The sequence below is a fragment of the Paraburkholderia tagetis genome (genome assembly GCF_022213065.1).
In the GTDB taxonomy this organism is placed as follows: Bacteria; Pseudomonadota; Gammaproteobacteria; order Burkholderiales; family Burkholderiaceae; genus Paraburkholderia; species Paraburkholderia tagetis.
Genome location: NZ_JAKLJA010000016.1, coordinates 1 through 57,383 on the forward strand (window position 1 = coordinate 1; position 57,383 = coordinate 57,383).

Annotated in this window: 49 protein-coding genes and 2 pseudogenes (1 of these 51 running past the window's edge); 26 read left to right on the forward strand and 25 right to left on the reverse strand. The window is 65.1% G+C overall.

Annotated elements, in window-relative coordinates; all coding sequences use genetic code 11:
• Window positions 1–272: 272 nt before the first annotated feature.
• From L5014_RS19265 to L5014_RS19295, 7 genes are all read right to left on the reverse strand, one after another.
• Window positions 273–692 (reverse strand): DUF3830 family protein, encoded by a 420-nt coding sequence (locus tag L5014_RS19265; RefSeq protein WP_238465341.1) that lies wholly within the window; start codon window positions 690–692, stop codon window positions 273–275.
• 46 nt (window positions 693–738) lie between these two features.
• Complete coding sequence (locus L5014_RS19270; RefSeq protein WP_238465342.1) at window positions 739–2,073, reverse strand: ABC transporter ATP-binding protein; 1,335 nt, start codon at window positions 2,071–2,073, stop codon at window positions 739–741.
• A gap of 13 nt (window positions 2,074–2,086) precedes the next feature.
• Window positions 2,087–3,838 (reverse strand): ABC transporter permease, encoded by a 1,752-nt coding sequence (locus L5014_RS19275; RefSeq protein WP_238465343.1) that lies wholly within the window; start codon window positions 3,836–3,838, stop codon window positions 2,087–2,089.
• A gap of 240 nt (window positions 3,839–4,078) precedes the next feature.
• The gene (locus L5014_RS19280; RefSeq protein WP_238465344.1) at window positions 4,079–4,258 is read right to left on the reverse strand and encodes a hypothetical protein; all 180 of its coding nucleotides are present in this window, start codon (window positions 4,256–4,258) and stop codon (window positions 4,079–4,081) included.
• An 807-nt stretch (window positions 4,259–5,065) separates the two neighbouring features.
• Window positions 5,066–5,521 (reverse strand): hypothetical protein, encoded by a 456-nt coding sequence (locus tag L5014_RS19285; protein WP_238465345.1) that lies wholly within the window; start codon window positions 5,519–5,521, stop codon window positions 5,066–5,068.
• Window positions 5,522–5,674: 153 nt separating this feature from the next.
• On the reverse strand, window positions 5,675–6,127 hold the full coding sequence (locus L5014_RS19290) for a zinc-finger-containing protein (RefSeq protein WP_238465346.1): 453 nt from the start codon (window positions 6,125–6,127) through the stop codon (window positions 5,675–5,677).
• Window positions 6,128–6,330: 203 nt separating this feature from the next.
• Entirely contained in the window at window positions 6,331–6,759 is a 429-nt protein-coding gene (locus L5014_RS19295) for a TOBE domain-containing protein (protein ID WP_238465347.1), read from the reverse strand.
• A 209-nt stretch (window positions 6,760–6,968) separates the two neighbouring features.
• On the opposite strand from L5014_RS19295, the gene L5014_RS19300 reads away from it, so the two are divergent.
• A complete protein-coding gene (locus L5014_RS19300; RefSeq protein WP_238465348.1) occupies window positions 6,969–7,853 on the forward strand; it encodes an extracellular solute-binding protein in 885 nt (294 codons plus the stop codon).
• Window positions 7,854–7,863: 10 nt separating this feature from the next.
• Window positions 7,864–9,849, forward strand: coding sequence for an ABC transporter ATP-binding protein/permease (locus L5014_RS19305; RefSeq protein ID WP_238465349.1), 1,986 nt, complete (start codon window positions 7,864–7,866; stop codon window positions 9,847–9,849).
• Between the two features lie 415 nt (window positions 9,850–10,264).
• Here L5014_RS19305 and L5014_RS19310 read toward each other — a convergent pair whose 3' ends face one another.
• Window positions 10,265–11,299 carry a hypothetical protein gene (locus L5014_RS19310; RefSeq protein WP_238465350.1) on the reverse strand — a complete coding sequence of 345 codons (1,035 nt, stop codon included), beginning with the start codon at window positions 11,297–11,299 and terminating at the stop codon, window positions 10,265–10,267.
• 561 nt (window positions 11,300–11,860) lie between these two features.
• On the opposite strand from L5014_RS19310, the gene L5014_RS19315 reads away from it, so the two are divergent.
• From L5014_RS19315 to L5014_RS19330, 4 genes are all read left to right on the forward strand, one after another.
• Window positions 11,861–12,844 (forward strand): DUF1571 domain-containing protein, encoded by a 984-nt coding sequence (locus tag L5014_RS19315; protein WP_238465351.1) that lies wholly within the window; start codon window positions 11,861–11,863, stop codon window positions 12,842–12,844.
• Window positions 12,845–13,654: 810 nt separating this feature from the next.
• Window positions 13,655–14,707, forward strand: coding sequence for a glycosyltransferase family 2 protein (locus L5014_RS19320; RefSeq protein ID WP_238465352.1), 1,053 nt, complete (start codon window positions 13,655–13,657; stop codon window positions 14,705–14,707).
• 130 nt (window positions 14,708–14,837) lie between these two features.
• Window positions 14,838–15,998: a DegT/DnrJ/EryC1/StrS family aminotransferase gene (locus L5014_RS19325; protein ID WP_274389430.1), complete on the forward strand. Its 1,161-nt coding sequence runs from the start codon at window positions 14,838–14,840 to the stop codon at window positions 15,996–15,998.
• Window positions 15,995–17,164, forward strand: coding sequence for a glycosyltransferase family protein (locus L5014_RS19330; protein WP_238465353.1), 1,170 nt, complete (start codon window positions 15,995–15,997; stop codon window positions 17,162–17,164). The genes L5014_RS19325 and L5014_RS19330 overlap by 4 nt, the downstream gene beginning before the upstream one ends.
• Here the strand turns inward: L5014_RS19330 and L5014_RS19335 are convergent.
• From L5014_RS19335 to L5014_RS19355, 5 genes are all read right to left on the reverse strand, one after another.
• A complete protein-coding gene (locus tag L5014_RS19335; protein WP_420800099.1) occupies window positions 17,130–17,612 on the reverse strand; it encodes a hypothetical protein in 483 nt (160 codons plus the stop codon). The genes L5014_RS19330 and L5014_RS19335 overlap by 35 nt on opposite strands.
• Window positions 17,613–17,818: 206 nt before the next feature.
• A complete protein-coding gene (locus tag L5014_RS19340; protein WP_238465355.1) occupies window positions 17,819–18,313 on the reverse strand; it encodes a nuclear transport factor 2 family protein in 495 nt (164 codons plus the stop codon).
• A gap of 250 nt (window positions 18,314–18,563) precedes the next feature.
• Complete coding sequence (locus tag L5014_RS19345) at window positions 18,564–19,229, reverse strand: TetR/AcrR family transcriptional regulator (protein WP_238465356.1); 666 nt, start codon at window positions 19,227–19,229, stop codon at window positions 18,564–18,566.
• An 88-nt stretch (window positions 19,230–19,317) separates the two neighbouring features.
• Window positions 19,318–20,265: a DMT family transporter gene (locus L5014_RS19350; RefSeq protein WP_238465357.1), complete on the reverse strand. Its 948-nt coding sequence runs from the start codon at window positions 20,263–20,265 to the stop codon at window positions 19,318–19,320.
• Between the two features lie 194 nt (window positions 20,266–20,459).
• Complete coding sequence (locus L5014_RS19355) at window positions 20,460–21,293, reverse strand: helix-turn-helix transcriptional regulator (RefSeq protein ID WP_238465358.1); 834 nt, start codon at window positions 21,291–21,293, stop codon at window positions 20,460–20,462.
• A 201-nt stretch (window positions 21,294–21,494) separates the two neighbouring features.
• Between L5014_RS19355 and L5014_RS19360 the strand changes: the two genes are divergently transcribed.
• Window positions 21,495–22,199: a YceI family protein gene (locus tag L5014_RS19360; protein ID WP_238465359.1), complete on the forward strand. Its 705-nt coding sequence runs from the start codon at window positions 21,495–21,497 to the stop codon at window positions 22,197–22,199.
• 36 nt (window positions 22,200–22,235) lie between these two features.
• On the opposite strand, the gene tdh is transcribed toward L5014_RS19360, so the two are convergent.
• Both tdh and L5014_RS19370 read right to left on the reverse strand, forming a co-directional pair.
• Window positions 22,236–23,267, reverse strand: a complete 1,032-nt coding sequence (gene tdh / locus L5014_RS19365; RefSeq protein WP_238465360.1) for an L-threonine 3-dehydrogenase — start codon at window positions 23,265–23,267, stop codon at window positions 22,236–22,238.
• A gap of 18 nt (window positions 23,268–23,285) precedes the next feature.
• Entirely contained in the window at window positions 23,286–24,485 is a 1,200-nt protein-coding gene (locus L5014_RS19370) for a glycine C-acetyltransferase (protein WP_238465361.1), read from the reverse strand.
• A 123-nt stretch (window positions 24,486–24,608) separates the two neighbouring features.
• Between L5014_RS19370 and L5014_RS19375 the strand changes: the two genes are divergently transcribed.
• From L5014_RS19375 to L5014_RS19385, 3 genes are all read left to right on the forward strand, one after another.
• Complete coding sequence (locus L5014_RS19375) at window positions 24,609–25,343, forward strand: helix-turn-helix domain-containing protein (RefSeq protein WP_238465362.1); 735 nt, start codon at window positions 24,609–24,611, stop codon at window positions 25,341–25,343.
• 136 nt (window positions 25,344–25,479) lie between these two features.
• Window positions 25,480–25,884: a DUF2471 family protein gene (locus L5014_RS19380; RefSeq protein WP_238465363.1), complete on the forward strand. Its 405-nt coding sequence runs from the start codon at window positions 25,480–25,482 to the stop codon at window positions 25,882–25,884.
• A 168-nt stretch (window positions 25,885–26,052) separates the two neighbouring features.
• Window positions 26,053–27,048 (forward strand): tyrosine-type recombinase/integrase, encoded by a 996-nt coding sequence (locus L5014_RS19385; protein WP_238465364.1) that lies wholly within the window; start codon window positions 26,053–26,055, stop codon window positions 27,046–27,048.
• Between the two features lie 122 nt (window positions 27,049–27,170).
• On the opposite strand, the gene L5014_RS19390 is transcribed toward L5014_RS19385, so the two are convergent.
• Window positions 27,171–28,382: a DNA-binding protein gene (locus L5014_RS19390; RefSeq protein ID WP_238465365.1), complete on the reverse strand. Its 1,212-nt coding sequence runs from the start codon at window positions 28,380–28,382 to the stop codon at window positions 27,171–27,173.
• A gap of 1,868 nt (window positions 28,383–30,250) precedes the next feature.
• Here L5014_RS19390 and L5014_RS19395 point away from each other — a divergent pair.
• Window positions 30,251–31,609 carry a replication initiation protein gene (locus L5014_RS19395; RefSeq protein ID WP_238465366.1) on the forward strand — a complete coding sequence of 453 codons (1,359 nt, stop codon included), beginning with the start codon at window positions 30,251–30,253 and terminating at the stop codon, window positions 31,607–31,609.
• 180 nt (window positions 31,610–31,789) lie between these two features.
• On the opposite strand, the pseudogene L5014_RS19400 reads toward L5014_RS19395, so the two are convergent.
• From L5014_RS19400 to parA, 3 genes and pseudogenes are all read right to left on the reverse strand, one after another.
• Window positions 31,790–32,659, reverse strand: a pseudogene (locus tag L5014_RS19400) (ParB/RepB/Spo0J family partition protein); the annotation flags it as partial.
• Window positions 32,660–32,739: 80 nt separating this feature from the next.
• Window positions 32,740–32,851: pseudogene (locus L5014_RS39020) on the reverse strand (ParB/RepB/Spo0J family partition protein); the annotation flags it as partial.
• A gap of 24 nt (window positions 32,852–32,875) precedes the next feature.
• Window positions 32,876–33,538, reverse strand: coding sequence for a ParA family partition ATPase (gene parA, locus L5014_RS19405; protein ID WP_238465368.1), 663 nt, complete (start codon window positions 33,536–33,538; stop codon window positions 32,876–32,878).
• Between the two features lie 838 nt (window positions 33,539–34,376).
• On the opposite strand from parA, the gene arsC reads away from it, so the two are divergent.
• Together arsC and L5014_RS19415 are read left to right on the forward strand one after the other, a co-directional pair.
• The gene (gene arsC / locus L5014_RS19410) at window positions 34,377–34,736 is read left to right on the forward strand and encodes an arsenate reductase (glutaredoxin) (protein WP_238465369.1); all 360 of its coding nucleotides are present in this window, start codon (window positions 34,377–34,379) and stop codon (window positions 34,734–34,736) included.
• Between the two features lie 286 nt (window positions 34,737–35,022).
• Entirely contained in the window at window positions 35,023–35,577 is a 555-nt protein-coding gene (locus tag L5014_RS19415) for an NADPH-dependent FMN reductase (RefSeq protein ID WP_238465370.1), read from the forward strand.
• Window positions 35,578–35,771: 194 nt separating this feature from the next.
• On the opposite strand, the gene L5014_RS19420 is transcribed toward L5014_RS19415, so the two are convergent.
• Both L5014_RS19420 and L5014_RS19425 read right to left on the reverse strand, forming a co-directional pair.
• A complete protein-coding gene (locus tag L5014_RS19420) occupies window positions 35,772–36,545 on the reverse strand; it encodes a hypothetical protein (protein ID WP_238465371.1) in 774 nt (257 codons plus the stop codon).
• A 157-nt stretch (window positions 36,546–36,702) separates the two neighbouring features.
• The gene (locus L5014_RS19425) at window positions 36,703–39,045 is read right to left on the reverse strand and encodes a hybrid sensor histidine kinase/response regulator (RefSeq protein ID WP_238465372.1); all 2,343 of its coding nucleotides are present in this window, start codon (window positions 39,043–39,045) and stop codon (window positions 36,703–36,705) included.
• A gap of 550 nt (window positions 39,046–39,595) precedes the next feature.
• On the opposite strand from L5014_RS19425, the gene L5014_RS19430 reads away from it, so the two are divergent.
• The 10 genes from L5014_RS19430 (at window position 39,596) to L5014_RS19475 (ending at window position 48,144) form a co-directional block, all read left to right on the forward strand.
• Window positions 39,596–39,964 carry a response regulator gene (locus L5014_RS19430; protein WP_238465373.1) on the forward strand — a complete coding sequence of 123 codons (369 nt, stop codon included), beginning with the start codon at window positions 39,596–39,598 and terminating at the stop codon, window positions 39,962–39,964.
• Window positions 39,957–40,580 (forward strand): chemotaxis protein CheC, encoded by a 624-nt coding sequence (locus tag L5014_RS19435; protein WP_238465374.1) that lies wholly within the window; start codon window positions 39,957–39,959, stop codon window positions 40,578–40,580. The genes L5014_RS19430 and L5014_RS19435 overlap by 8 nt, the downstream gene beginning before the upstream one ends.
• Window positions 40,577–41,563 (forward strand): GGDEF domain-containing protein, encoded by a 987-nt coding sequence (locus L5014_RS19440; RefSeq protein WP_238465375.1) that lies wholly within the window; start codon window positions 40,577–40,579, stop codon window positions 41,561–41,563. The genes L5014_RS19435 and L5014_RS19440 overlap by 4 nt, the downstream gene beginning before the upstream one ends.
• 233 nt (window positions 41,564–41,796) lie before the next feature.
• Complete coding sequence (gene hpnD, locus L5014_RS19445; RefSeq protein WP_238465376.1) at window positions 41,797–42,648, forward strand: presqualene diphosphate synthase HpnD; 852 nt, start codon at window positions 41,797–41,799, stop codon at window positions 42,646–42,648.
• A gap of 11 nt (window positions 42,649–42,659) precedes the next feature.
• Complete coding sequence (gene hpnE / locus L5014_RS19450) at window positions 42,660–43,919, forward strand: hydroxysqualene dehydroxylase HpnE (RefSeq protein WP_238465377.1); 1,260 nt, start codon at window positions 42,660–42,662, stop codon at window positions 43,917–43,919.
• Window positions 43,920–43,930: 11 nt separating this feature from the next.
• Window positions 43,931–45,982, forward strand: a complete 2,052-nt coding sequence (gene shc / locus L5014_RS19455; protein ID WP_420800100.1) for a squalene--hopene cyclase — start codon at window positions 43,931–43,933, stop codon at window positions 45,980–45,982.
• A gap of 2 nt (window positions 45,983–45,984) precedes the next feature.
• Window positions 45,985–46,740: a phosphorylase gene (locus L5014_RS19460; RefSeq protein ID WP_238465378.1), complete on the forward strand. Its 756-nt coding sequence runs from the start codon at window positions 45,985–45,987 to the stop codon at window positions 46,738–46,740.
• Window positions 46,741–46,869: 129 nt separating this feature from the next.
• Window positions 46,870–47,355, forward strand: coding sequence for an acyl-CoA thioesterase (locus tag L5014_RS19465; protein ID WP_238465379.1), 486 nt, complete (start codon window positions 46,870–46,872; stop codon window positions 47,353–47,355).
• Window positions 47,356–47,512: 157 nt separating this feature from the next.
• Window positions 47,513–47,761: a type II toxin-antitoxin system Phd/YefM family antitoxin gene (locus L5014_RS19470; RefSeq protein ID WP_238465380.1), complete on the forward strand. Its 249-nt coding sequence runs from the start codon at window positions 47,513–47,515 to the stop codon at window positions 47,759–47,761.
• The gene (locus tag L5014_RS19475; protein ID WP_238465381.1) at window positions 47,758–48,144 is read left to right on the forward strand and encodes a type II toxin-antitoxin system VapC family toxin; all 387 of its coding nucleotides are present in this window, start codon (window positions 47,758–47,760) and stop codon (window positions 48,142–48,144) included. Before L5014_RS19470 ends, L5014_RS19475 begins: the two co-directional genes overlap by 4 nt.
• 100 nt (window positions 48,145–48,244) lie before the next feature.
• Here the strand turns inward: L5014_RS19475 and L5014_RS19480 are convergent, their stop codons facing one another.
• On the reverse strand, window positions 48,245–49,294 hold the full coding sequence (locus tag L5014_RS19480; RefSeq protein WP_238465382.1) for an MlaA family lipoprotein: 1,050 nt from the start codon (window positions 49,292–49,294) through the stop codon (window positions 48,245–48,247).
• Window positions 49,291–51,921 (reverse strand): hopanoid transporter HpnN, encoded by a 2,631-nt coding sequence (gene hpnN / locus L5014_RS19485; RefSeq protein ID WP_238465383.1) that lies wholly within the window; start codon window positions 51,919–51,921, stop codon window positions 49,291–49,293. The genes L5014_RS19480 and hpnN overlap by 4 nt, the downstream gene beginning before the upstream one ends.
• Window positions 51,922–52,149: 228 nt before the next feature.
• Here hpnN and L5014_RS19490 point away from each other — a divergent pair, with 228 nt between their 5' ends.
• Window positions 52,150–52,758 carry an MlaC/ttg2D family ABC transporter substrate-binding protein gene (locus L5014_RS19490; RefSeq protein WP_238465384.1) on the forward strand — a complete coding sequence of 203 codons (609 nt, stop codon included), beginning with the start codon at window positions 52,150–52,152 and terminating at the stop codon, window positions 52,756–52,758.
• 93 nt (window positions 52,759–52,851) lie between these two features.
• On the opposite strand, the gene L5014_RS19495 is transcribed toward L5014_RS19490, so the two are convergent.
• Complete coding sequence (locus tag L5014_RS19495; protein WP_238465385.1) at window positions 52,852–53,502, reverse strand: response regulator; 651 nt, start codon at window positions 53,500–53,502, stop codon at window positions 52,852–52,854.
• A gap of 24 nt (window positions 53,503–53,526) precedes the next feature.
• Entirely contained in the window at window positions 53,527–55,155 is a 1,629-nt protein-coding gene (locus L5014_RS19500) for a cache domain-containing protein (protein WP_238465386.1), read from the reverse strand.
• Window positions 55,156–55,369: 214 nt separating this feature from the next.
• On the opposite strand from L5014_RS19500, the gene L5014_RS19505 reads away from it, so the two are divergent.
• Window positions 55,370–56,353, forward strand: coding sequence for a glycerophosphodiester phosphodiesterase family protein (locus tag L5014_RS19505; RefSeq protein ID WP_238465387.1), 984 nt, complete (start codon window positions 55,370–55,372; stop codon window positions 56,351–56,353).
• Window positions 56,354–56,613: 260 nt separating this feature from the next.
• Window positions 56,614–57,383 carry the start of a carbon starvation CstA family protein gene (locus tag L5014_RS19510; RefSeq protein ID WP_238465388.1) on the forward strand. 1,318 nt of this gene lie beyond the right edge of the window, so 770 of the gene's 2,088 nt are visible here — the first part of the coding sequence; it begins with the start codon at window positions 56,614–56,616; its stop codon lies beyond the right edge, outside the window.

Sequence of the window (57,383 nt, forward strand, 5' to 3'; positions counted from 1 at the left end):
TCCTGTCTGAGGCTCATGGTGTCTTTTACGTTCCAGGGCATGATTGGATCCGGGCGTTGGACTGCCCGAAAGTGTCAACCATGTCCTCGTACACCTGTCAGCTATGTCTCCAGTCTGTACACGGCTGCAAAGAAAAGTAGGTGCCGCCCCGCACGGGGGCAACGCTAATAGACCGACACGAAAGCAAGGAAACGCGCCACGCAAGGAAACGCGACAATCAAGCAGGAAACCCAGCCCCCAACAAACGCCTTCGAGCCCCCCGCAGCCTCCACCTACTCACCCGCCAAAGAAAACTCAATATCCTGCGCACCTTCCCACAGCACGAGTTTCCCAAACGCCTCGAGATGCTCATGCCCTTCAACCATCGTAAAGAAGTGGTTGCCAGCAAGCTGCCCCATTTTGCTAGCAAAGCTCGAGCTCCCATAAACAAACAGGAATTCGGTTTCGCTGAATCCACCGGGATACAGAAGAATATCCCCGCGTGACGCGTGGCTGGTGTGATTTTCAAACGTGAGGCCGGTATCGAAGTCGCCCAACGGGATCCATACGGCTTCGCCGCTCCAGCGCGAATGAATCACTTTGTTCTTGAACGGCAGCAATTCGAGGAAACGCTGGCAGGTGTGCGGCGCCTTTTCTTCTTCCAGCCGGCCGACGAAGCGGAATGGGCCGGCGTTCACGTTGATCTTTTTCATGTCGTCCTTGACGCTCGAGTGTGTTTTGGAAGGCCGCTGCTCACCATCAGGCCTCGACGTCTTCGAGACTGAAAATCTCCGACTGGTCGTTGTACGAAAAGATCTCGCCATAACGGCCCCAGTCGATCACGGTATCGAGCGTTTCTTCCGCGGCTACGTCGGAGAGAAAGTCCTCAAGCTCCTGCTCGAAGCGCACGCGCGGCGCGCGATGGCCCGGGCGCTCGTTGAGCACCTTCTTGATACGCGCCGCGAGCGGCACGTTGCGCAGCAGGTGGTCCGCGAACATCAGCTTGCGCGCCTGCGTGCCCATCTCCGCGAACACGCGCGCGGGCGGCGTGAGCAGCAGGTCGCCGTCGCGCACATCGGCGAAACCAAGTTGCTGGAGCACTTCGGCGATCGGGAACAGGTCGTCCACTTCCAGATGCAGCGAGCGCGCGATCTCGGGCATGTCGGCGCGGCCGTGATAGGGCGCGGCCGCCAGCGTCTCGATCAACCCCGCCATCAGGTTCGTGGAAACGTCGGGCAAACGGCTGCCCACTTCGAGACGCCGTTGCGAGGCTTCGGCCGCTTCGCGCGCGGTCATTTTCGCGTAGATCTCGTCGACGAGCTTGCGGAACGCCGGGTCCAGGCGGTTGCGCGGATGCTTGAACGGCACCTTGATCTCCGCCACCACGCGCCCCGGATTCGACGACAAAACGAGAATACGGTCGCACATGAACACCGCTTCTTCGATATTGTGCGTGACGATCAGCATCGACTTGATCGGCATGCGGCCTTGCGTCCACAGGTCGAGCAAATCGGTACGCAGCGTTTCGGCGGTCAGCACGTCGAGCGCCGAAAACGGCTCGTCCATGAGCAGCAACGCCGGGTCCACCACCAGTGCGCGCGCGAAGCCCACGCGCTGGCGCATGCCGCCCGAGAGTTCGCGCGGGTAGGCGTTTTCGAAGCCGTCCAGGCCGATCAGGTCGATGGCCGCCAGCGCCCGCTCGCGGCGCTCGCGTGCGCCCACGCCCTGCGCTTCGAGGCCCGCTTCCACGTTCTGCAGCACCGTGAGCCACGGGAACAGCGCGAAGGTCTGGAACACCATCGAGACGCCTTCGGCGGGTCCTTCGAGCGGCTTGCCGAGCCAGTTCACTTCGCCCGAGGTGGCTTCGATCAGGCCGGAGATGATGCGCAGCAAGGTGGACTTGCCCGAGCCCGAACGGCCAAGCAGCCCGACAATCTCGCCTTCGCGCAGCGAGAGGTTGACGTCGTCGAGCACGAGGCGCTCGTCGTCCTTCTTCGCGAAGCCGCGCGAAACATGCTTCACGGCGAGCACTTCGTTGCCCGGCACGGGACGCACCGGCAGCAGGTCGGATGAGACGATCTTGGGATTCAGCATGGTTTACTCCATCTCAATCGAGACGCAGCCGGGACTCGGCGAACGTGTATAGCGGTCGCCAGAGCACGCGGTTGAACAGCGTGACGAACAGGGACATCATCGCGATGCCCAGAATGATTTTCGGGAAATCGCCGGCGGCGGTCGTCTGCGCGATATAGGCCCCCAGGCCGTGCGCCTCGAGCTTCGTGTCGCCCCACTGCACGAACTCGGACACGATGCTCGCGTTCCATGCGCCGCCCGAAGCGGTAATTGCGCCCGTGATGTAGTACGGGAAGATGCCCGGCAGCATCGCCTGACGCCACCACTGCCAGCCGCGGATGCGGAAGTTCTTCGCCGCTTCCTTGTAATCGTTCGGGTAGGCCGTGGCGCCCGCGATCACATTGAAGAGGATGTACCACTGCGTGCCCAGCACGATCAGCGGCGAGAGCCAGATATCCGGGTTCAGGTGGAAACGCACGATCACGATCACGAACACAGGGAACAGCAGGTTCGCCGGGAACGCCGCAAGGAACTGCGCGAGCGGCTGGATCTTCTCGGCGAGCGCGGGACGCAGGCCAATCAGCACGCCGAGCGGCACCCAGATCACCGAAGCGATCGCAATCAGCAGCATCACGCGCAACAGCGTGATGAGGCCAAGCACGAACACATGGCCGACTTCGTCGAGCGTCACGCCCGTGCGCACGAAGGCGAACACGCGCCAGACCACGTAGGCCGTGAGCGCGATCACGAAGATGGCCCAAAGGATGTCGCCCACGCGTGAGCGCCTGGTGAGCGCGGCAGTCGCGACGGGCATGGCCTTCGGCAGTTGTACGCGAATCGGGATGCGCGCGAGCGTGGCGAGCAGGAAGCCCATCGGCACGAGCAGACGGTGAATCAGATGCGTGCGGCGAATCAGGTCGAGCAGCCACGAACCAGGCGCGTCGCCCGAACTCGTGGTCTCCATGCGGAACTTGTCGGCCCAGGCCACCAGCGGGCGGAACAGGAACTGGTCGTAGGCCAGGATCACCACCGTCATCGTGAGAATGACCCAGCCCACCGCGTGCAGGTTTTTCTCGGTGATCGCCTGCGCCAGATACGCGCCGATGCCCGGCAGCGTGATCGTGTTGTTGCCCACCGTGATCGCTTCAGACGCCACCACGAAGAACCAGCCGCCCGACATCGACATCATCATGTTCCAGATGAGGCCCGGCATCGAGAACGGCACTTCGAGCTTCCAGAAGCGCTGCCACGCGGTGAGGTGAAAACCGCGCGAGACTTCATCCAGATCGCGCGGCACCGTGCGCAACGACTGGTAGAAGCTGAAGGTCATGTTCCAGGCCTGGCTCGTGAAGATCGCGAAGATCGCGGCAAGCTCCGCGCCCAGCACGCGCGAAGGCACCAGCGCGAGAAAGAACGTGACGGTAAACGAAATGTAGCCGAGCACCGGCACCGATTGCAGGATGTCGAGGATCGGCACCAGCACCTGACCCGCGCGCCGGCTCTTGGCCGCGAGCGTGCCGTAGACCAGCGTGAACACGAGCGAGGCGACCATCGCCGCGAGCATGCGCAGCGTGGTGCGCATGGCGTACTCGGGCAGCATCGACGGGTCGAGCGAGATCGCCTGGGTCTTGAGCGTGGCGATGGGCGCCAAGGTCTGATGGAAACCCACCACGGCCATGGCGATCAGGCAAATGATGAGCGGGAACGCCACGAAATCCCAGCGATTGGGCAGCACGCGCCACGCCGAAGCGTTGGCCGTACGGTTCAGGTTGAATCTGAACTCCATCAGCGGCCTCCTTGGGCAGATGCATGCGCGGCGCCGCGTGCGCGCGGTGCGCGGCGTGTCGTTCGCATCGAGCGATTGAACAGGTTGAACTGATTCATATTTGAAGCACCAGCGTTTCTGGATGTTGCTGTTTATTGCTGGCGGCCCTTGCGCCTCGCTTGCATCGCCAAACCGCTGGCGACGCAGGCGCGCGGGGCCGCGCTTTCTTGTCGATCTCGTGTCTTGCTCTCGCAAGCTACGTCATCGCGGTGCGCCCCGGAACATCCATGCGCGCAAGTCCCGCCAGCGCGCGGCGAGGCTCGAATAGCGGCACGACGGAGCGGCCGGCGCGCGCTGGCGGGCGCCGATCACATCGGGATGGAGGTCTCGCCGCGTTTGCGGCAGTTGCGGCAGTTGCGGCAGAAGAAGGCCGAAGTTCATGCTGAATCTCCTCGCGTCTCACATTCGCGTGGACGCAATGGGGAGGAAAGCCAGCAGACCCGGCTGCGCGATGCCAAATTTGGCGCGCTACAGCGGCTTTACGTCTGCGCGCTTTCCTCAGGGAACGAAAAAAGGAAGCGGCATAACGGATAACTGTCACTGTCGGACATCGGAACTCCTCATCGTCACGGCGACGCGCGCGGCAGGCCGGATCGGCCTGGGCCATGCGCAACGCAAGTGGCGGCCCATGCGATACGCCACATCGACTGCCGATGCGCGCAACGAACGGACCGTGCTGCGAGCGAGATTCGCTCACGGCGCGATATCGGCCAGACGCTGCGCGCGAAACAAACACGCGGCGGCGCCGGGTCGACGCTAATTAGAGTGCACGAGGATTACTGCTGGACGCGCACCATCTGCCTGGCTGGCAAGACGGCGGCTGAAAGAAAAGGAGCGCGGACGTCGTGCCGGTCAGGCAGCGAAACTATTCGAAGATCGACAACTGCTACTGTCCAAGGCGTCAGCCCCTTTTGTTAAGACGGGCGAATTTTAGTCACGCCCACTGCCGGAAGTCAACACGATTCGCGCCCCGCGTCAAATGTCGTGCCAATGCCGCCACACGGCCACTGCGCGGCCATTGCACGGCCACTGAGCAGGCATCGTCGTGACGCGGGACGGTGCATTCGATACCCTTGCCTTTTCCGGCCCCGTTTTATCCAGCCTTGAGACGGTACGCGAGCGATTGTGGGCTTGCCGCTGCGATGTGCATTGGGGGCGAGCCCGTCGGTCCGAGTCTGCCCGCCCGCTTCAGGCGCGCTTGCGCATCGGCTGCCGTGCGTCGCCGGCGCGCATGCGCTCCAGCCGCTCGCTGGCTTCGGCCAACACCCAGAACGGCGCGCTCTGCAACTGCTGGTCGTAGACACCGACGATCGCCTTGACCGCCTCGAACTGCGTGTCGTCGAGCCGCCATGCGTTTTCGGCGCCGCCCTGCGCGAAGCACGCGAGGATCGCTTCGTCGGCGCAGCGGACCTGCTCGGGCGTCAAGGTGCCGTAGCCCGCGCCGGCAATCGACTGCGCGAGCACGTGCGCATGCAGGAGCGCCTGCGCGTCGTGCTGGGCGCCGCCCGCGTGCAACGACGCGAGCGCGAGATGCACTTGCAGCGCGAGTTCGTCCGCGCTCGCGCGCGGCATCGGCAGCAACTCGGCCTTACTGCGCCGGGCGCGGGTCGTCTTGTGCTGCGGAAAGAGGATTGTCTTGGCCATATCGCACATTGGTATCGATTCAGGTGCATTAGCGTGCATTAATGTGCATTAACGGCACGCAGCGCCCAAGGTTGAGCGCCGCAGCACGAGATCGATGTAACTCCATGTGACGGGCCCGCGCCGGTGCGCGCCGACAGCCTGCTTGCGGCCGCGCTAGCGCGCGTCGTCCGGTGCGCGGCGGGCGGCCATGAAGGCCTCCACGTGGCGGATGGCCGCCTCGCACTGTTCGAGTGTCAGATGGTGGATCGACGGATTCGGCAGATCGAAGCCGAGTTCCTCGGCAAGCCAGCGCAGCGCGCGGCCACGCGCCTCGAAGACATTCACCTTGTCGCGCCGCACCTTGGCGGCGACGAGCGGCTCGAGCGCATCGTGCAAACGGCTCTTGGCGTCGCGCAGCGCGGCGTTGGCAAGCCGCCCGAGCGGTACGTTGCGGGTGCTGCGCGCGGGCACGCCAATCCAGGCCTCACAGGCCGCGCAGACCCAGAGCGGGCCGTGATCGTCGCGGTATGGATAGGCTTCATCGCCGTAACGGGCGAGCAGCGCTTTCGCGCCGCAGTAGTCGCACAGCGGCTGCGGCAGCGCCTTGACCGGGCGGCCTACGCGCATGCGCGGCTCCCTCGGGAAAAAGTCGACGGTTGCATAAACTTGCTTGCTTCGTGATTGCGATTGCGATTGTGCTGTTGTCGCATCGCGGCTGGTACGCGGTTGGATTGCATTTGAGTTGCGGTTGGGCCGAGCGCGATGGTGCCGTCCTGAATGACGCGCATGCGAAAACGCACTTCAGGCTCGCTGCGCTGAGCCGGCGCCAATCAGGCGTCCACGCCCACGATCACGCTCGACGCCTTGAAGAGCGCCGATGCCGCCTTGCCCGCTGCCAGGCCGAGACGGTCCACGCTGTCGTTCGTGACGATGGCCGCGATCTGCGCGCCGCCCGGCGCCGCGATCACGACCTCGGCGTTCACCGCGCCCGTCGTGACCGAAGCGATGGTGCCCGCGACGACGTTGCGCGTGGAGACCTTGCTGGCGTCGCCGTCGACCATCACGATCACCGAAGAAGCCTTCACGAGTGCAAATGCGCTCTTGCCCGCCGCGAGGCCCAGCGACGCGGCGCTGCCGTGCGTGATGATGGCGACGATCTCGAGGCCGCCGTCGACGCGCAGCGTGACTTCGTCGTTGACCGCGCCGGGCTTGACCGCGGCGATCTGGCCGGCGAAATGATTGCGTGCGCTGGTACGCATGAGCGTCTCTCCTGGGAATTCACGAAATGACGAAAGAACCGGCGCACCAGGTCGCGCGCCGGCGAGATGTCCGGATGCCGGCGCCCAGTGTAGCGGCGCAGCCCACTCACGCACAGGTGTTATCGGAAACATTGCCCGTCTGGCCAGGTGCATGAACCCGACAGTCCGTCGTAATATATGCTCCTTTATAACGCTACGGGGTAGAACCGATGATCCGCAAGCTGATCGCGTCTGTCGTGGTGATGTCCGGCGTGCTCGCCGCGAGCACGGGCGCATTCGCGGCAGACGGCAGCGATGTCAACGTGCTTTATGCAGGCTCGCTCGTGAATCTGATGGAAAAGAGCGTGGGGCCGGCATTCGAGAAGGAAACCGGCCTGCATTTCAAGGGCTACGCGGCCGGCTCGAACAAGATCGCCAACGAAGTGAAGGGCAAGCTGCGCCGTGGCGACGTGTTCATCAGCGCGAGCCCGAAGGTCAACGCGAATCTCATGGGCGACGCGAACGGCAATCATGTTGCGTGGTACGTCAACTTCGCCGAGTCGCCGCTCCTGATCGGCTACAACCCGAAAAGCCGCTTCGCCGCCGATTTCAAGACGAAGAAATGGGACGCCGTGCTGCGTGAGCCGGGCATCCGCATTGGCCGCACCGATCCCAAGCTCGACCCGAAGGGCGCCTTCACGGTCGAGCTCATGACGAAGGCGGCTCAGGCGTACAACCAGCCGGACCTCGTCGAAAAGACGCTCGGCGCGCCGGAGAATCCCGCCCAGGTGCTGCCGGAAGAAACGCTCGTGGGCCGTTTGCAGTCGGGCCAGCTCGACGCAGGCTTCTTCTACTCGACCGAAACGTCCGACCTGAAGATTCCGTCGATCCACCCCGCGCCCGAACTGGAGATCAAGGCCAATTACACGCTCACGATCCTGAATGACGCGCCCAACAGCGCGGGCGCCGCGCGCTTCGTCAACTTCCTGCTGAGCGCCGAAGGCCGCAAGCTGCTCGCCGAGCATGGCGTGGACATCAAGAAGCCCACGGTAAACGGCAACGGCGGGGGCATTCCGTCGTCGGTGCAGGCCGTGATCGACGCCGCACAGCAATGACCCCGCAATCATGACCCAACCCGCGAAGCGCGCCGCAAGGCCGCTCTGGTGGCTCGGCGCCCTGCTCGCGGTCTATCTGTGCGCGCCGTTTTTCGCCAGCATTCCGCAGATTGGCCAGGCGGACTGGGCCGGCGTCGACTGGCACACCATGGGCTCGGCGGTGGGCGTCTCGGTGGCGAGCGCCAGCGTCGCCGCGCTCGTCATCCTCGTGGGCGGCGTGCCGCTCGGTTACTGGCTCGCGCGTTCGCGCGCGCGCGGCGTCGCCGTGCTCGGCTTCGTCGTGCAATTGCCGCTCGCGCTGCCGCCACTCACGAGCGGCATCCTGCTGCTGTTTCTGATCGGCCCGTATAGCGCCCTCGGCCAGTTCTTCGACGGCGCGCTCACCGATTCCTTCACGGGCATCGTGCTCGCCGAGACCTTCGTGGCCGCGCCATTCCTGATCGTGGCGGCACGCTCGGCGTTCGCCGCCGTCGATCCGGTCTACGACGACGTCGCCGCCACGCTCGGCCATCGCGCCGCCAGCCGCTTCTTCCGCGTCACGTTGCCGATCGCGTGGCCCGCCATCCGCGCGGGGCTCGCGCTCGCGTGGCTGCGCGCGTTCGGCGAATTCGGCGCCACGGTGATGGTCGCCTATCACCCGTACTCACTGCCGGTCTACACCTACGTGGTATTCGGCGGCCAGGGGCTGCCGGCGATGATGCCGCTCTTGCTGCCGACGCTCGGCATCGCGATCGTGTGCGCGGTGCTCTCGGTGTATAGCCGAGGCGCGCGCGTCACGCTCGCGGTGAGCACCGACAACAGCGACGAGCTCACCGCACTCACGCCGGTCGCGGCGGCCAATACCGGGACCAATAATGCGACCAATGACGGGGCCAGCGGCTGGGCCAGCGGCGGCGCCAACAACCGCGCCAACCAGAGCACACACAGCGGCACACACAGCAGCACGAGCATCGGCGCGGAAGCGGGCGATGCACGGCTCGCGTTCGCGGCGCAACGGCGCCTTGGCACCTTCACGCTCGACGTCGCCTGGCAGCCGCGCACGCGGCGGCTCGCGATCATCGGGCCCTCGGGCTCGGGCAAGTCGCTCGCGCTGCGCATCGTCGCGGGTCTCGAGCGCAACGACGCGGGCTTCGTCTCGCTCGGCGCGGCCGACATCGGCGCGCTGCCGCCCGAGCGCCGCCAGATCGGCTATATGCCGCAGGACTACGGCCTCTTTCCGCACATGACGGTGGCGCAGCAACTGGCGTTTCCCGTCGATGCCGACGCCGCCAGCGCACGCTACTGGCTCGCGCATCTGGGCCTCGACACGCTCACGCAGCGCCTGCCGCGCCAGCTCTCGTTCGGCCAGCGCCAGCGCGTGGCGCTCGCGCGCGCGCTCACGCGGCACAGCCAGATGCTGCTGTTCGACGAGCCGTTCGCCGCGCTCGACACGCCGCGCCGGCGCCGGTTGCAGCAAACGCTGCGCGCGCTACAGCGCGAAATCAGCGCGGTGACCGTGATCGTCACGCACGATCCCGACGAAGCCGCCCTGCTCGCCGACGAAGTGCTCGTGATCGAACATGGCCGCACCTTGCAGGCCGGTCCCGTCGACGAGGTATTCGCGCGGCCCGCGTCTCTGCGCGTGGCGCAATTGCTCGGACTGCACAACATTGGCGTGGGCGTCGTGCTCGACTCGGGCGAGATCGAAACGGCTGGCGGACTGCGTTTGCCATGCAGGCGCGATTGCGCAGACGCGCCGCTCGCCACGGGCATGCACGTGATGTGGCGCGTGTCGCCCCGCGCGCTGCGCGCGACATCGGGCGGCCCGCTCGAAGGCCGCCTCGCCGGCGTCTCGCTGCGCCACGGCGACCGCTACGTCACGGTCGAGCTGGCCGGCGAAACCTTCGACATCCCCGCAGATGACGCGGCGTTCCCACACGCCGGCACGCACGCGAGCGCCCTGTGCTTCGAGATCGACCCTGCGGGCGTTTCCGCGTGGCCCGCCGCGCACTCCTGAAAAGCCTCACCTTTTGGTGCCGTCACGCTCTCGAAGGCGTCATGCCGAGCGTTGCGGCGCCATGCAAAAAGCCTTGTTTTCCAGTGTTTTCAAGGCTTTCTGCGTGAACGGTTAGTGTCTCGAAGCAACCGCACGCACCGCTCCTGAATATCCTCACCTTTGGCATGCAGGCGCGGCTTCGCCCATCGAGTCGAAAAAGATTCGTATCGCTTAACCTGGGACTACCAGGAAATTTTTTGCCGCAATCCGGCGAAGAATCGGACGAATTCTCGTGCAAACGACACGTTTGGGGTGAGTGGCCAGGCGGCATTGCGCTTCACCTCGGCTCACACGAGGCCGCGCACGCATGGCTGCGCACCGCTCCTGAAAACGCTCACCTTTCGCACGACGACGCTTTATTGCGAACGCCTTCGGCTCAAATCACGAAGCGGCTATCCTCGTCCAATACCTTTGGCAGCGGCATGAGATCCGCGCGCGCGAAGCGGATCAGCGAGAACGCGCGTATGCCCTGCGGGCTGGCCGGAAGGTGCGCGAGCGGGAACACGATCTCCGCACCGTTGCCCGGCGCGCCTTGCTCGATCACGACGTTCATCGGGCTCAGCCGCACATGCTTCATCACGACATTCGCGTGCTGCGCGGGATGCGCGAGGACGTCGCAAATCACGTCCATTTCGTGCTCGAGTGCGTCCGACTTCAGCCCGAGTGCTGCGAGCGCCTGCTCGTTCGCCTCGATCTGGGCCTCGATTTGCGCCTCGATTTGCGCAAGCTCCGCGGCATTCGCGACCGCGCGCTCGCCCACCATCTTCTGCGTGCCCGCGCCCTGGCGCGTGAGCAACTGGCGGCGCGTGCGCAACAGCGCACGCTCCTGTTCCAGCGCGTCGCGGCGCGACTCGTCGGCGCCGATCTGCGCGAGGCCTTCGAGCGCAATCTGCTCCACCACGCGCTGCACGATCTGCTCGCGCAGGTCCGCTTCGGACTCGCCGCACACGCGCACCAGGTGATCGTCGAAGCTCAGCGTGGTCTGGGCGACGTCGGCGTGCACCTGGTCGCCATACTGCTCGACGCCGAAGCTGCGGCGCTCCATCATCGCCATGCCCAGCACGGCCCAGGTTTCGCGCGCGAGCGGATGGCTCTCGAACCACGCATGGAGTTCGGGCGAGCGGCTCAGCATGTGCGCGACCTCGTCGGGCGCGGCGAAGAATGCGTGGATATAGGGATCGGCGAGCCAGTTCGCGGCACTCGCCTCGCGCGCGGGCGGCAACCGGTCGACGATTTCGCGCACGTATGCGACCGACTGCGCGAGCGCGGGAGACAGCCGCTCGCGATAGTCATGCGCGAGTTTCAGCGAGGGGCTGAGCACGATCAGCCGGTCGACGAGCGCGCGTGTCTGCGCCGTCTCCTGAACCGGCATCGCGCGTTTGCGCGGCCACAGTCGGTCGAAAAAGCCCATGATGCCACTCCGTAGCGCGGCGCCAGCGGCATTCGGGGGGCGGGCCGGCCAGCGCGTATCGCGAGTCACTATATCGTGACTCGCTTGCACGCCGATGACAGGTTACGGCACCGCGCCACTCCCGAAAACACTCACCCTTGCCAATCCAGTCAAGACGCTTTTATAGAAAAAATCCGCGAAGCAACTTACCAATATGAAGGCAAAAAACGCTTTTTCAGCACCGCTCAGTGAATATCCGCTCCCGCAGACACTCACCTTTGCCATTCGCAAACGGCGTTGACTGTTTGCCATACTCACCATTGAGCCCGATTCATTCGGAATCGCCCCCCGAATTCCCTCACCTTTAAGTCACGCGTTTGAGTTCGTTACGCGGTTCTCTAACGGCACCGCGATATCTCATCTATTTAGTTCGGATATCGAATCGATCGCTATCAGCCGGCTCTACGAGGAAATTGAGAAGCCGCGCGCGGCGTAGCCGTTACCATCGCGCTTTTTCGCTACGCCAGTTGCCGTTCTGTTTAACGTTTCGTTCGAGAAAATCGCGACACAGGGAGCCAAACCATGAATAACGATCCATTGCATTCGATGCCGCACGGCGCTTGGCCTGCGCGCGCGCGGCGCCTCGCGGCACCGCTCGCCTGCGCGGCGCTCGCGTTCGCTTGCGCAACGGCCTTCGCGCAAAGTGACGCCTCGGCCGATGCCAGCGTGCAATCGGGTGCTCAGCAAAACGCCACGCCAGCGGCCTCGGCCACGGCGAGCCCCTCGGGCAACGCCGCCGAAGTCGGCAAGCTCTCCATCGAGCAGCAGGTGCGCTGGCTTCAGCGCGCGCAAAAGAGCGGCGCGCTCGTGAAGATGAGCGACGCGCAACTCACGGCGCTCTTCCAGGCGTTCGATCCGCTTGTCGTGCCCGCGCTCATCCAGCTCGGCCCGTCGGGATATCCGTCGTACGAATTCGTGCTCTCGCGCTGGGAGCGACTGAACGGCAAGTGGCCCGGCAAGCCCGCGCACATGCTCGTGAAGCTCGAGCGCGATCCTCTGCGCATCTACGCGAAGTGGCTGCCCGACGGCGAGCATGCGGGCGAAGAGGTGATCTACGACGCCTCGAAGCGCACCGATCAGATGTACGGGCATCTGGGCGGCGTGCTCGGTGTCATGCCGATGTGGACGGCACTCGACGGCTCGCTCGCGCGCTCGCAGTCGAACCACAAGATCACGGATCTCGGCACGGAGTTCATCGTGAGCCAGTTCATGACGGACGCGAAAAAATACGCCGAAGTGGGCGCGCCGTACAAGCCGCAAGTGGAAGTGAAGACGCTCGGCGGTGTGCGCGTGGTGGCGCTCACTTATGTCTCGCCAGCCGGCAAGCCGCAGTTCTATGCGAAGAAGCAGACGCTCGGGCTCGACCTGCGCCGTCCATATTTCCGCACCGTCGAGGCTTACGACAACGATGGCCAGATCCTCGAAAAAATCGTGATCGAAAGCATCACGCCGAAGACCTTCGAAGCCGAGGCCTTCGATCCGAAGAATCCCGATTACAAGTTCTGATACGCGCTTGCGCCACGCCGTATCGCAACGCATCGCCACTCAGGACAAAGGTGAGGGTTTTCGGGGGCGCCGACTCCTGGAATTCCTCACCATTGCGTAATGGCCGGTGAGGTCGCCGCGCGTTGCTCGGCTCACCATGAGCAGGACTCTCCTGGAACGGCTCACCTCAAGTTCATTTCGAACTCAACTCAGCGCCCCAACGCAATGCGCACCGGGCGACAAAAAATACGCTTAGAACAATTAAAGACATAAAGCGTCGGCTTGATGCTCGCACCATTGGCGCCTTCAACTATCGCGCTCGCGCTTTGCAATGGCGCGACGGCCTTGCAGGCAGCCGAGCAGGTTCGTCGGCGTTCAGGCGAGCACAAAGGTGAGTGTTTGCGGGAGCGTGCTGCGCACGGCGCTCGATACGCTCACCTCATCTCCTGGAATTCCTCACCTTTACCGGCGGCGATGAAAATGCGGTGCCCGAACTGTTCTTTCGTGCGCCTGTGCCGTTGTGTTGAACACCGCACACAAGGGCGGTGATAGCGGTGGCATTCGCTGGCGACCGTGAGCTATAAGATTACCAATTACTTTCATTTTGCTATCAACGGCGGAGGGAAAGTAAGTCATTGGTTGCCAACCACAAGCAGCATGACAGGCGGTAATCAGACGAACGGATTCGGCCGGGCAGGCGCAAGCGGCAACGCGGCGCAGTATCGCGGAGCAGTTACGCGAGATCGCCCCAGCCGGAACGTGTCAGACAAGCGCTCAAAGCAGCGCGCATAGCGTTGCATGAGCACGCGCTCCTGACTACGGGGTAACGCGGTGAAGGACATCACAATCGTCATATGCAGCTACAACTACGAGCGCTTTCTGCGCGAAGCGATCGACTCGGCGCTCGCCCAGCAACCGCAACGAACCCAGGTCGTCGTGATCGACGATGGCTCGACCGACGGTTCGCGCGCCATCCTCGCGAGCTACGGTTCGCGCGTCATACCGGTTTTGAAGGCCAATGGCGGCCAGGCGAGTTCGTATAACCTCGGCCTGGAAATGGCCGATACCGAGTACATCCTGTATCTCGACTCCGACGATGTCCTTTACGAAGGCGCGGTTGCGCGCGTGCTCGACATGTTCGAGCGCGGCGGCTATGCGAAAGTGCAATTCACGCTGGACGTGATCGACGGAGAAAGCCGCTCCACCGGCGTCTGCGTGCCGCATTCGCAACCGCCCGCCGAATGCGCGGGACTGCTGCGCAACGGCTGGCTCTATCCGTCGCCGCCGGCTTCGGGCAACGCGTATCGCGTCAGCGCGCTCAAACGCATCTTGCCGTTGCCGAAGACGACTCGCCGTGGCATTGCCGCCGACTTCTTCGCCATTTACGGCGTCGCCCTGGTGGGGCAGGTGGGGGTCATCGAGACACCGCTTGGCGGCTATCGCGTGCATCGGATGCCCAACGACGGCACGGCGCAAAGCGCGGCGGCCGCAACGCCGCGCGCGGGGCTCTCGATTGCGAACAGTCAGGACGTTGCCGAAGTCGTGCGCGCCTTTCCGCAGCGCTGGGACGCGCTGCGCGAACTCGTGAGCGAGCGCCTCGGCGAGCAGTTGCCCGAGCAGGCCATGGACTTCTCGTATGAAAAAGCGCATCTGTGCATGCGGGTGTACGACGCACCGTTGTGGCGCCGCTGGCATTGGATCGTGTTCGACTCGCGGCGCTACTTCCGCTCGATTCTCTCGAATCCGTTCTGGACGACGCGCAAGAAGTTCGCAGCGGTCGCGTTGACGCTGCTGTGCCTGCTGCCGCTGCGCAGCGTCAGCGATCATGCGATTCGCTATCTCGCCAACCCGCTCGCGCGGGGCACCCAGGCTCATCGCTCCTGAACTTGTGGGGTTTTACCGATCGACGCCGTTCACGCGATTCTTCAATTCGGCATCCTGATTGATTCGTGGATTGCAGCAAACGCCGGCCCATCTGGAAACGATCGACAGACACGCTTACGGGACAAACATCATGATGAACGACACGCAAGCCGCAGTAGTGCCGGTCACGCAACCCTTTTTGCCGCCCCTCGCGGAATTCGTGCCTTATCTCGAGCAGATCTGGTCGAATCGCTGGGTGACGAACGACGGTCCGCTGCACCGTCAACTGGAGCAGGCGCTTTGCGAGCACCTCGGCGTCGAGCATATCAGCCTGTTTTCGAACGGCACGCTCGCGCTGATCACGGCCTTGCAGGCGTTGGAGATCACGGGCGAAGTCATCACCACGCCGTTCTCCTTCGTCGCGACAACGCATGCGATTCACTGGAACGGCATCAAGCCGGTTTTCGCCGATATCGACCCCGTGAGCATGAATCTCGATCCAGCGCGTATCGAAGCGGCGATTACGCCCGCGACGCACGCCATCATGCCCGTGCATGTCTACGGCAATCCGTGCGAGGTCGAAGAGATCGAGCGCATCGCGAATCGTCATGGCCTGAAGGTGATCTACGATGCCGCGCACGCGTTCGGCGTGCGGCGCAACGGGCGCCCGGTTCTGAGCTTCGGCGACATGTCCGTACTGAGCTTTCATGGCACCAAGATCTTTCATACCTTCGAAGGCGGCGCGATCGTCTGCCGCGACGCGCAAATGAAGCGGCGCATCGACCGCCTCAAGAACTTCGGCATTCAGGACGAAGTGACCGTGGTGGGGCATGGCATCAACGGCAAGATGAACGAGGTTCAGGCGGCGTTCGGTCTCGTGCAGTTACAGCACGTGAACTGGACTCACGCGGCGCGCGCGCGCATCGACGCGCATTATCGCGAGCGTCTCGGTCACGTGAAAGGGCTGCGTCTGCATCAAATCGGCGCAGACAGTACGCCTAACCATGCGTATTTTCCGGTGCTCGTAACGCCAGATTTTCCGCTCAGCCGCGATGCGCTCTATGCTGAACTGCGTGCGCGCCAGATCGCGGTGCGGCGCTACTTCTATCCGCTGATCAGCGAATTTCCCGCCTATAGCAGCGTGGCTTCGGCGGCGCCCGGGAATCTGCCGGTGGCACAGAAGATTGCAGAGCAGGTGTTGTGTCTGCCCGTCTTCCCGATGCTCGAGCGCGAAGTGCAGGATCGCATCATCGACATCGTGCTGGCCGCCGCCTCGGCCACCTCGGCCACCACAGCCGCCGCGGTGCAATGAGCGCACCAACTCGCGAGGCGCGCCAGGCGCATGAAGCGCATCAAGCGCATGAAGTGCACAAGCGGGCGCCGCGCGTACTGCTCTCGCCGTTCACCAATACGACGAACCCCTACATCGATTTGCAGAAGCAACTGCTGCGCGACATCGGCTATGAAGTTCGGCCGCTATCGTTGCGGTACCTGCTTCGCGGCGGATTCGTCGACCTCTTCAGGCGCTCGACGGTGCTGATGCTGCACTGGCTCGAACTGCGTGCTTTCGTCGACACGGGGCGAGGGGTCGTGCCGCGGCTGCGCGGCGTGCCGGTGGTGCTGCTCTATTGCGCGTTGATGGCGCTCGGCCGCGCGCGGGTCGTGTGCTTCGTGCACGACCACGCGGTCCACAATGCGCGCGGCGCCGTGCGCGTGCTTTCGGTCGCCTTGATGTCGCTCGTGCGCTGGCTCGCCGATGTGCGCATCGTGCACGATCCCCACTACGCCGGGCATTTTCGCGCGCGGTATCTGCCGCATCCGCTCTATTGGGACGTGCCGGGACGCGCGGCGCAGACCACACAGACCATGCATGCCGCGCGCGATGGCATGCGCAAACCGTCGTTTGCGATTCTCGGCACCGTCGAACCCTACAAGGGTATTGCGCAAGTGCTCGCCGCCTGGCCGGCCGGCCACACACTGCTGATTGCCGGGCGCGCTCAGGCGGCTTATGTCGATGCGCTGCACGCGATCCTGCACGAGCGGGACCTCTCGGCGTGCGTCACGCTCGACGCGCGCTTTTTGAGCGACGCCGAATTCGACGAGCGCATCAGCGCCGCCGACGTTCTGATCCTGCCGCACGTGGCCGATTCAATGCTGGTGAGCGGCGCGTTCTTCGAGGCGATCGGCCGTGTGCCGGTGGTGATCGGCCGGGCCATTCCGTTCATGCAATGGGTCGCGGAGCAGTTCGACAATGTGCTGCTCTTCGAGCACGAAGAAAACCTGCCGGAGGTGGTGCGCTTCGTCACAGAAAACTGGCCGCGCTTCTCGGCGGCGCAGACGGTGGCCGCGCGACGGCAGCATGCCATCGACATGTTCGGATGGGAGACTTGCCGGCAGCAGTATCGCGAATGCTTCGATGCCTGCGAGCAACACTCACGGACGCTCAGAACTTCACCCGCAGTTGAAACCCGATCGTAAACGGCAGGTCGTCAGAAGGAATCGGCGGAATCACGATGAAGTTCACGCCCACGCGCTTGTACGCAACCATCACGATGGGCGCGGCCACCGGCCCGATCGTGTGATTGTGGCCGAGCCCCCAGTTGCCATAGTTGTAGCCGGAGATGATGCCGCCCATTGCCGCCAGACGCACGTAGCCCCAATGCAGGAACTCCGGTGCCCAGAGCGCGCCGCCGTACCATGAGGGCCGCCTGAGCGAATTACGAAAGCCGCCCGCCGTGAGCCCCCATGTGTCGCTGGGCCAGCATTCGATGCCCAGGCCCGGGTTGAACTGCTCGAAATCCTTGTCGGGATGGATGTGATACGAGCCCACCATCGCATCCACCCACAGGCCGGCGCCGCACCAGTTGGCCGCGCGGGCGCTCGTTGCGGCGACAAGCGCGAACGCCGTGAGCGCTGTGATCGCCACGGCTCTGGCGATCTTTCTTTGCGGGCTTTTTTGTCCGCGCACTTGCCAACACCGCATGGGCTCTCCGTCCTCTCGCTCGCCGAATTGCTTCGGTTCGTCTGCTGTTGGGGTCTGCTGCTGAATTTGCTTATATCATTCGGCGCGCCCATCTTGCCAGCCCGGTAAGTCGCCGCGATGAACCCTTCGAGCAGCGTGCCAGGGCCTGTTCAGAGCCCCAGATCGCTCAGGCCCGGATGATCGTCGGGGCGGCGGCCGAGCGGCCAATGGTACAGCCGGTCCGCCTCGCGAATCGGCACGTCGTTGATGGACGCATGGCGGCGCGCCATCAGCCCGTTCTCGTCGAACTCCCAGTTCTCGTTGCCATACGAGCGGAACCAGCTGCCCGAATCGTCGTGCCACTCGTAGGCGAAGCGCACCGCGATGCGATTGTCGGTGAACGCCCACAGTTCCTTGATGAGCCGGTAATCGAGTTCGCGCGCCCACTTGCGCGTGAGAAACGCGACGATGGCCTCGCGGCCCGTCACGAACTCGGCGCGATTGCGCCAGACGCTTTGCGGCGTGTAGGCGAGCGCAACGCGCTGCGGATCGCGCGTGTTCCAGCCGTCCTCGGCGCCGCGCACTTTCTGGGTCGCGGTCTCGCGGGTGAAGGGCGGCAGCGGCGGACGAACTTCGGCGGTAGACGTCGTGTTGGTGGCGCTCATGTCTGGACTCCTTGGCGAGGGTGGCGCGCCGCAACGGCGCGCTCAAACGGAAATGAAGAGAAACGGCAACGAACCGCGACAAGCCGCGATAAATCGTGAAATGCGGCGGGAAACAGCGGAAAAGCGGTAGAAGCCGCCGCCAACATAAAGCGAGCGGCAGCGAAGGAAACGCGAAGCCTGCGCAGCCAGCGGCGTATTCGCGCGGCTAGCTGCGTATTCGCACGACCTGACGCACGACCTGACGCACGACTTAGCGCACGACCTTGCGCGCGTCCTGCTCGGCCCCGGCGTCGCGTGTTCGAGGCGATCGAGCCGGCCGGGGCGCAAACGCATCGAGCAACTGCCGGCCGGCGGCACGCGCATCGAGTGCCGCGTCGGCGTCGCCGCTCACGAGCGCCACGCCAATCGCGCCGTCGATCAGAATCAACCACTGGCGCGCAAGCCGCGCCGCCACGCGCCGGTCCGCGCCAACCGTTTGGGCCCACGCCTCGCATTGCTCGCCGATGAACGCGAGCAGCCGCGCCTTGTGCAGGCGGGCGACCTCGCGCACCGGATCGTCGGGTGAGGCGGTCTCGCCCGCGGCGTTCAGGAACGCGCAGCCGTGAAAGCCTTCCGAGGCAAACCACTCGCGCAACACATCGAACATGCCGATCAGGCGCGTGCGCGGCGTGCGTCCGCGTTTCTCCGTGCCTTCGGTGAACCAGCGCATCCAGCGCTCGTCGCGGCGCGTGAGTGCGGCGGCCACCAGCGCGTCCTTAGACTCGAACCAGGTGTAGAAACTCTTGCGCGCGGCGCCCGCCGCGCGGACGATCGCGTCGACCCCGGTGGCATGAATGCCGCCCGCATAGACGAGCGCCTCGGCGGCATCGAGCAGACGCTCGCGTGCATCGGACGAGGTGGAACGATCGTTCTCCATATCGCGCAATGTAGAACGATCATTCTCCCAAGTCAAGACGCGATCTGGACTCGAGCCCGCCCGGGCGTTCCGGCGGTTGGTGGTGGGTTCATGCATCAGGGCCGCCCGCACGCCGCCGCATGGCCGGTCCGGCAATCACAAAAACGGCCGCGACAACGAGCGCGAGCCCGGCAAGGCGGGCGGGCGTGAGCGGCTCGCCCAGCACGAGCGCCGCGAGCACGACGCCCGAGACGGGCGCGACGGCCGTGAAGATGGCCGCCTCGGCGCCCGTCACGCGCGCCGCGCCCGTGTACCAGAGCCAAAAGCCGCCCACGGTCGGCACCAGCGCGTAGTAAGCCACGGCGAGCAAGGCATGCGGCGGGAGCGCATGCAATGTGGCCGGCCAGTCGGGCAGCGCCGCGATGGCGGACACGACAAAACCGATGCCGGTCATCGCGGTCGATTGCGCGAGCGGCGGCCAGGGCGTCGCGAGACGCTTGTTCAGCAGCACGAAAAGACTCTCGCAGACCACCGCGCCGATCAGCAGCGCGTCGCCCGTCAGCGAGCCGTTGCCTTCGTGCTGCGCGGCGGGCGCGAGCGTGACCAGCGCCACGCCAAGGCTCGCCACGATCACCGCGGCCAGCGTGCTTGCGCCCAGGCGCTCGCGCAGCACCACGGCGGCGGTGAGCGCACACACGGCGGGCAAGGTGCCGAGGATGATCCCCGCGTCGGCGGCCGAGGTCCGCTGCGTCCCGGCGATCAGCAAAACGGTGTAGCCGACACTGCCGATCGCCGCCTGCGCGATCAGCAGGCCCGCGTCGCGCAGGCTGGGGCGGGGAAACGTTGTGCCCGTCACGCGCATGAGCACGAGAAACACGGGCAATGCGAACGCGAAACGCAAGGCGGTCGCGGGCATGGGATCGAGCTCCGCGCCGATGATCTTGCTGGCGATCACCGTGCTGCCCACGGTGATCATGGCGAGGGTCAACTGCAGATGCGCAACGGACCGCGACGACGACGCGCGCGGCGATTTCACGGGTGACAGCGAAGAGGACATGGGGCGCTCCAGGGAATGAAGCACCGGTATAAAACGTGGCGGCCGCGCCGTCTTGGATCGGTGTGCGGCAAGTTGCAGCTGTCGGCGATCATCGGCAGTTACGGGCAACCACCGGCAACCACCGCCCACTTTCCGCAACCACCGGCTATCGGCGGCAGCCCTCGGCGGCCGGCCGCTGCAACCGCCGGCAACCGTCAGGCCGGGCCGGCGCCATGCGCGAGCCGGTAACGGCCCGGCGATACGCCAAACTGGCGGGCGAACGCGCGGTTCAGATGGCTCTGGTCGCAGAAGCCGGCCGCGAGCGCCGCCTGGGCGGGCGCCTGGCCGGCCTTGAGCAGACGCCGCGCGAGTCCGATGCGGCAATGGAGGAGGTACTGGTGAGGCGGCACGCCGAACGCCTGCACGAAGCCGCGATGGAGCTGGAAGCGGCTGAGCCCCGCGGCGCTGGCGAGATCGGCGAGCGAGAAGGCCTGGCCCGGGTCGGCGTCGATCATCTCGCGCACGCGCGCCACGGCCAGCGGCGAGCAGGGCGCAAGCGGCCGGCGGTGGCCGAGGCCGCGCACGAGCCGCGTCATGGCGTCGAGCGCCGCGCCGTCGAATGCCATGGCCGCGAGGTCGTCGCCTGCTCCCGTGGCGCAGGCAAACGCGGCGTCGAACAACGCGCGCAGGAGCGGGTCGGCGATCACGGGCGCGAAGAGCGCGAAACCCGCGTCGTCGCCCTGGGTGATGTCGGCCTGCAACGCGTCGATCCAGCGCGGCTCGAAGTAGAGCATGCGCCAGCTTCGCGCGCCCGCGCCGAGCGGGCGGCCGTCGTGCACTTCGCCGGGATTGACGAGAATGAGGTTGCCGGGCACTGCCTCGACCACGCCCGCATCGGAGAGCGACACGTGGCCGCCCGCGTCGATCACGCCGATGCCGTACTGGTCGTGCGCATGGCGCGCGAAGCTGCGCGCCGTGGCCGCCGTCATGGCGTCGACCTCGTGCAGATGCGTGCTGTGAAAGCAGACCGAATCGTTCGCGGTGGGCATGCGGCGGCTTCCTTCGGGTGGGCGGGTTGCCCCGGATTCACGCGTTCCAGTTCCAGTAACCGGCTCCGATCCGCGTATCAAACCTGAAAACGGGCCGCGTGGCAATCGAGACCGTCGATGGAACAAAAAGGTGCCGCCTTTCGTAACTACAGTAACGGCTCTAACTACAATCCCACGCCAGGCACCCGAAACGGAGACACCATGCACCGCCCCCCAGCCGCAGCCGCCCCAGTCACCCTTCAAGCACGCCGCCGCACATGGTGCGCCGCGCTGGCCCTGGCCTGCCTGCTGCCCGGCTGCATGCCGCTGCGCGTGCTCACGCACAGCGTGAGTCCCACCGAGACGTCCGTGCCGGCGGGGCACTACACGCTCGACGCGCATCACTGGAGCATCGTGTTCGACGCCGACCATCTGCATTACACGCGCTTCGTGATGCGCTTCGACCGTGCGAGCGCACAGCTCGACTGGCCCGCGCACGCGCTGGAGGACGCCAGGGTGGAGGCCACGATCGACGCCGCGAGTCTCGACACCAATGTGCCGCTACTCGACCGCATGGTGAAGGGTTCGGAGATGCTCGATGTCGAGCGCTATGCGCAGATCCGCTTCGCGAGCACGCGTTTCGAGCGCACCGCCGACGTAGGCGGCAAGCCCGCAGGCAAGCTCACTGGCGACCTCACGATTCATGGTGTGACGCAGCCGGTCACGCTTGACGTAGTGTTCAACGGCTATGCGCCGGACCCGCTCACGAAGCAGCCGACGCTCGGCTTCGCCGCCACCGGGCGCTTCAGCCGCGCGAAATTCGGGCTGACGACGTGGTACCCGGCCGTCGGCGACGAGATCGACGTGCGCATTCAGGCCGAGTTCGAACAGGCGCCGCCGGGTGCTCCCGCAGCGGCGACGCAATGAAAGATGCAACAAGAAGCGCAATGAAAGGGCGACACCTCAGGCGCCGGTCCAGTCGAGAATCACCTTGCCGCTCTCGCCCGAGAGCATCGCGGCGAAGCCTTTCTCATAGTCGTCCACGCTGAAGCGGTGCGTGATGATGGGCGAAAGATCGAGTCCGCTTTGCAGCATCGCGACCATTTTGTACCAGGTCTCGAACATCTCGCGGCCATAAATGCCCTTGATTTCGAGGCCCTTGAAGATGACCTGATTCCAGTCGATGGCGGTCTGCGCGGGCGGAATACCAAGCAGCGCGACCTTGCCGCCATGGTTCATCGACTCGAGCAGCGCCGTGAACGCGCTCGGCACACCCGACATTTCGAGGCCCACATCGAAGCCCTCGGTCATGTGCAGTTCGCTCATCACGTCGCGCAGCGATTCGCGCGAGACATTCACCGCGCGCGTCGCGCCCATCTTGCGCGCGAGTTCGAGCCGGTAATCGTTCACATCGGTGATCACCACGTTGCGCGCGCCCACGTGTTTTGCGATCGCCACGGCCATGATGCCGATGGGCCCCGCGCCGGTGATGAGCACGTCCTCGCCCACGAGGTTGAACGAAAGCGCCGTATGCGTGGCATTGCCGAACGGGTCGAAGATCGCGGCGAGATCGTCGGAGATCTCGGGCGGAATCTTGAATGCGTTGAAGGCCGGAATCACGAGGTATTCGGCGAATGCACCTTCGCGGTTCACGCCCACGCCCGTGGTGTTGCGGCACAGATGCCGACGCCCCGCGCGACAGTTGCGGCAAAAACCGCAGGTAATATGCCCTTCGCCCGAGACGCGGTCGCCGATCGCAAAGCCGCGCACTTCCTGGCCCATCTCGACGATCTCGCCCACGTACTCGTGGCCCACATGCATGGGCACCGGAATGGTCTTCTGCGCCCAGTCGTCCCACTTCCAGATATGGATATCGGTGCCGCAGATCGCCGTGCGGCGGATCTTGATCATCACATCGTTGTGGCCGACTTCAGGCTTCTTTACGCGAGTCAGCGTGAGGCCCGGGCCACGTTCGAGTTTGGCGAGTGCTTTCATTTTATTTCGTCATCCTTTTCAAATCACGCCAAGCTGCTTGCCCGCGTGCGCAAATGCGGCCACGGCGCGGTCGATCTGTTCGGGCGTGTGCGCCGCGCTCATCTGCGTGCGAATGCGCGCGCGGCCCTTGGGCACGACCGGATACGAAAAGCCGATCACGTAGACGCCTTCGTGCAAGAGCGCGTCCGCCATCTGCGCGGCCACTCGCGCATCGCCCAGCATCACGGGAATGATCGGGTGCTCGCCAGGCACGAGCGTGAAGCCGAGCGCGCTCATCTCGCGGCGGAAATGCGCGCCGTTGGCCTGCACGCGCGCGCGCAGTTGCGCGCCCTCATCGCTCGCGATCAGTTCGAGCACCGCAAGCGACGCGGCCGCGATACTCGGCGTGAGCGTGTTCGAGAACAGATACGGACGCGAGCGCTGACGCAGCAGCTCGATCACTTCCTTCTTCGCCGCCACATAGCCGCCCGATGCGCCGCCCAGCGCCTTGCCGAGCGTGCCCGTGATGATGTCCACGCGCTGCGCCACACCGCAGTGCTCGGGCGTGCCCCGGCCATGCGCGCCGATGAAACCCACGGCGTGCGAGTCGTCGACCATCACGAGCGCGCCGTAGCGATCGGCCAGATCGCAGATGCCCTTCAAGTCCGCGATGATGCCGTCCATCGAGAACACGCCATCGGTCGCGATGAGCTTGTAGCGCGCACCCGCTTCATCGGCTTCGCGCAGCTTCGCTTCGAGATCGGCGAGATCGTTGTTCTTGTAGCGATAGCGGCGCGCCTTCGAGAGCCGCACGCCGTCGATGATGCTCGCGTGGTTGAGTTCGTCGCTGATGATCGCGTCCTCCTCGCCGAGCAGCGTTTCGAACAGGCCGCCGTTGGCGTCGAAGCAACTCGAATAGAGGATGCAGTCGTCGGTCTGCAGGAACGCGGCGAGTGCGCTTTCGAGTTGCTTGTGCACCGTTTGCGTGCCGCAGATAAAGCGCACCGAGGCCATGCCGAAGCCGTCGCGCTCGAGCCCGTCCTTCGCGGCGGCGATCAGGCGCGCGTCGTTCGCTAGACCCAGGTAATTATTGGCGCAGAAGTTCAGCACGTCGCTGCCGTCGGCGAGTCCGATGGACGACGACTGCGGCGTCGCGATCACGCGCTCGCTCTTGTAGAAACCGTCCGCGCGAATCTGGTCGAGCGTCGCGCGCAGGTGATCGAGATAGGGAGTAGCCATTGCATCGTGCTCCTGACATGTAGAACCGCGGCTGCTATAGTCGCCGTCAGCCCCAGGCGAAATTATTCGTTTTTCCGAACTCAAGTTCGATATATCGAACAACTTTAATCGATGAGGCAGTCCATGGCAAGCACCGGCTCAGGTTCACGCGCGCTCAAGCGCGCGGCATCCCCGGATCCGTCGGCCGAAGACTCCGGCGCCGCAGTCAACGTCAACGCCGGCACCAGCGCTGATGCCAAAGCCCGCACCCGCAAATCCCGCGCCACAGGCAGCCCGGCGGCGGAACTGCCCGGCATCGCCGCGCCTGCCGCGCCGCCGCGCGTGGGCGAGCAGATCCAGCGTCTGCGCAGCGAGCGCAGGATGACGCTCGACGAGCTCTCGCGCGCGGCCGGTGTCTCGAAATCCATGCTATCGGAAATCGAGCGCGACAAGGCGAACCCGACGATCGCCGTGGCCTGGCGGCTCACGAACGCGCTGGGCGTGAAGCTCGATTCGCTGTTCGCGGCGCCGCGCGCGCCCGACACCATCACGGTGGCCGGGCCGCACGACATCCCGACGCTGCACGGTCACGAGGCCGGCTATCAACTGCGCGTCTGGGGGCCGATCGAACTGGCCGGCCATTTCGAGTGGTACGAACTCACGCTCAAGCCGGGCGGCGCGCTGGTATCGGCTGCGCACGAACCCGGCACGCGCGAACATCTCACGGTGCTGCAAGGGACGATCGAGGTGGAGGCGGCGGGCGCGCACGAACGCCTGAAGGCGGCGGACACGGCGCGCTATATCGCCGACCAGCCGCACGCGATCCGCAACGTGGGCAAGGGCGAGGCGCGCGCGCTGCTGATCGTGATCCACGGCTGAACGTGACGCGTTCGTCTCGCCACTGCCGTCCCTCCATCGCGCAGCGTTCGACGCGCCTGGCCGAACGGCCAATGAGGCTGCACGATCGCTCCGACTACTGTATATTCATACAGTAAAAAGAACGACCGGAGAGCCCATGCAGACCTCGCGAATACCGAACGAGCAAGAGCTGGCCGCCTTGCGTTTTCAGGCGGCCGCACGCGACCTCGAACAGATCGTGCGCAACATCGCGCAGCGCTATATCGCCCAGCAGGTGCCGCTTAGCTGGCGCCTGTTGCACGCGATCGAAGCGGAAGCGCTCGCCGACCTGGGGTTCGCGAGCCGCCACGACATGCTCATGCTCGGCCTGTTCCAGCGCCCGGGTGACCTCGCGTATCCGGAAACCGACGAAACGGTCGATTTCGGGCAGTCCAATGCACTGCCGGCCGTGTTCGCCTTCGCCGTCAGCGCCTATGAGCGAGCGGCCCAGGGCGCGGACGCTGCTCAGCGCGAAGCCCAACAGCGGCGCGCGGTGAAGCGCCCGCGTGCCTGGGGCGGCTGATGATCATGACCTGCGGTTCTATTGGGTCCTGTGGGTCCTGTGGGTCCTGTGAGTTCTATGGGTACGGTGAGTCTGGGCGGCATTGCCAGCGTCGTCGCATGGCAGTGCCCCGCAGCATGGGGATTTCGATAAAATCCCCTATGCAACGCAACTAACGGAAGCATAGTGATGAGCGCCTCCCATTCCTCTCGCGACCTTTTCGACCAGCAACGCAAGGACTGGCAACACGACCCGGCCGCCGCTTTCGATGCCTGGCTCGCGTCCCAGGACCTGCGCCAGTCATCCGCCGACGTCTACCGCGTGCAATGGGGGCGATTCCTCGAGTGGCTCGCGCTCAGGCGCAAGACGATTGTTTCCGTGGACACCGGCACGATCGCCGAATTCGTCGCGGGGCTCGACGTGAAGAAGCCGCAGCGGCTGCGCTATCTGCGCCTCATCGAACGCGTGCTCGACCACGTGCGCCAGATCGAGCTGGCCTCCACGAACCCCGCGCGCTTCATCGCCCAGGACGGCGAGGCGGCCTGGCGCAATGCGCGCGAGAACGAGCCCACCGGTTTTCTCACCGCCACGGAACGCGCCGCCGTGATTGCACAGCTATTCGCGCCGCTCACCGAGCAGTCGGCCGCGAAGCGCTGGCGCGAGCGGCGCGACCGCGCGCTCGTCGCCATCTTCCTCGGCGGCGGCCTGAAGACCGGCGACGCCATCGCGCTCAAGCTCGACGCCACCGCGATCGGCTCGGAATGGATCACCATCGAAGCCGATAACCCAGCCTTTACGCACAGCACGCGGCTGGCACCGTTCGCAGTCGACGTGATGGGGGCATGGCTCGAAGCGCGCCGCCTGGCGGGACTGCCCGGGCAGCTCGTGTTTCCCGGCTCGCCCAATGGGCGTCCGATGCACAAGGCCACCGTGTTGCGCGCGATCGATGCGCTGATGGAAGAGGCGGGCATCGCGGAAACCCGCGCCGAGCGGGCGAGCCCGCAAACCCTGCGCAACAGCTTCGCGGCAGATCTGTTCGAGCGCGGCGTGGATGCCGATCAGGTCGGCCAGTGGCTCGGCTTTTTGCAACCGATTTCCGCCGGCCGGCTGCATCGTGCGTGGCGCATCTGGGCCGACCGGAACGTCCCCGCTCAGACCGAGGACGCGGCGCCCGACGCAAGCTGACAAGCTCGACGCAAAAACGAGGCACAAAAGCTGGGCGCAAAAGCGCTGCCCGCCTGCATTACATCGCGCTGCCACTCCCGTAAAGGCTCACTTTTCCGTCGCCCTGGACTTCCCGAAAACGCTCACCTTATGGGATGACGGGCATCCTTCTTGCCCGCGACGAAGCGCGCGACAGCCTCCAGCCGCGACGCGCCCAGGCCCGACGTATATTCGCATTCGGGACACGACAGTTCGAAGCGCCCATCGACCTGCGCCAGTTCCGGCTCGCCGTCCTCACAGTTCGGACAGTGCGCGGGCAGGCTCACGTGGCCATCGACGACCGTGCCGAGCTGCGCGAGCTCTTCGTCGCCCAGGCGTCCCGACTGTGCAAGCGCACACAGCACACCGGCGACCGAGCCGTCGACACCATGTTGCGTGCGCAACGTCGCCACCTGCCGCGTGAGCACGTCGACCTCGTCCGAGCGCTCGCGCAACACGGCATCGAGGCGATCCGCCCGCGCCTTGGCCGTGGCCAGTTGCTGGATAAACTCGAACTCCTTCTTGCTTGCGTCGCGCTGTGCCGACTGCCAGGTGGACGACATCGTGCGCAGCGAATCCAGTTCGACCAGCATCGGCTTCACGCGACGCTCGGCCTCGGCGAGCGCATCCTTGATCTGTTGCGCGTAGTGCTCGGTACTTTTGCGCATTTCCTCGTGCAACCCGTCGATCCGGTCGCGCAGACCGGCGTTGGTGCTCTGTTCCGTCTCGATACGCTTGTGCAGCGACTCGTTTTCGGCCTCGAGACGACGCACCGTCGCCTGCAGGCTGTCATGGTGCGACGCGCCATGCGCGGATGCGCTCGCCAACTGGCTTTCGAGTTCGCGCACGCGGGCCCAGGCGGCCTCGATACGCGCCTCGCTGCGTTGAAGCATTTCGTCGGCGGCAAGGTGACGGGCTTGTGCATCCCGTAACGCCTGCTCGGCGTCGTCGCGGCCAGACTCGATTTCCTTGCGCTCGACTTCGAGGGTTTGCCGGGCGAGCGTTCGGGCCTCTTCATAGAGTGCACCGAGAAGCTCTCCGGCGCGCTCTTCCAGCGCGGGCGGAATGGCGCCGTTGCCGACGCGCACCTTGGATGCCGCACGGATGCGTTGCCAGAAAAGCTCGATGTCCTTGGGAATGTCGCTGGCGCTGCCGGTCTGGGTCAAATCCCGGACGGTGGCCATTGAGGGACGAATACCGAAGTCAAAAAAGAGACGCTTGCAGGCGTGTAGCGACAACTCCTGGCGTCGTGCGCCGTCTTTGCGCAATGCCTCGAGCTCTTCGCGGAGGGCCTGGCGGTCTTCGTCTCGGATCATGATCGTCTCTGCGAGGGGTAACAGGTAACGATCGAATAATAACAAATTACGTATTGATCGATACGTTTATCTGCATGGTTTCTGGTAGACGTGAAATCCAGATGCAGCAGGCACTTCAAACGACTATTTTAGTGTCGTCCGGTTTGGCATTTCGTGAAACAAAACGAAGATTCTTCTATAAGTCATTGTAAACACTTAGCTTTCCAGTTACGAACCATTTATTGGCGCTGTTTCACGAGCCCTTGTCCTGGCGCGAACGTTTCTATGTGACGTTGGGATGTGGATATCCCGAAGGGCTCGCGGGGTTGAAGTGCTTGAGAGTAATAAAAGTAAACACCCTTGATACCTGTTAAAAGACGTTAACGCCACGGCAAACCCTTACCTGGCTTGGGTTCCAGCCCGGTGAGGTGAAGCTTTACGGGACAGGTGGTGAGCCTCTGCGGGACAGGCGGGTGATGGGCTTCGGGGAAGGCGGTGAGCGCTTGCGGGACAGGACGTGAGCGGATTCGGGATCGCCGTGATTCTTGACTCAACAGCAAGGGTGAGTCGATACGGGAGCTATTGGTGAATCCGCGCCGGGCACACCGGGCTGGAGAGTGTTGTTACATGAAATGCAACGGTGAGTGGATTCGGGGCGCCCAATTAGCCCATTTTTTTGCGCCAATTTGGGCCGCCTGGAAGCTGCGGTGAGAGAGATCGGGAAAAATCGCCAGGCCAAGGTGAAGTTTTTCGGGAGCCGAAGCGGTATTTTGACCGGATTCGAGGCTTCTTGGGCCTTGAGGTGAGCCTTTACAGGAGCGCAAGAGTCCTTGTCCGTGTGTGGGGCGGCTGCACGTAAGGAGATTTTCAAAGCCATCTGCGCGTCAAGGTGAGTCTTTACGGGAGTTTGTCGCAATGCCGCGAAACCGGTCGTGCTCTTGACCCCACACGGGCGTAAGGTGAGTCTTTTCAGGAGCTGATTTGAGTCGAAAAAACCGCCCAAGTGAGCTTTTTCGGGAGCAAGTTGGCGTTCACTGACGGCGGAACGTTGATATGTAAAGACGAGGAATTCTCCGTAATGACTAGGCGGATTCAGGAAGGTGAGATTTTTCAGGAGCGTCTGGTGCGCATGTCGTATGCGCTCGCCCTGCCCGTATGAAATCTTGAGGTGAGGTTTTTCGGGAATGGCAGGCTTCGGTGGACGAGCACAGGCACTGTGGATAACCCTAGGAATCTATTGGTTTTTTCCAGCGGACGGGCGGAAAGGTGAGGGTTTCCGGGAGCGATGACCGCGGCGGGTTGAATCCTTACCGGCCTCAAAGGTGAGCATTTTCGGGACGTTGGTGGCGGGCATCTGTTTGCCGTGTGGACTAGAAGTATTGCCGGATCAGGCTCCATGCGGTGTCAAAGGTGAGATTTTTCGGGAGGCTGAGGTAAATCGGGTGATTGGCTGGCAAGCCGGGGGCACTCCTGATGCGAAACTTTGGATGACCTTGGCTGGCCGAAGGCATCGGCAGCGCCGGAAGCTTTCGTTGCAGCGCAGCAGGCCTGCTGTTTGAGCCCGGTTTGAGCCGGTTTGGGGCCCGGTCGTTCGGGCAGCGAGGCATCGGCCCGACGTTGCGTTTGCGCCAGGAAATTTTTGAGGTGAGCCTGTTCGGGAGCGGATCGACACCCTCGAATCGACGTCGGATGAGCGCGGTGAGCCAGAACCCAGAGCCAGCCGAGAGCCCGGCACACAGGTGCGTGCCGGCAAGGTGAGCGTTTTCGGGGGCTCTTGGTGGTGAGGCGCGCGCTGCGAACCCGCTTCACCGGCAATGGTGAGGGGGAGCCTATAGACGTGTTTCACCACAGGCTGTATCCTTTCGCGAAATCTCACCTCGACCCGACGCATGGCCACAAAGCGCGTGAAAAAAACCGATGTGGTGAGCCCCAGTTCGGCCGAATTGCGCAAGGCCGTCGAGGCGATCGCGATTCAGCCGAAAAGCGGCAAGATCACCCTGCTGACCCGCAAGCTCTTCAACGTCCTGCTCGCCGTCGCGCAGCAGGCGGACGAGTCTGGCGATACCTATCGCGCGCTCCTGTCCGACATCGTTGCGAATTCCGCGTTTGACTCGAACGACACCGCGCTCGTGAAGGAGCATCTGCGGCGCATGGTGTCGGTGCAGGTCGAATGGAGCCAGGGTACCTCGAGCCAGAAGCCGGGCCGCAAGTGGGGCATCTCCACGCTGATCGCCGACGCTGAAATTCTCGAAGACCCGGCTACGCGCCGCGTCTGGGTGGAATTCTCGTTCGCGCCCAAGATCAAGAAGAAGCTGCTGGATCCGGTTCAGTATGCCCGGTTGAGCCTGCAATTCCAGAGCCAGTTGCGCAGCAGTGCGGGGCTCGCGCTCTACGAAATCTGCGTGCGTTATCTCACCAATCCGAGCCATCTGACGATGCGCGAGACGTGGGAGTGGTGGCGGCCGATCCTGTCGGGCACGCCCGACACCGAGGCCGGCGACGAAGCCAAGCGCGAGTACAAATATTTCAAGCGCGACTACTTGCGTCCGGCTATCGCGGAAGTCAACGCCGTCACGAACATCTTTGTCGAGTTGATCGAGCATCGCGAAGGGCGGCGGGTTGCCGAGATCCAGTTCCGTGTGACGGAGCGCAAGCAGCCCATGCTCGCGCTCGACGAGCACCCGAACGTCTTCGACAGCACGCTGGTCGACCGCATGGTCAAAATCGGCATTCCGTTGAAGGAAGCCCAGTCGCTTTACGCCGACAGCGAGGAAAACCGCATTCGCGCGGCGCTCCAGCTAACCGAGCAGCGCATGCGCAGCACGAGTCTGCCGCCCGTTCGCAGCGCGGCAGCGCTGTTCAAGGACGCCTTGAAGAAGGGTTACGCACCGCCGGTCGAGGACGCTGCGGCAGGTACGCCGGCTACGGCACGCGCAGTGGCCGGGAGCGTGGCGGCGGACGACCCGAAGGCCCGCCTGATGGACGAGTATGCCGCCTACCGGCGCAAGGAGGCGCGCGCACTCTACGACGAGCAGGGCGAGCTGGAGCGTGAGGTCGCACGCACGTCGTTCGAGAATGATGAGTTGCCGGGGCTCGGTACGCATCTGCGCGATGACTGGCGCCGCCGCGGCCTCGACTCGAAACTGGCCGATACGGCGTTTTTCGACTGGCTCGCACGCAAGACATGGGGCGATCCTACCGACGGCGATCTGCTCGCCTTTACGCTGAGCCAGTCGCGCGCCGCCTGAACGGGGTCTTTACCGGTTGCTGGAGTCGGCGGGCGGCCAGGACAGGGCAGTACACGGTGTTATTGATTTACGCCGGGTTTCCGGCGAAATTCCAATAAAAAGCGGCCCAAAAAAGCGGCCTAATAAAAAGCGGTCTTCACGTTTGAGGCGTGAAGACCGCTTTTTGTTTGCTTTCTGCGATTACTTCGCCTTCAGCATTTCTTCGATTTGATGAAGGAGCGCATCGCGCCGATCCTTCGTGAGACCCTTCAAACGCAGTTCGAGTCGATCGTCGCCGTACGACTTCAGGTCGCCGACCGCCACGCCGTCGAGCTTGATCTCCAGACGCTGGGCATAGCGCTGCCGGCCGGCGGGCTTGGGGCTTTCGTGCGGCGTTGCCCGGCCTTTGACGATATCCGCGACCTGGCGCGTGCTGAGATCGTCTGCGAGGATCCGGCTGATGAGACGCAGCGTGGCGTCGGTGCCGCGTGCCCCGTGATAGCGACCGACCTGATAAGCCATGTTCGAGCCGAAGCGATCCGGGCGCGCGACCATTTCGTGCATGACGGGTTCGGGCAGCTTGGCGATAGAAAGCGCGACGGCCACCGTCGATTCGTCGAGGCCAAGATGATCGGCGAGTTCTCGTTGGCTCTGGAAATGCTCTTCGTCGATAAAGCGCTTCCAGACGATGGCGTTGTCGAAGACCGTCTGCGAATCACGCTGGACGTTGAGATCGTAGCCGAGCTTGTAGCTCTCGAGCCCGATGGGCAGATCCACGACGATTGCCTTGACGACTTCCTTGTTGGCTTCCTTGAGCGCACGCACGCGCCGCCCGCCGTCGCTGACGTAGTAGCTGCCAGGAGCCGCGTAATCGGGAATCACGTGGATGGCCTGCTGCTGTCCTTGCTTGGCGAGATTGACCGCGAGTTCGGCAATCGACGCCTTCAGATAGAAGTGGCGCGGATTGAACGGACTCGGCTTGATCGCCTTCAGCGGCAGTTCGATGATCTGGCCGGGACGATATCCCTGCTCGATACGCCACGCGCGGTATTCCGTGGACTCGTGTTCCGCCGAAGCCGGAACGGCTTCCTCCATGTTCGCGATCGGTTCCGGCTGACTTGCGCGACCGACCGGCTCACGCGACTTCGGCTTCTCCTGGACGAGACCGTCGATGGCATTGAGCCGGTCGAGGGCGGTGCGCTTCTCGCTGCTCGTCGTGTCAGGCCGTGCCTGAAAACCTTTGGCAAATTGTGAGGGCTTCATTCAGGGTCCTTTATGCGCATAAAGTCAGGGGAGCATCGCAGCGATTTCGTCAGCGCAGGCGCGGACTTCGACTGCGGCGAGCCGCGCACCGCGATCGCTCATCTGCAGGACCGTCTGGCCGAGCGCCATGGCCTGCTTGTACGCTTCACGAGTAGGTATTTGGGTTTTGAGCAAAGGAAAGCCGAGTTCTTCCAGTGCACGCTTCAGCTCACGCGTGAGCATGCGCTTCTCTTCCGTCTTGTTCAGCAGGAAGACGGCCTTCAGGTCTTCGTTCATGACCTGCGCCTGCTGGATCAGCTTCACGAGCCCAACGCTTGACCAGTAGTCGGCCGGCGAAGACGAGGTAGGGATGACGGCGATGGTGGCAGCCAGCAGGACAACGCCAGAGACTTTTTCGGTAATCGACGGTGGGCAGTCGACGATGATGATGTCGTAGTCGCCAATGAACTTCTTGATCTCGCGATGGATCTGGCCACCTGCCTCAGAGAGATTCACTACCGGAAACGGAATGCCCGTTTCCCCATCCGCTGAAGCACTCGCCCAATGAACCAGCGTGTTCTGGCCGTCGGCATCGACCACGAGTACACGCTTTCCCTTTTCGTGGAATGCTGCGCCGAGATGCATCGCGATCGTGCTCTTGCCGACCCCGCCCTTTTGCTGCGTGACTGCGATTATCTCTGCTGCCAATTGGGTTTCTCCTTTTTGCTAATTGTTTTGGATTTTACCTGGATTAAGTTGCGATTCAACGGCATCGGTGTGATTTTCATCGCATTGGATGACGCTTTGGCCGTTTGGCCAAGGTTTATGCGCATAAAGGCCGAGTGGATGCGGGACAATTAGACTAGCGTGGTTCACTGGATGGCCTTGGCGAATGAATGTGCGTCGGAGGTCGTTCGTGTGATGCGAGGCCGGCGGATGGGTTTATGCGCATAAAGGTCGCGGCGATGGAGGAATCACTGGCGCCGAATGGCACATCGGGCGAGCACGTCTTCGAGTGGCTTCGCGCCTCTATAGGGCAGCGGTGGCTTTATGCGCATAAAGCACCGGCGAAACGGGATCGATGCTGCTTCGATCCCGAAGAGCGACACCTCGTCATTGCGCTTCAGCACACAACCGACGCACTCCCCGTATCCATGCCCGGCAGCTTTATGCGCATAAAGCTGGCCGCACGCGTGTCCGCCTGCCCACCCTCTGTATCCCATTGTCGGATTCAACGCATTGCCTTCCCTGTGGGGCGTCTCCGCCCGCACCATGGCGTCTCAACGGCCTCCTAAAGACGAAAGATCCCAACGCTCCTTCTGTCGAGCCTCAAGCCTCAAGCCACTTCTACCCTCTTCAACCAGGCCGCTAAAATTGATGCTTGTGAACGGCTCGCGCAAAGCTTGTCCAGTCCGGTCGCTTTATCGTCTACGTGGGCCGCCTTCGCTTCGAAGTCACCAAACGCTCGTCTTCCCCAAGTGACAGACGTGCGCCACGGTATCCCGATGCCAATCCGTTCAACCCTAACCTCTCTTGCCTTGAATCCATGATCACGATCTACCACAACTCTCGCTGCTCGAAGTCGCGCTCCACTTGCGAATTGGTCTTGAGCACATACAACACGGCCAATGAACCGGTCGAGGTTGTCGAGTACCTGAAGACCCCGCTCACGGTCGGCCAATTGAAGGCATTGCACGCTCTGCTGGGCGGTCCGCTGCTCGACATGGTTCGCACAAACGAAGCCGAGTACGCAGCGCTCGGACTGGATGCCGACGGCGTTACGAATGATCAGTTATACGAAGCAATTGCGAGCCACCCGATTCTGCTGCAACGTCCAATCGTCGTGCGTAACGGCCGTGCGGTGATCGGTCGTCCGCCGGAAAACGTCGCCGCGTTATTCGGCTGAGCTGCGCTGGTCGCCCAGGTTGCGTAACTGCTTTCCTCGAGGCGATCTGCAATCCCGAGACTCGCCCGGCCCCATCGGGCTTCGCGCGGAATTGTCCACAAGGTTGTGAACAAAATCTGTGGATAAATCCCCGGTCAGGCCATTTATCCACATTCTTCATATTCGTCGAGCGCTTCGGGCTCAACTGTTCTTCTGACACACCGCCGATTTCTCTCGCGCCTATGATGTGGGTTTCTTTCCACTGCGCTTCGTGCGCGCTACCGAAGAAACCGAGGAGGACACAGAAATGGCCTATCAAATTGCGGTCGTGGTCGGCAGTCTGCGCAAGGATTCGTGGAACCGGCAGCTCGCGCATGCCGTGACGTCGCTGGCACCCGCCGATTTTTCGTTCGAGTTCCTCGACATCGGCGTGTTGCCGCTCTACAGCCAGGACTACGATGCCGATTTTCCCGAGGTTGCGCGCCAGTTCAAGCAGAAGATCGAGGCGGCCGATGCGCTGCTCTTCGTGACGCCCGAGTACAACCGGTCGATACCCGGGGTGCTGAAGAACGCCATCGACTGGGGCTCGCGCCCGTGGGGCAAGAACTCGTGGGGCGGTAAGCCGGGTGCGGTGCTCGGCACATCGCCGGGTGCGGTCGGCACGGCGCTTGCACAGGCGCATCTGCGCAACGTACTCGCGTATCTCGACGTGCCGACGCTGGGCCAGCCCGAGATGTTCATCAAGCACGACGCCACGCGGATCAACGAAAAAGGCGAAATCGTGAACGACGATACCCGCAAATTCCTGCAGGCATTCGTCGAGCGCTACACCGGGTGGGTCAAGCATCAATTGGGCCGCTAAGGGGCGCTAAGGGCAGCTAATGGGCCGCTAAGGGCCGCTAACAGTCGTTATGGGCCATCGGACGATCGCCGGCCTGCCGAGAAGCAATGAGAATTGTGCAATGTGCGGGGCGTGCCGCAGCACTCATCCAGCGTGCGCTGCGGCCCGCGCGGCGCACGGGTGTGAAGTGCACCCGCCGTCCCTCGTAGTACCCATCAATGCCGTGTCGGACGGGGCCCGGTCACGGGCTGGTCCGGCGCATCGGACGCGCGGTGGTCGTGCGAGTCCTCTTCGTACTCGATGAATTCGTCGGGAATGCGCGGCGCGGCAGCGCCCGCCGGACGTGTTGCTTGCGGGGCCGCAGGTACATCGACATGCGCGGCGGCGGCCGGCGTGCCCATCACGGCGCCCGCGCCCGGGGCGCTTGCCGATGCGAGCACGGTGGCTTCGGCCTCGTTCACTGGCCGCGAGGGCTGCGCCGTGGTTTCCGTCGACGAGCGCGTCGTTTCGCTGGCTGCGCCAGATTGAACGTCCTTCGCTTTGTCCTCTACCGGCTGCGCTGTGCGCCGCCGCATGGCTTCGGCCAGGTTCGCGAGGCCGAGTTCGTCGAGCGCCGAGCGCTCGCGCGCGACCGGGTCGGTGTCCGTCGCCGACCATGTCCAGTTGCCGCCGCGCACGGCGACTTCGAGTGCATCCTCGCCGCGCAGCGTGTTGCAGGCGAGGTCTGCGTGCGCTTCGTCGCTCACCCGCACGCCGATCAGCACATTGCCCGCGGGCGCGACGGGCTCGGGCGGTGCGCCTGCGTTCGTGCGCACGTCCCCCGTCGAAGAGAAGAAGCCCGACACGAGCCGCTCGATGCCGGCCAGCACACCGGCCTCGTGTACCGGCAGTTCGATGTCGCTGGCAGGGAACCCGCGTTGCAGCAATGCTTCCTGCGCGTGCTGTGCTTTGTCGTAGGTCTCGAAGAGACCGGTCACGGTCTGTTTCATGGCTTGTTCCTCCTCATAGCCCTTCCCACGTGCCGCATGATCGATATCGCAATCTGCATGCCAGGGGATTGTCCATGACGCTCTCCGTGTGCGTCGCGCACCGGCTGCGAACCAGGCTGGGTGCCCGGTTGCGTGTCCGACGGTGTGTTTTTTCGACCTACAGTGTCGCGTCCCGTTCCCGCCGCGAGCGCGTCTGGCGGTCGTGCTGGATGGCTTCCAGCATTTTCTCCAGCAGTGCGATGTCGAACGGCTTCGAGAGCACGCGCACGTCCACGCCGCGCGTGCGCTCGAGCTCCTCCGCGTAGCCCGTGACGAGGATCACCGGCAACCCGGGCTCGCGCGTTTGCAGTGCTTCCGCGAGGTCGATGCCGTTCATCGTGCCCGGCATGTGGATGTCCGAGAGCACGAGGTCGAAGTGCGGCGCATCGTCGTCGCTCGTGCGCGCGGCGCGGGCTGCATCCACGAATTCCAGCGCGCTCGCCGCGTCGTTTGCGCAGGTGACGTGATGCCCCATCATCTGCAGCAGCGCCTCGGTGCCCGCCGCGACTTCGTCGTTGTCCTCGACGAGCAGCACGCGCAGCCCTTGCGGCGGATTCACGCTGTGCTCGCGCGGCTCGGCTTCGCGCTGCGCGGCCGGCGCTGCGCTCGCGCGCGGCAGATAGAGATGCACCGAGGTGCCCGCGCCAATCGCACTGTCGATCGCGGCGAGCCCGCCCGAGCGCTCGCAGAACGCGAATACCTGCGGCAGTCCGAGTCCGGTGCCCATGCCCTTCGGCTTGGTCGTGTAGAGCGGCTCGAAGGCGCGTGCGAGCACGTCGGGCGACATGCCGACGCCCGTGTCCTCGAGCGAGACGTGCACGAATTCGCCGTCGAGCGGGAAGCCTTCGCCCGGCCGGAACGAGATATTGCGCGCCCGCACGGTGAAGCGTCCGCCGTTGGGCATGGCGTCGCGCCCGTTGACGGCGAGATTGATGAGCGCAAGCTCGAATTCGGCGACGTCCACCTGCACGGCCCACACGGCTTCGTCCACGTCCATGACGAGCGCGACCTTCGCGCCGAGCGAGGCGCGCAGCAGTTCGCGCAACGCGGGCAGCCAGCGGCCGACGGGAATCGTCTCGTTGCGCAGCGGCTGCTTGCGCGCAACGCCGAGCAACTGGCGCGTGAGCGACTGCCCGCTCTTGAGCGCGCGCTCGACTGCGGAGAGTTCGCGCTCGAAGCCTGTCACGCCGCGCCGGCGCGCGATCTGCACGTTGGCCGAGACGATCATCAGCAGATTGTTGAAGTCGTGCGCGACGCTGCCCACGAGATTGCCGAGCGCTTCCATCTTGCGCGACTGCCGGTAGGCCGATTCGATCGAGCGGCGCATGGCCGCCTCGGCCTGCCAGCGCTCCCAGGCCTCTTCCTCGGCGGCGAGGCGTCGCAGCGACAGCCAGATCACGCACCACAGCGCGATCGACGGCGTGAACATCGAGATGATCAGCACGCTCAGGTGCCGGTACCACGCGGACCAGATCGCCGAGGAGCGGTAGAGACAGGTGACGTAGACCGGATACGAACCCACGCGCCGGAACGCGACGATCGCGTTGTCGCCGAGCAGTTGCGAATGCATGCGCACGACGCCCGCCTCCTTGCCGCGCGCGAGCGCGACGGCGAATGGCGAGCCCGCCGTGATGACGGCCGGCGCGGATGCGCCAACGGCGTGGGGCGTTGCGGCGCTGGTTGCGTTGAGCGAGGCGCTCGCGCGAGGCGCGCGTGCGCCACGCGGCGGTTCGAACGCGAGAATGGCGCCGTCACTGCGCACGAGGCCGAGTGCCATCGGCGAGTCGTCGCCGAGCAGCTCGCTGTAGAACTTGTCGAAGTAGCTGGGCCGCAGCGCGACCGAAACCAGTCCGGCGAACTGGCCCATCGCGTCGTGGCGCGCGATGCCCGTGTTGAACACCGTTTCGCCGCTCACCTGGCCTTCCATGACGCGCGAGACGTGGTCGAGCATGCGGCCGTCGCGGATGCCCACGAAATCGTCGCGCGTGGCGATCGAGATGGGCGGAGGCGGCGAATAGCGGCTGCTCGCGAGCAGCGCGCCGTCACGGCCGAAGACCGAGACGGCCGACACCTGCGGGTAGCCGCCGCCGATCGCGTCGAGTTTCTCGTGGATTTGCACCTCGTTCGCGCGGATGCCGTCGTCGTCGAGGTCCTCCACGCCGTCCACGATGCGCGCGTCGAGCGCATCGTTCATGTCGAACACCTTGAGCGCGTGCTCTTCGGCCACGCGCACGGTACGCAGTGTGGCGTCGGTGGCGTCGGCCTCGCGCGTGCGCAGGTCGTTCCACGCCATGGTGGCGACGTAGACGCAAGGCAGCACGATCGCGGCGAGCAGCAGCGCGATCAACGTGCGGCGGCGCACCGTGAAGTCGTGGCTGGGCGCCGCGGGAAACGGCGCCTCCTCGGCGCGCGGCGGCGGCGTCGAGCGGTCGTCGGGCCCTGTGGGCCGGTCGGGATTCATCGTAGGGATAAGGCTTGAAGACGGCGGCGGAGCTTTTGACATCATAAACGACCGGGCTTGCGCTACGGTCGCCGCAAATATCCCCGAGCAGAATGATTTCCCCTCATGCTTCGTTGATTGCGCGACATTCCGCATAGCGCAAACGTAAACAAAAGGATAATCGCCGGCCTTTAATTAGGGGGTGGATTATTTATTTCTCGAAAGTGCCAAAAGCAAGTTGTTTTCGTTCGTTGAATGATTATCGATGAGTTGCATTTGGTTCAATTTGCTTCGAGAATCGCTGCCACGATAAATAACATGCACAAGCACGGGCATTGCATGCCGCGCAATATGCCGTGTTTTTCGGGGCGTTTTCCATCTGTGAGGCGCAGAAAGCATTTCGAAATAGGGTCGCTTCGCGTCAGCCGGGCGTGTGTCCGGGTGTGCGTCCAGCCGCGCCGCCGATTTCATGTGACACGCATAAAAAGCAGCATTCGCTAAAGAACTCGCGCGCGCAGCCGTTAATACGACTTAACGCACTCCGTCCAACGCACATTCATTCCGCATATCCATGTCTCTGCCCATCGTGATCGCCGACGACTCGCTGCTCGCCCGCAAGGTGCTCACGAAGGCACTGCCCGAGGACTGGGACGTCGAGATCTCCTACGCGTCGAACGGACAAGAAGCGCTCGCGCTGTATCGCGCCGGGCGTGCACCGGTCATGTTTCTCGACCTCACGATGCCCGACATGACGGGCTTCCAGGTGCTCGAAGCCTTGCGGCACGAGGACCTGAACACGTTCGTGATCGTCGTTTCCGCGGATGTCCAGCCGCGCGCCCAGGAGCGCGCGCTCGCGCTCGGCGCGATGGCATTCGTGCCGAAGCCGGTCACGCAGGAGACGCTGCTGCCCATCCTCAAGGAGTACGGGTTGTATGCCTGATCGAGTGTTCACGGAAATGCAGCGCGACGCGCTCCAGGAGATTGCCAATCTCGGCATGGGCCAGGCCGCCACGCGCCTGTCGGGGCTCCTCAACGCCTTTATCGAGCTCTCGGTGCCGCGCGTGCGCGTGGTCGCCGTGAGCGAGGCCGCCCACGCACTGCGCGAGATGACCGGCATCGACGGTCCGGTCACGGCGGTGCGCCAGGGCTTTCGCTCCGAAATCAAGGGCGAGGCGCTCGTGATCTGCCGCAGCGGCGAGATCGACGAGTTGGGCGCGCTGATCGGCGGCCCCTACGCGGAATCCACGCGCGATGCGCTCACCGGGCAGGAACTGATCTTCGACGTAGCGAACGCGCTGTCCGGCGCGTGTGTCTCGTCGATGCTCGACCAGCTCGGGCGCCTGCCCGTGTTCTCGCAGCCAGGGCTGCTGGGCGAAGCCATCATGCTCGACGAGGTGTTCCAGCCCGGCATGCTCGCCTGGGATCTGGCGCTCCTCGTGGAAGTCAACTTCGCGCTGGAAGATCAGCGCTTTCGCGCGCATCTCGTCATGCTGATGGCCGAGGAATCGATCCATTACGTGAGCCGGGCCATCGACGCGCTGCTGCACAGCCTATGACTATTCGCGACCTGTCGATTTCGCCGTCATCGACGCCATCCCTGCCGCCGTCGCTCTCGGACCTCGTCGTGGAGCGCGTGGGCTTCGGCCTCTTCGTGCTCGACCGCGAAATGAACGTGCTGATGTGGAACCGCTTCATGCAGGACCACAGTGGCGTGGTGGCCGCCGATGTGATCGGCCGCTCCGTCTTCGAGCGCTTTCCCGATCTGCCGCGCGCGTGGCTCACGCGCAAGGTCGAGAGCGTGTTCCAGCTCGGCAGCTTCGCATTCAGTTCGTGGGAGCAGCGGCCCTACCTGTTCCGCTTCGACCACGATCGCCCCATCACGGGCGGCGTGGACTATATGCAGCAGGACTGCACCTTCATGCCGCTCATGCGCGAGCGCGAGGTGATCGCCGTGTGCGTGACCATCTCCGATGTCACGCACGTGAGCGTCATGCAGCGCGAGCGCGAGGACGCCGTCGCGAAGCTGCGCGAATATGCCGACCGTGACGGCCTCACGGGCATCGCGAACCGGCGCTATTTCGAGGGGCGGCTCGCCGACGAATTCGCGCGCTGGCAGCGCTACGGCGGCGATATCTCGGTGCTGCTCTTCGATCTGGATCACTTCAAGAAGATCAACGACGAATTCGGCCACGCCGCCGGCGACACCGTGCTGCGCGCCATGTCGCAGCGGGTGGCGCAGGTGGTGCGCAAGCAGGACGTGTTCGGGCGCTTCGGCGGCGAGGAGTTCGCGCTGCTGCTGCCGTGCACGCCGCTCGACGACGCGCTGCACGTGGCCGAAAAAATTCGTCACACGATTAGCGACGCGCCCGTGGAGGTGCAAGGCGTGGTCGTGCCCGTCACGGCGAGCGTGGGTGCCGCCGCCGCGCGGCCCGGCGCGGCCGGTTATGAGGTCATGATCAACGAAGCCGACGCGGCGCTCTACAGCGCCAAACGCCAAGGGCGCAACCGCGCCATCGCGCTGGGTTGCGAGTTTTCCTGATATTTGACCGGCTGAACGGGTAATCGGCCGCCGCCGACCTGCCGCGCCTGCGGCGGCGGGTAAAGATTGCTATACTTTTGGCCGTTTCCGGCCGCGAACCCTGAACGTCGTTGCGACGCTCCGGTGCTCCCGAGGCCGGTGCCTCGCGCGTGTCCGCGCGCGCGGGCGACCCGCGGCATGCGGGCCCGAATATCTGAAAAGCCCCGTCGAGGGCGCCCCCAGCGGAGATCGTCTTGGCCGTTTCCAACCTCGTCGTGGACGATACACATCAAACCGACGCCGCCGCCGCTTCGTCGGGCAGCTCGTTTTATCTGGCGATGCGAATCCTGCCGCCTGCGCAGCGCGACGCCATGTATCAGGTCTACGCGTTTTGCCGCGCTGTCGACGACATCGCCGACAGCGACCTGCCGCGCGCCGAGCGTGCGGCGGGGCTCGACCAATGGCGCGCCGACATCGACGCCTGCTATGCCGGCACGCCGCGCGCCTCGCTCGCGGCGCTCACGCGCCATATCCACACCTTCGGGCTCGCGCGCGAGGATTTTCACGCGATGATCGACGGCATGGCCATGGACGCCGCTGAGGACATCTGCGCGCCCGACGAAGCCACGCTCGACCTCTACTGCGACCGCGTCGCGAGCGCGGCGGGCCGTCTCTCGGTGAAGATTTTCGGCATGGAGGACGAGCCCGGCCGCCTGCTCTCGCACCACCTCGGGCGCGCCTTGCAGCTCACGAACATCCTGCGCGACATCGACGAGGATGCGGACATCAACCGCTGCTACCTGCCGCGCGAGTTGCTCGCGCGCGAGGGCATCGCGGCGTCGAATCCGCATGAGATCGCCGCCGATCCTTCGCTGCCGCGCGTGTGTGCGACGCTCGTGCAGCGTGCGCTCGCCCACTTCGCCGAAGCCGACGCCATCATGGACCGCGCGCCGCGCGCGCTGGTCAAGGCGCCGCGCATCATGTCGGGCGTCTACCGCGTGCTGCTCGAGCTCAATGTCGAGCGCGGCTTCGACCTGCCGCGTACCAAGGTCGTCAAGCCGCGCGCGCGCCTCATGTGGATCGTCGCGCGCTACGCGCTGTTTTAGTGCAGACCCTGATGCCTCGGCTCGTCCACGTGATCGGCGCGGGGCTCGCGGGCCTCGCGGCGGCAACCCGGCTCCAGCGGCGCGGGGTCCAGGTCGCGCTGCACGAGGCAGCCCCCCAGGCCGGTGGACGATGCCGTTCGTACTACGACCGCACGCTCGCGCTCACGCTCGACAGCGGCAATCATCTCGTGCTGGCGGGCCATGAAGAAACGCTCGACTACGTGCGCACGATCGGCGCCGCCGACGAGCTCGCGGGACCCAGCGACCCGGCCTTCGCGTTCATGGACCTCGCGGCGCGCTCGCGCTGGACCGTGCGTTTTTCGCGCTCGCGCGTGCCGTTCTGGATCGGCGACGCCAATGCGCGCGTGCCGGGCACCAAGGTGTCTGAATATCTCGCGCTGCTGCCGCTCCTGTTCGCCAAGCCCGGCCGCACGATGGCGCAGACCATGCGCTGCGACGGCCCGCTCTGGGACCGCTTGCTGCGCCCGCTCTTTCTCGCGGCGCTCAACGTCGAGCCGCGCGAGGCCAGTGCGGAGCTGGCGGCCACGCTGCTGCGCGACGTGCTGAGCGCGGGCGGCGAGGCGTTCCGGCCGCTGGTGGCGCGCAACGGCCTCTCGAGCGCATTCGTCGATCCGGCGCTGCGCATGCTCCAGCATGGCGGCGCGGCGATCCGGCTCGATTCGCGCTTGAAGGAGATCGCATACGACGACGCGGCGGGCCGTGTCGTCGCGCTCGATTTCGAGAGTGGCCGCGTCCCCTTGGGCGAGGACGAGGCCGTCGTGCTGGCGGTGCCGGCCGCCGTCGCCGCCGCGCTGGTGCCCGCGTTGCAGACGCCGCAGCGCCACACGGCCGTCGTCACGGTGCATTTCGCCGTGGAGCCGCCGCACGGGATGGCCACGCCGATGGCGCTGGTGAACGGCACGGCCGAATGGCTCTTTGCGGGCGCGGGCCGCATGTCGGCGACGATCCACCATGCTGCGGCCTTCGACACGCTCGATGCGCTCGCGCCCGAGGACCTCGCGCGGCGCGTCTGGGCGGACGTGGCGGCAGCGGCTTCGCTGCCCGCGCAGCCGCTGCCCGCCTGGCAAATCGCGCGCGAGGCGTATGCGACCTTCGCCGCCGTGCCGCAAGAAGAACTGCGCCGCCCGGCGGCGCGCACCCGCTGGACCAACTTGACGCTCGCTGGCGACTGGACCGCAACCGGTCTGCCCGCGACGATCGAAGGGGCAATCCGCTCGGGCCGCAAGGCCGCGGAACTGCTTCTGCCTTAAAGGATGTACCGATGAACGATCTTTCAGAGGCCATGCCGGCCGACGACTTGGCGAATGCGCCTGGCGCCGCGCCGACGCTCGACAACGCGAGCGCGCTGGCCCCCGCAGTGGCCTCCGCAGCCATGCTCAACGCGAGCGACGCGCTCGACGCCGCCGTCACGCGCGCGACCGACGCGATCCTCGCCGACCAGCGCGCCGACGGCCACTGGGTCTACGAACTCGAAGCCGACGCCACGATTCCCGCCGAATACGTGCTGCTCGTGCACTACCTGGGCGAGGAGGCGAACCTCGAGCTCGAAGGCAAGATCGCGCGCTACCTGCGCCGCATCCAGCTGCCCGGCGGCGGCTGGCCGCTCTTCGCCGAAGGCGAGATGGACGTAAGCGCGAGCATCAAGGCTTATTTCGCGCTCAAGATGATCGGCGATGCCGAAGATGCCGGGCACATGGTGCGCGCACGCGAGGCGATCCTCGCGGCGGGCGGCGCGGAAAAGGCCAACGTGTTCACGCGCATCCTGCTCGCGCTCTACGGCGTGGTTAGCTGGTACGCGGCGCCGATGATGCCGGTCGAGATCATGCTGCTGCCCAAGTGGTTCCCGTTCCATCTCTCGAAGGTGTCGTACTGGGCGCGCACGGTGATCGTGCCGCTGCTGGTGCTCGGCGCGAAGCGGCCGGTGGCGAAGAACCCGCGCGGCGTGCGCATCGACGAGCTGTTCCGCGGTGCGCCCGTTACCGTCGGCTTGAACGAGCGCGCGCCGCACCAGAGCCAGGGCTGGTTCGGCTTCTTTCGCGCCGTGGACGGCGTGCTGCGCATCGCCGATCCGCTCTTTCCCGCGTATCTGCGCCAGCGCGCGATCGACGCGGCGGTGGCCTTTGTCGACGAACGCCTGAACGGCGAGGACGGCCTCGGCGCGATTTTCCCGGCCATGGCCAACGCCGTGATGATGTACGAGGTGCTCGGCTACCCCGCCGATCATCCGCATCGCGCGATCGCGCGCCAGTCGCTGGAAAAGCTCGTGACGATCCACGCCGAGGAAGCCTACGTCCAGCCGTGCCTCTCGCCGGTGTGGGACACCTCGCTCGCGGCGCACGCGCTCATCGAAACGGGCGATGCGCGCGCGCATGAAGCGGCGCGCCGCGGCCTCGAATGGCTGCGCCCGCTACAGATTCTCGACGTGCGCGGCGACTGGATCTCGCGCCGCGCCGATGTGCGTCCGGGCGGCTGGGCCTTCCAGTACGCGAACCCGCACTACCCCGACGTCGACGATACGGCCGTGGTTGTGGCGGCGATGCGCCGCGTCGAGCAGATCGACCAGACCAACGCCTACGACGAGCCCATCGCGCGCGCGCGCGAATGGGTGGTCGGCATGCAGAGCAGCAACGGCGGCTGGGGCGCGTTCGAGCCCGAGAACACACACGAATACCTGAACAGCATTCCGTTCTCGGATCACGGCGCATTGCTCGATCCGCCGACGGCCGACGTCTCGGGCCGCTGCCTCTCGATGCTCGCGCAGCTCGGCGAACTGCCGGCGGCGAGCGAGCCGGCGCGCCGCGCCTACAACTACATCCTCGCCGATCAGGAAGCGGATGGCAGCTGGTACGGCCGCTGGGGCATGAACTACATCTACGGCACGTGGACGGCGCTATGCGCGCTAAACGCGGCGGGCCTCGAACACAGGGATTCGCGCATGAAGCGCGCGGTGCAATGGCTCGTCGCGATCCAGAACGACGACGGCGGCTGGGGCGAGGACGGCACCAGCTACAAGCTCGAGTACCGCGGCTACGAACGCGCGGCGAGCACGGCGTCGCAGACGGCCTGGGCGCTGCTCGGCCTGATGGCCGCGGGCGAGGTGAACCATCCCGCAGTGGCGCGCGGCGTCGCCTGGCTGCAGGCCACGCAGCGCGAGCACGGTCTCTGGGACGAAACGCGCTTCACGGCTACGGGCTTCCCGCGCGTGTTCTATCTGCGCTACCACGGCTACCGCAAGTTCTTCCCGCTGTGGGCGCTCGCGCGCTACCGCAACCTCAAGCGCGACGGCGTCACGCACGTCAAGGTCGGCCTGTGACGATGGCGGTTGCCTCTACCACTGCGACATCCGCCGCTGCGCGCGCGGGGCGCACGAAAAGTACGCTGCCCGTGATCGCCGTGACCGGCATGGCTTTCGAGGCAAGCATTGCGGCGGGCAAGGGCGGCGACGGCATCGAGGCGGTCTACGCCGCGCGCGCCGACCTGCTCGAACGCGCACTCGCGGCGGCGCTCGATCGCGGCGCCTCGGGCGTCATTAGCTTTGGCACGGCGGGCGGTCTGGGGCCGGATCTCGAACCAGGCACGCTCATCATTGCCGATGCCGTTGATGGTCCGTTCGGTCGCGTCGCTTGCGACGCGGCATGGAGCGAGCGCATGGCGGCGGCGCTGCTGGACTCGCCGCTGGCCATGCGGACGCGGCGCGGCGCGGAGGCCGCCGTGGCCGCACCGCTCACCGGCGCGGCGGACAAGGCGGCGCTTCACCGGTCGAGCGGCGGCGCGCTGGCCGTCGACATGGAGTCGCATCTGGCCGCCGCTGCGGCGGCCGCACGCGGCCTGCCGTTCGCGGTTTGCCGCGCGGTGGTGGATCCGGCGTGGCGCAGCCTGCCGAAGGCCGCGATGGCCGGCCTGCGCGACGACGGCTCCACGGCCGTCCTGCCGATTTTGCGTGAGCTCGCGCGCGACCCGCTGCAACTAGGCGGCCTGCTGCGCGTGGCGGCCGACGCCGGCGCGGCGCGCAAGGCGCTCACGGCCGCGCGGCGCGTACTGACGGCCTCTGGCGCCTTTTTCCCTGGTTGATTTGGCAAATAAGCCAACGCCTGCTATTGCAAAACCTAGGGAAAACCCTATATCTGGTAACATACTGGTGTTAACCCTAGGTCTGCTTTCGAGGCTTGGGGGACAGAGCATGTACAGGAGTTACCAGCCATGAATTTTCATACCCGCAAATGGGTCAAGCCCGAGGATCTGAATCCCAACGGCACGCTGTTCGGCGGCAGCCTGCTGCGCTGGATCGACGAAGAGGCGGCCATCTACGCGATTTGCCAGCTCGATAACCAGCGCGTCGTGACCAAGCTGATTTCGGAGGTCAACTTCGTGAGCTCGGCGCGTCAGGGCGACATCATCGAGCTGGGCATGAAGGCGACGCACTTTGGCCGCACCTCGATCACGCTGCGCTGCGAAGTGCGCAACAAGGTCACGCGCAAGAGCATCCTGACGATCGAAAAAATGGTGTTCGTGAACATGGGCGCCGACGGCAAGCCCGCGCCGCACGGGCGCGAGCAGATCCGTTACGCCGACGAGGCTTACGAGCGCTATCGCCAGACCGTGCAGAGCGCGGCGGACGCCACGGCGCTGGCGGCCGCGAATGAAGCGCAGCGCGAGGTCGAGCACGAAGACGCAGCGGTGCATTGAGCGGCGCGCGTCGCGTTAAAAAGAAAAAACCCGGCAGGTTGGTGACCTGTCGGGTTTTTTTGTCTCTGCGTCAACAACAGATAGGGCCAGGGCTTGAATCTGTCGTTTAGCCAGACTAGACTAATTTCAATCGGCGATGAATCCAGGAGATGCGGCCATGAACTATGTGAATATGCTGGAAGCCAAGTCGTCTTTGTCGCGCCTCGTTGAGGACGTCGAACTGGGGCGGGAAAAGGAAATTATCATCGCTCGTGGCGGACGGCCCGTTGCGCGCCTTGTGCCTCTCGCTCCAGGTGTATCGGTTGAGCGGCGCATTGGGATAGCCAAGGGTGCCTTCGAGGTTCCCGATGACATCGACACCTGCAATGACGAAGTGGCAGCCCTGTTCAACGGGGTCGGCGAATGAATGTTCTGCTCGACACGCACATCGCGCTCTGGGCCATCACCGATAGTCCCAAATTGCCCATAAAGGCGCGGGATCTCATTTTGGCGGAAACCAGCACAATCTTCGTGAGTGCCGCGAGCATCTGGGAAATCGGCATCAAGTTTTCGTTGCAACGTGGCGATATGCCGGTATCCGCAAAAGTCGCGTTGCAATACTTCCGCGACGCGGGATATCGCATTCTGCCCATCGAAGCCGAACATGCTGCGGCCGTCGAAGCCTTGCCATTGCATCATCAAGATCCATTCGACCGGCTTCTGGTGGCCCAGGCATTGACCGAGCCTCTTCGGCTGATCTCGCACGATCGGCAAGTCGCGCGATACAGCGATAGCATCGTTCTCGTTTAGTCCATAGTCGGATCAAAAAAACCGGCAGTCCTGGCGGCCTGCCGGTTTTTTTGTGTTCGCGCCACACCGGCTAATGGGCGGCGCGGGCATGCCACACGCTTTAAGGCGCCGATGCAGGTTGCGCAGGCGCAGCGGCCGAAGCTGCCGCAGGCGCCGAAGCCGATTGTGCAGGTGCGGCTTGCGCCGCACCGCTCGCCGCCGTCGCAGGCGCTGCGCCGGTCGACTCGCCTGGATCTTCGTAGTTCGGCAGCCCGTTGTTCGAAGCGCCCGATCCACCCTTGGCACCCGAGGACCCACCCGACTTGCCTGGATCCTCGTAATTCGGCACGCCGTTGCCCGCCTTGCTGGATGCCCCCGCGGCTCCCGAGACCCCTGCGGCACCAGCGCCGCCCGGCGTGCTCTCAGCCCCTTCATTCCCCTCGGCGCCCGGATCGCCGTAATTCGGCGGCGGCGCGTTATTGCTCTGCGAGCCGCGAATCAGCGATTGGCGCTGCTGCCTGTACGCGTCGCGCACGAACGAATACGGGTCGAGCGCCGCCTGCTTGAGCAGGTCGGTGGCGCCGAGCAGGTCCGCGCGTACGCTCACGAACTGCGCGAAATACAGCGGGTTGCGCACCGCGGGCTCGATGTAGTTGAGGATATTGAACTTCACGTCCACGCCCATGCCGATGCCGTCGCGAACGTCGCTCGGCCCGAACAGCGGCAGCACGAGGTAAGGGCCGGCCGGCACGCCGTAGTGACCGAGCGTCAGGCCGAAGTCCTGATGGTGCTTCGGCAGCCCCGCGAGCGTGGCGAAGTCGATCAGGCCGCCCAGACCGAAGGTCGAGTTCATCGCGATGCGCATGAGGTCTTCGGTGGCGTCGGTGATCTTCAGTTGCAGCAGGTTATTGGCGAAGTTGCTCACATCGCCCAGGTTCGAGAAGAAGTTCGTGACCGCTTGACGCAGCGGTTGCGGCGTCACTTTCTTATAGCCCTTCGCGATCGGCTGCGCGACGTAGGTGTCGAGTTTGTCGTTGAACGTGAAGATCGCGCGGTTGGCCGGCTCGAACGGATCGCCTGGCTTACGGTCGGGACCTGTGGCGCAGCCCGACGTCACGAGGAGCGCCAGGCTGGCCGCCGCCATGGTGAGCGCGGCTTGTTTTTTAATCATCGGTCGATCCCCTGAATTTCCGATCGTGCGCGCTTGGCGCGTGGCTTGCCCATCAGCACCGGCTGGAACACCACGGCGCCGATCAGCGTGCAAAACAAGGACAGCGCGAGCAATTTGCCCATGCTCGACGTGCCCGGATGGTGAGAAAGCCACAGGCTACCGAATGCCGTGGCCGTGGTTGCGGCCGAGAACAGCACCGCATGTGTGAGGCTGGACTGCAAGAGGCCGGTCTGCCCCGCGCGCCAGGCCATCACGAAATAGATTTTGAACGCGACGCCCACGCCCAGCATCAGGGGAAGCGCGATGATGTTGGCGAAATTGAGTTGTATACCGAACACAACGCACAGCTCGAGCGTCACGAGCGCCGATACCAGCAGCGGAATCAGCGTGCGCAGCACGTCGCTGAAGTTGCGCAGCGTGATCCACAAGAGCGCCGTGATGAGCAGCACCGACCAGCCCGCCGCCTGGAAGAACGCGAGAATGATCACGTTGGCCGAATGCAGGATCGAGATCGGGCCGCCGATGGCGCTCGGCTCGGCTTTCTTCACGGCGTGCGCGAAGCGCGCGAGCATGGTGTCGTCGTTGGGATCGACGCCGGCCGGCACGCGCGGCGCGATATCCACGATTGCCTGGCCCGTGACCGGCGAGATCCAGTCGTCCACCATTGCGCGCGGCAGGTTCTCGCGCGTGATGGACGAAGGTTGCAGGAGGCGCGCGAGCTGCGCGAATGCGAGCTTGAGCGGCAGGCTGAAGGCGGCTTCGGCGCGCTCGCGCGTGGCGGCGTTCGCGTTCGCGAGCTTCTGCAGGCTATCGGAGAGATGCTTGGCCTCGGCGGCGCCCGGTCCCGGGTGATCGCTTGCCGCGAGCGCGAGCTGCCTGGCCGCGCGCTTGAGCGTGTCCACGCGCACGGCGTCGGTGACCGGCGCGGACGGCTGCTGCGTGAGCGCGGGCAGCAGTTGCTGCGCTGCGCTTGAGATCAGCATGAGTTTTTGCTGCTGGTCGTCGGGGATCAGCGCGCTGAGCGTGGTGGCGCGGCCCACTTCGGGCAGCTTTTCGAGCTTCCGGGCGATGGTGTCGGCCTCGGCGAGGTTGGGCGCGAGCGCGCTCACGTCGTTGATCGAGATGACCGGCGAGTTCTTGAGCGCGATGAGCGTCGCCATCGACTCGGTATGCGGATCCTTCAGGTGCAGCGGGTTGAAGTCGAAGCGCAGGTGCAGCAGCAGCGGCGTCGCGCCCAGAATGACGATGAGCGAGCCGATCAGCACCGGCTTGCGATGCTCGGCGAGCCACGTGTCCACGGGCGCGAGGAACGGGAAGCCCGGCGAGGCGCGCTCGCCCCTGGGCTTGAACACCTTGATGAGCGCCGGCAGCACCGTCATGTTCGCGACGTACGCGACGAACATGCCCACGCCCGCGATCTGGCCGAGCTCGGAGAGGCCCTTGTAGGCGGTGGGCAGAAACGAAAAGAAACTTTCCGCGACGGCGATGGCCGCGAGCGTGAGCGGCACGCCGATGGTGCGCGCGGTCTTGAGCAGCGCGGCGTCGAGGCGCTCGTCCTCGAAACGATGCTCGCGGTACTTCACGCCGAACTGCACCCCGAAGTCGACCCCGAGCCCGACGAACAGCACCATGAAGGCGACCGACAGCATGTTGAGCGAGCCGATCATGAAGAGGCCGAGCGCGGCCGTGATGACGAGGCCGATCACGAGCGTGACGAGCACGGCGCCGATCAGGCGGCCCGAGCGCAGCGCGAGCCAGAGGATCACGAGCACGACGATGGCCGTGATGACGCCGTTGAGCGCGGCGCCATCCTGCACCGAGGCGAACTCTTCGTCGGCGAGCGGCTGCTCGCCGGTCAGGCGCACGCGCGCGCCGTATTCGGTGTCCAGATGCAGTTGCGCGGCGGTATTGCGGATCGCCTGCGAGGCGCTCGCGCCGGCCTTGAGCGCTGCAAAGTTCAGCACCGGCTGAACGGTGACGAACGCGAACGCGGGCTTCGCGGCCGAATCCTTGTCGACGAGCGCGCGCCAGGAGAACGCGGCGGGCTTGCCGGCGAGCACCTGGTCGACCACGTCGGCGGCGCTGCCGAGCAGGGGCGCCATTTGCGGCAGCTTCACCTGACCGATGGTGAGGGGCAGTTGCAGCGTGGTCGTGAGCGTGCTGGCGAGGCCGGCGAGGCTCGGGTCCTTCGCGAGCTGGTTCACGAGCGGGCGCGCCTGCACGAGCTGGCCCGTGGTGGAGAGCACCGTCTGCGTGGATGGAAACAGTAGCCCGTTGTGCTCGAAGAACGGCCCGCCCGCGGGCTGCGACACGGCGCTGAATTCGTGCGAATCCTGCTTGAGGGCGTCGGCGAGCTTGTCGGCGGCGGCGTCGGCGAGCTCGGGCGCCTGCGCCTCGACCACCACGAGCAGCGACGAACTGCGCTGCGGGAACGCCTTGTCTTTCGCCTCGCCGAGCGCGGCCCATTCGGCCTTGCTCTCGACGAGGCCGCTCACGTCCGTGTTGATCTTGAAATGCTTCGCGACGTACACGCCGCTCACGGCGGCGAGAACGAGCGCGAGTGCGATAACCCACGCCGCGCGGCGCACCGACCAGGCGACGAGGTGGATGATGAGTGGCTTCAGCATAGAGGCGAGGGGGCCTGGTCGTTTGACTGTTCTTGATGAGAAGCGCCCAAGTATACCGGCCTGGCTCATCCCGGCACGCCTCGCGCACATGAGCCTATGTGCCAAAGCCGTTATACTGGCCCGGTCGGGGCGGGATCGGACCTCGGGTGAGGCTGCCGGTCGAACCTTTGGTCGGGCTTTTTCTGAACCACCGTGCCGGCGCCTGATATTCACTGTTCAAGAACGCGTATGAAACGTTATCTGACCGCATTTCTCGCCGCCGCTTTCCTGTCGGGCGTTTCTGGCGCCGCCCTCGCTCAGTCCTCGCCGGACGCCGTTGTCAAGAGCGCGGTGGAAGGCACCGTCAAGGCGATGCAGGCCGACCCGCAAGCGCGGGGCGGCGACATGAACAAGATCACGAGTGTGGTCGAGACCCATTTCGTGCCGGCCACCGACTTCCAGCGCACCACGCGCATCGCGATCGGCAAAGCCTGGAGCACGGCCACGCCCGAGCAGCAGCAGAAGTTGTATGAGCAATTTCAGCTCCTGCTCGTGAAGACTTATGCATCGTCGCTCTCGCAACTGCGCGATTCCCAGGTCTCCTTCAAGTTCGCGGCGTCCAACACCGCTGCGGGCGCGAAAGACACGGTCGTGCAGTCGCACGTGCTCAGCAACGGCGGCGACGACGCCATCGACTATCGCCTCGCGCGCACCGCCGGCGGCTGGAAAATCTACGACATCAACATGATGGGAGCGTGGCTCATCCAGGTCTATCAGACCCAGTTCGCCGACCAGATCGCCAAGGGCGGCATCGACGGACTCATCAAGTATCTCGTCGACCACAACGCACGCGGCTGAGGCGAACCAAGGCCTCGCGCCTTCGCCACGGCTTCGGTGCTAGACGGCGCGTCCTCCGCAAGAGGCGCGCCGTTTGCTTTTGATGTGCGCGCTTCAGGCGCCTTCCCGCTTCCTGCGGTTCTCCACCGCGAATTTGATCAGTTCTGCCTGGCCTTCGATGTCGAGCTTGCGCTTGAGATTGAGCCGGTGCGTTTCCACGGTGCGCACCGACAGCCCCGCGCGCTGCGCGATCTGCTTGCTCGAGAGGCCTTCGGCGAGCGCGTCGAGAATGTCCAGCTCGCGCGGCGTGAGGCGCTCGACGGGCGTTTCCTTGAGCGACGCCTGCAGCATGCGCGTGCCCAGGCCTGCGCTGAAATACGTCTGCCCCGCCAGCACGGCCTCGATTGCGCGCACGATCTCGGTAGCCGGCGAATCCTTGAGCACGTAGCCGCTCGCGCCCGCGCGCACGGCTTGCGTCACGTACTCGACGTTGTCGTGCATCGAGAGCATCAGCACGCGGATAGCCGGAAAGCGCTCGTGAAAGATGCCCGCGAGCGCGATGCCGTTCATGCCGGCCATGCCCACGTCCATCAGCGCGAGATCGGGTTCGAGCGCGGCGGCGAGCCCGATGGCTTCGTCGGCGTTGCCCGCCTCGCCCGCGACTTCGAGGCCCGGCACGGCTTCGAGGCGCGCGCGCAGGCCGTCGCGCACGAGCGGATGATCGTCGACGAGCACGAGGCGCGCCGGTTTGCCTGGTTCGTTCATGGTGTCTCTTTCTTGTAGCGTCGTTTAGTGCGTTTGCCTGGGCTTCGTGTCAGCGTCGGCGCCGGCAGCGCGCGCCGTGGCGTGGGCCGTGCTGGCGGGGCGGATCGGCACCCAGGCGTCGACCACGGTGTGGCCCGGCTTCGAGCTGACCGATAGCCGCCCGCCAAGCGGCTCGAGCCGCTCGCGCATGTTGCGCAGGCCCATGCCCGCGCGTGGATCGGCGAGCGCATGCGCGACATCGAAGCCACGGCCGTTGTCGGCGATGGCGAGCGTCACGCCATTCGGCGCGACGTCGAGCGTGAGCACGGCGCGCCGTGCGCCGGCGTGCTTCACGATGTTGGTGAGCGCCTCCTGGGCGATGCGGAACAGCGCCGTGTTCACGGCGTCGGGCAAGGGCGCCGCGCTCAGGTTCGAGCGCGCGCCGCCGTCGGGCTGGGTACCCGGCCTGGTGCCTGATTTGATGCCCGGTTTTGCGCCCGGTTTTGCGCCCGACTGCGCGAAGTCGATCTCCATCTCCGATTCCTCGGCCAGCTCGCGCGTGAGCTGTTCGAGCGCGGCGGCAAGGCCGAGATCATCGAGCATCGCCGGACGCAGCGCGTGCGAGATGCGGCGCACTTCGCGCAGCGTGTCCGAGAGCCGCGTGAGGCCGGTGGACAACGAGGCCTCCGCGGCGGGCACGCGCGCCTCGCCGTGCTCGAAGCGCGCGAGCGCCGATTCGAGCAGCAGCTTCGCGGAAACGAGCATCTGGCTGATGCCGTCGTGCAGCTCGCGCGAGAGGCGCGCGCGCTCCTGCTCCTGCGATTGCACCACTTGCTGCGCGAGGCGCTTGAGTTTCGCGTCGGTGCTGCGGTACTCGCTCACGTTGAGCACGAGCGCGCCGAGCGCGAACACGCCCACGCCCGCGAGCGCGATGATGCCGAGCCATTGCAGCGTGCGCTCGATGTTGGCCGAGGCGCGCTCGTCGGTACGCGCGAGCGTGGACTCCACATCGTCGAGATAGATACCGGTGCCGACCATCCAGCCCCAGCGCGGCAGCGCGACGACATAGCCGAGCTTCGGCGCGAGCTTGCCCGTCGATGGGCGATGCCACATGTAGCGCACGAAGCCGCCGCCGTGCGAGGCCGCCGTCACGAGCTGCTGAATGGTCAGCGCGCCTTGCGGGTCGCGCAGATTCCAGAGATCCTGGCCGACGAGGCCCGGTTCGCGCGGATGCATGAGCGAGCGGCCGCGCATGTCGTAGACGAAGAAGTAGCCGTCCGTGCCGAAGTTCATCCTCTGCAGCACGGCGAGCGCGGCGCGCTGGCGGGCGGCAAGGTCCGCGGGCACGGGCAGCGCGGCGGCGCTCGCCGCAGCGGCGGCATCGACGGAACCGGCGGAACCGGCGGAACCGGCGTCAAGGGCGGCGCTAACGTTGGCTTCGGGCGCGTACAGTGGCGCGATGGCGCTGGTCGCGAGCTCGACGTAATGGCGCAGCTCGACTTCCTTGCTCGACAGATACGCGGCCTGCATTGTGGCGTGTTGCGTGCGCGCGAGCGCGGTCGCCTGCTGCCGCACGCCGATCCCGATGCTGGCAATCGCCGCGAGAAATGGCACCACCGCAAGCAGGAAGATCTTCGTCTTCAGGCGGTCGTTGAAGAAAAATGGGGCGGGCATGGCGGCGTTCGGGTGCTGAATGTCCAGGCAGGGTGCAAGCATAACCGGCTGTGCGTGATGTGCGTTGCGCACCCAGATTTTTAGAGATTGTTGAACGGGCGATGATGCGGGCTGCGAACGGGGCAGCGCCGCTCGTGCTCCTTCGCAGGCATCGTCCGATGCCGGCCGGGTTTTCCTTCTCGCGAGCGGCCCTGAACCTGACGTGACGCACTCCATGACTCGACAGATAACGACGATCCGCCCCCTGCTCGCGAGCGCCGCCGCCTGCGCCGCCGCGCTGCTGCTCAACGCTTGCGGCGGCAATTCCGAGGCCCGCACGCTCTCGCAGACGGCGCTTGCCGTGCCGCAGGTGATCGCCCATCGCGGCGGCACCGGCGACGCACCCGAGAACACACTGACAGCCATCCGCACGGCGCTCGCGAATCGCGCCGACGCCATCTGGCTCACCGTGCAGTTGAGCAGCGACGCCGTGCCGGTCCTCTACCGCCCCGCCGATCTCTCCGCGCTGACCGACGCGCGCGGTCCGGTCGCGTCGAAGAGCGCCGCGGAGCTTGCGCGCGTCAACGCAGGCTGGCAGTTCAAGACGCTGGACGCCTCCGGCCATGACGTCTATCCGTACCGCGGCGCGCCGGTCGGCATTCCCACGCTGGCTGAGGCGCTCGCCGCGATTCCGCCAGACGTGCCCGTCATACTCGACATGAAGGCCTTGCCCGCGCAACCGCAGGCGGCCGCCGTGGCGCGCGTGCTGGACGAAGCCGGCGCGTGGGAGCGCGTGCAGCTCTATTCGACCGACGCGAGCTACCAGCAGGCCTTTGCCGCGTGGCCGCGCGCGCGCCTGTTCGAGTCGCGCGACGCGACGCGCGGGCGGCTTGCCACGGTCGCGCTCGCGCATCGCTGCGAGGCGCCGCCGGCCGCGAATGCGTGGACCGGGTTCGAATGGCGCCGCCAGGTCGATCTCGTCGAGCAGTTCACGTTGGGCGAAGCGCGTTCGACAGTTGCGGACGCAACGCTCTGGTCGTCGCAGGCCGTCCAGTGCTTCCGCACGAATCCGGGCGTGCATATCGTGGCGATCGCCGTCAACAGCGAAGCCGACTACCGGGCGGCGGCCTGCGCGGGCGTGGACGCGGTGCTGGCCGACTCGCCGCATCGGATGGTGCCGGTGCGCGAGGCCTTGCGGCAGGGCTACACCTGCCCTTGAGGCAGCAACGGCCTACGTAGTTGTACGTAGATTGCTTACGTAGTTGTCCGGTTGTGGCCGGCGGTGCGAAGGCGAATACTACACGGCCACTACGCGGCACTACGTGGCCACTACGCGGCTACCACCTGGCGCATTGCGGGCAGATGCGGAACGCCCGCGCACGCACTGCGCCATGCCGCGCCGCGGCCCGGCTCCGATGCCGGGCCAAAGTGGGCATCGACCACCCATAGGCTTAAAGCCATAAAACAACCGGAGACGACATGAGTCGCACATCCAGTTTTATCGTCTGGACGCTAGTCGCGCTGCTTGGCGCGTTTGCGTTCGGCACCATCGCGCTCGCGCACGGCGAGCGAATCAGCGCACTGTGGATCGTGATCTGCGCCGTGTGCGTCTACCTGATCGCATATCGCTTCTACAGCCGCTTCATTGCGACGGCCGTCGTGCAGCTCGACGGCTTGCGCATGACGCCGGCCGTGCGCCATAACGACGGGCTCGACTTCGTGCCCACCAACAAGTACGTGCTGTTCGGCCACCACTTCGCGGCGATCGCGGGCGCGGGTCCGCTGGTCGGCCCGGTGCTGGCCGCGCAGATGGGCTACATGCCCGGCATGCTGTGGATTCTCGCGGGCGTGGTGTTCGCGGGCGCCGTGCAGGACTTCGTGGTGCTGTTCCTCTCCACGCGCCGTGACGGCCGCTCGCTGGGCGATCTCGTGAAGATGGAGCTCGGCCCGGTCCCCGGCGTGATCGCGCTGTTCGGCACCTTCCTCATCATGATCATCATCCTCGCGGTGCTCGCGCTGATCGTGGTGAAGGCGCTCACGAACTCGCCCTGGGGCACGTTCACCGTGGCCGCGACGATTCCCATCGCGATCTTCATGGGCCTTTATGTGCGCTACATCCGCCCGGGCAAGATCGGCGAGATTTCGATCATCGGCTTCGTGCTGCTGATGGCTTCCATCGCGTTCGGCCAGCACGTGCACGACTCGCCCACGCTCGCCGCGATGTTCACCTTCACGGGCACGCAGCTCAC

Bases quoted from the DNA above. Each gene is read 5' to 3' on its own strand.
- L5014_RS19325 (WP_274389430.1), top strand. From the start codon at position 14,838: ATGATGAACGACACGCAAGCCGCAGTAGTGCCGGTCACGCAACCCTTT.
- L5014_RS19360 (WP_238465359.1), top strand. From the start codon at position 21,495: ATGCACCGCCCCCCAGCCGCAGCCGCCCCAGTCACCCTTCAAGCACGC.
- L5014_RS19345 (WP_238465356.1), bottom strand. From the start codon at position 19,229: ATGGAGAACGATCGTTCCACCTCGTCCGATGCACGCGAGCGTCTGCTC.
- L5014_RS19340 (WP_238465355.1), bottom strand. From the start codon at position 18,313: ATGAGCGCCACCAACACGACGTCTACCGCCGAAGTTCGTCCGCCGCTG.
- L5014_RS19295 (WP_238465347.1), bottom strand. From the start codon at position 6,759: ATGCGTACCAGCGCACGCAATCATTTCGCCGGCCAGATCGCCGCGGTC.
- L5014_RS19395 (WP_238465366.1), top strand. From the start codon at position 30,251: ATGGCCACAAAGCGCGTGAAAAAAACCGATGTGGTGAGCCCCAGTTCG.
- L5014_RS19390 (WP_238465365.1), bottom strand. From the start codon at position 28,382: ATGATCCGAGACGAAGACCGCCAGGCCCTCCGCGAAGAGCTCGAGGCA.
- L5014_RS19425 (WP_238465372.1), bottom strand. From the start codon at position 39,045: ATGAATCCCGACCGGCCCACAGGGCCCGACGACCGCTCGACGCCGCCG.
- L5014_RS19280 (WP_238465344.1), bottom strand. From the start codon at position 4,258: ATGAACTTCGGCCTTCTTCTGCCGCAACTGCCGCAACTGCCGCAAACG.
- L5014_RS19285 (WP_238465345.1), bottom strand. From the start codon at position 5,521: ATGGCCAAGACAATCCTCTTTCCGCAGCACAAGACGACCCGCGCCCGG.
- arsC (WP_238465369.1), top strand. From the start codon at position 34,377: ATGATCACGATCTACCACAACTCTCGCTGCTCGAAGTCGCGCTCCACT.
- L5014_RS19435 (WP_238465374.1), top strand. From the start codon at position 39,957: ATGCCTGATCGAGTGTTCACGGAAATGCAGCGCGACGCGCTCCAGGAG.
- L5014_RS19420 (WP_238465371.1), bottom strand. From the start codon at position 36,545: ATGAAACAGACCGTGACCGGTCTCTTCGAGACCTACGACAAAGCACAG.
- tdh (WP_238465360.1), bottom strand. From the start codon at position 23,267: ATGAAAGCACTCGCCAAACTCGAACGTGGCCCGGGCCTCACGCTGACT.
- L5014_RS19375 (WP_238465362.1), top strand. From the start codon at position 24,609: ATGGCAAGCACCGGCTCAGGTTCACGCGCGCTCAAGCGCGCGGCATCC.
- L5014_RS19475 (WP_238465381.1), top strand. From the start codon at position 47,758: ATGAATGTTCTGCTCGACACGCACATCGCGCTCTGGGCCATCACCGAT.
- L5014_RS19290 (WP_238465346.1), bottom strand. From the start codon at position 6,127: ATGCGCGTAGGCCGCCCGGTCAAGGCGCTGCCGCAGCCGCTGTGCGAC.
- L5014_RS19310 (WP_238465350.1), bottom strand. From the start codon at position 11,299: ATGGGCTTTTTCGACCGACTGTGGCCGCGCAAACGCGCGATGCCGGTT.
- L5014_RS19460 (WP_238465378.1), top strand. From the start codon at position 45,985: ATGGCGGTTGCCTCTACCACTGCGACATCCGCCGCTGCGCGCGCGGGG.
- L5014_RS19480 (WP_238465382.1), bottom strand. From the start codon at position 49,294: ATGATTAAAAAACAAGCCGCGCTCACCATGGCGGCGGCCAGCCTGGCG.
- L5014_RS19265 (WP_238465341.1), bottom strand. From the start codon at position 692: ATGAAAAAGATCAACGTGAACGCCGGCCCATTCCGCTTCGTCGGCCGG.
- L5014_RS19495 (WP_238465385.1), bottom strand. From the start codon at position 53,502: ATGAACGAACCAGGCAAACCGGCGCGCCTCGTGCTCGTCGACGATCAT.
- hpnE (WP_238465377.1), top strand. From the start codon at position 42,660: ATGCCTCGGCTCGTCCACGTGATCGGCGCGGGGCTCGCGGGCCTCGCG.
- L5014_RS19430 (WP_238465373.1), top strand. From the start codon at position 39,596: ATGTCTCTGCCCATCGTGATCGCCGACGACTCGCTGCTCGCCCGCAAG.
- L5014_RS19270 (WP_238465342.1), bottom strand. From the start codon at position 2,073: ATGCTGAATCCCAAGATCGTCTCATCCGACCTGCTGCCGGTGCGTCCC.
- L5014_RS19415 (WP_238465370.1), top strand. From the start codon at position 35,023: ATGGCCTATCAAATTGCGGTCGTGGTCGGCAGTCTGCGCAAGGATTCG.
- L5014_RS19465 (WP_238465379.1), top strand. From the start codon at position 46,870: ATGAATTTTCATACCCGCAAATGGGTCAAGCCCGAGGATCTGAATCCC.
- L5014_RS19275 (WP_238465343.1), bottom strand. From the start codon at position 3,838: ATGGAGTTCAGATTCAACCTGAACCGTACGGCCAACGCTTCGGCGTGG.
- L5014_RS19505 (WP_238465387.1), top strand. From the start codon at position 55,370: ATGACTCGACAGATAACGACGATCCGCCCCCTGCTCGCGAGCGCCGCC.
- L5014_RS19330 (WP_238465353.1), top strand. From the start codon at position 15,995: ATGAGCGCACCAACTCGCGAGGCGCGCCAGGCGCATGAAGCGCATCAA.
- L5014_RS19305 (WP_238465349.1), top strand. From the start codon at position 7,864: ATGACCCAACCCGCGAAGCGCGCCGCAAGGCCGCTCTGGTGGCTCGGC.
- L5014_RS19385 (WP_238465364.1), top strand. From the start codon at position 26,053: ATGAGCGCCTCCCATTCCTCTCGCGACCTTTTCGACCAGCAACGCAAG.
- L5014_RS19300 (WP_238465348.1), top strand. From the start codon at position 6,969: ATGATCCGCAAGCTGATCGCGTCTGTCGTGGTGATGTCCGGCGTGCTC.
- L5014_RS19315 (WP_238465351.1), top strand. From the start codon at position 11,861: ATGAATAACGATCCATTGCATTCGATGCCGCACGGCGCTTGGCCTGCG.
- L5014_RS19370 (WP_238465361.1), bottom strand. From the start codon at position 24,485: ATGGCTACTCCCTATCTCGATCACCTGCGCGCGACGCTCGACCAGATT.
- L5014_RS19500 (WP_238465386.1), bottom strand. From the start codon at position 55,155: ATGCCCGCCCCATTTTTCTTCAACGACCGCCTGAAGACGAAGATCTTC.
- L5014_RS19440 (WP_238465375.1), top strand. From the start codon at position 40,577: ATGACTATTCGCGACCTGTCGATTTCGCCGTCATCGACGCCATCCCTG.
- shc (WP_420800100.1), top strand. From the start codon at position 43,931: ATGAACGATCTTTCAGAGGCCATGCCGGCCGACGACTTGGCGAATGCG.
- L5014_RS19490 (WP_238465384.1), top strand. From the start codon at position 52,150: ATGAAACGTTATCTGACCGCATTTCTCGCCGCCGCTTTCCTGTCGGGC.
- L5014_RS19355 (WP_238465358.1), bottom strand. From the start codon at position 21,293: ATGCCCACCGCGAACGATTCGGTCTGCTTTCACAGCACGCATCTGCAC.
- L5014_RS19380 (WP_238465363.1), top strand. From the start codon at position 25,480: ATGCAGACCTCGCGAATACCGAACGAGCAAGAGCTGGCCGCCTTGCGT.
- L5014_RS19470 (WP_238465380.1), top strand. From the start codon at position 47,513: ATGAACTATGTGAATATGCTGGAAGCCAAGTCGTCTTTGTCGCGCCTC.
- L5014_RS19350 (WP_238465357.1), bottom strand. From the start codon at position 20,265: ATGTCCTCTTCGCTGTCACCCGTGAAATCGCCGCGCGCGTCGTCGTCG.
- hpnN (WP_238465383.1), bottom strand. From the start codon at position 51,921: ATGCTGAAGCCACTCATCATCCACCTCGTCGCCTGGTCGGTGCGCCGC.